At 45.5% G+C, this 54,232-nt stretch carries 42 protein-coding genes; 26 read left to right on the forward strand and 16 right to left on the reverse strand.

Annotated elements, in window-relative coordinates:
* Nucleotides 1–65: 65 nt before the first annotated feature.
* The 5 genes from JGK16_RS14115 to JGK16_RS14135 all read left to right on the forward strand — a co-directional run bounded on the left by JGK16_RS14115 (nt 66) and on the right by JGK16_RS14135 (nt 4,228).
* The gene (locus JGK16_RS14115) at nt 66–335 is read left to right on the forward strand and encodes a zinc ribbon domain-containing protein (RefSeq protein ID WP_293186658.1); all 270 of its coding nucleotides are present in this window, start codon (nt 66–68) and stop codon (nt 333–335) included.
* A gap of 178 nt (nt 336–513) precedes the next feature.
* Nucleotides 514–1,125 carry an acyltransferase gene (locus JGK16_RS14120; RefSeq protein ID WP_293190828.1) on the forward strand — a complete coding sequence of 204 codons (612 nt, stop codon included), beginning with the start codon at nt 514–516 and terminating at the stop codon, nt 1,123–1,125.
* Between the two features lie 242 nt (nt 1,126–1,367).
* Nucleotides 1,368–2,378, forward strand: a complete 1,011-nt coding sequence (locus tag JGK16_RS14125; RefSeq protein WP_293190830.1) for a glycosyltransferase family 2 protein — start codon at nt 1,368–1,370, stop codon at nt 2,376–2,378.
* Between the two features lie 354 nt (nt 2,379–2,732).
* On the forward strand, nt 2,733–3,314 hold the full coding sequence (locus tag JGK16_RS14130) for a serine acetyltransferase (protein ID WP_293186650.1): 582 nt from the start codon (nt 2,733–2,735) through the stop codon (nt 3,312–3,314).
* A gap of 656 nt (nt 3,315–3,970) precedes the next feature.
* A complete protein-coding gene (locus tag JGK16_RS14135; RefSeq protein WP_293200845.1) occupies nt 3,971–4,228 on the forward strand; it encodes a hypothetical protein in 258 nt (85 codons plus the stop codon).
* Nucleotides 4,229–4,310: 82 nt separating this feature from the next.
* Here JGK16_RS14135 and JGK16_RS14140 read toward each other — a convergent pair whose 3' ends face one another.
* Nucleotides 4,311–5,432 (reverse strand): glycosyltransferase family 4 protein, encoded by a 1,122-nt coding sequence (locus JGK16_RS14140; RefSeq protein ID WP_293186652.1) that lies wholly within the window; start codon nt 5,430–5,432, stop codon nt 4,311–4,313.
* A gap of 184 nt (nt 5,433–5,616) precedes the next feature.
* Between JGK16_RS14140 and JGK16_RS14145 the strand changes: the two genes are divergently transcribed.
* From JGK16_RS14145 to JGK16_RS14160, 4 genes are all read left to right on the forward strand, one after another.
* A complete protein-coding gene (locus JGK16_RS14145; protein ID WP_293186653.1) occupies nt 5,617–6,648 on the forward strand; it encodes a glycosyltransferase family 2 protein in 1,032 nt (343 codons plus the stop codon).
* Between the two features lie 200 nt (nt 6,649–6,848).
* A complete protein-coding gene (locus tag JGK16_RS14150) occupies nt 6,849–8,141 on the forward strand; it encodes a glycosyltransferase family 4 protein (RefSeq protein ID WP_293190833.1) in 1,293 nt (430 codons plus the stop codon).
* A gap of 142 nt (nt 8,142–8,283) precedes the next feature.
* Nucleotides 8,284–9,534 (forward strand): glycosyltransferase family 4 protein, encoded by a 1,251-nt coding sequence (locus tag JGK16_RS14155; protein WP_293190834.1) that lies wholly within the window; start codon nt 8,284–8,286, stop codon nt 9,532–9,534.
* Nucleotides 9,519–9,692 (forward strand): hypothetical protein, encoded by a 174-nt coding sequence (locus tag JGK16_RS14160; protein WP_293190836.1) that lies wholly within the window; start codon nt 9,519–9,521, stop codon nt 9,690–9,692. Before JGK16_RS14155 ends, JGK16_RS14160 begins: the two co-directional genes overlap by 16 nt.
* Here the strand turns inward: JGK16_RS14160 and JGK16_RS14165 are convergent.
* The 4 genes from JGK16_RS14165 to JGK16_RS32740 all read right to left on the reverse strand — a co-directional run bounded on the left by JGK16_RS14165 (nt 9,689) and on the right by JGK16_RS32740 (nt 14,546).
* Nucleotides 9,689–10,042, reverse strand: coding sequence for a DUF1257 domain-containing protein (locus JGK16_RS14165; RefSeq protein WP_096832348.1), 354 nt, complete (start codon nt 10,040–10,042; stop codon nt 9,689–9,691). The genes JGK16_RS14160 and JGK16_RS14165 overlap by 4 nt on opposite strands.
* A gap of 130 nt (nt 10,043–10,172) precedes the next feature.
* Entirely contained in the window at nt 10,173–11,693 is a 1,521-nt protein-coding gene (locus JGK16_RS14170; RefSeq protein ID WP_293186656.1) for an AAA family ATPase, read from the reverse strand.
* A 110-nt stretch (nt 11,694–11,803) separates the two neighbouring features.
* Nucleotides 11,804–12,154, reverse strand: coding sequence for a hypothetical protein (locus JGK16_RS14175; RefSeq protein ID WP_293186657.1), 351 nt, complete (start codon nt 12,152–12,154; stop codon nt 11,804–11,806).
* A gap of 277 nt (nt 12,155–12,431) precedes the next feature.
* Entirely contained in the window at nt 12,432–14,546 is a 2,115-nt protein-coding gene (locus JGK16_RS32740) for a sugar phosphate nucleotidyltransferase (protein WP_366034816.1), read from the reverse strand.
* Between the two features lie 149 nt (nt 14,547–14,695).
* On the opposite strand from JGK16_RS32740, the gene JGK16_RS14190 reads away from it, so the two are divergent.
* Entirely contained in the window at nt 14,696–15,235 is a 540-nt protein-coding gene (locus tag JGK16_RS14190) for a Dps family protein (protein ID WP_293190838.1), read from the forward strand.
* A 302-nt stretch (nt 15,236–15,537) separates the two neighbouring features.
* On the opposite strand, the gene JGK16_RS14195 is transcribed toward JGK16_RS14190, so the two are convergent.
* Nucleotides 15,538–16,635 carry a glycosyltransferase family A protein gene (locus JGK16_RS14195; RefSeq protein ID WP_293190839.1) on the reverse strand — a complete coding sequence of 366 codons (1,098 nt, stop codon included), beginning with the start codon at nt 16,633–16,635 and terminating at the stop codon, nt 15,538–15,540.
* A 606-nt stretch (nt 16,636–17,241) separates the two neighbouring features.
* Here JGK16_RS14195 and JGK16_RS14200 point away from each other — a divergent pair.
* From JGK16_RS14200 to JGK16_RS14230, 7 genes are all read left to right on the forward strand, one after another.
* Nucleotides 17,242–18,273, forward strand: coding sequence for a glycosyltransferase family A protein (locus JGK16_RS14200; RefSeq protein ID WP_293181752.1), 1,032 nt, complete (start codon nt 17,242–17,244; stop codon nt 18,271–18,273).
* Between the two features lie 127 nt (nt 18,274–18,400).
* A complete protein-coding gene (locus JGK16_RS14205; RefSeq protein WP_293190840.1) occupies nt 18,401–19,852 on the forward strand; it encodes an NAD(P)/FAD-dependent oxidoreductase in 1,452 nt (483 codons plus the stop codon).
* 250 nt (nt 19,853–20,102) lie between these two features.
* Nucleotides 20,103–21,236: an AAA family ATPase gene (locus JGK16_RS14210; protein ID WP_293181679.1), complete on the forward strand. Its 1,134-nt coding sequence runs from the start codon at nt 20,103–20,105 to the stop codon at nt 21,234–21,236.
* Nucleotides 21,233–21,466 carry a hypothetical protein gene (locus JGK16_RS14215; protein ID WP_293181681.1) on the forward strand — a complete coding sequence of 78 codons (234 nt, stop codon included), beginning with the start codon at nt 21,233–21,235 and terminating at the stop codon, nt 21,464–21,466. The genes JGK16_RS14210 and JGK16_RS14215 overlap by 4 nt, the downstream gene beginning before the upstream one ends.
* A complete protein-coding gene (locus JGK16_RS14220; RefSeq protein WP_293181683.1) occupies nt 21,447–21,737 on the forward strand; it encodes a hypothetical protein in 291 nt (96 codons plus the stop codon). The genes JGK16_RS14215 and JGK16_RS14220 overlap by 20 nt, the downstream gene beginning before the upstream one ends.
* Nucleotides 21,738–21,839: 102 nt before the next feature.
* Nucleotides 21,840–22,094, forward strand: a complete 255-nt coding sequence (locus JGK16_RS14225; protein ID WP_293181685.1) for a hypothetical protein — start codon at nt 21,840–21,842, stop codon at nt 22,092–22,094.
* Nucleotides 22,095–22,213: 119 nt separating this feature from the next.
* On the forward strand, nt 22,214–23,575 hold the full coding sequence (locus tag JGK16_RS14230; RefSeq protein WP_293181687.1) for a branched-chain amino acid ABC transporter substrate-binding protein: 1,362 nt from the start codon (nt 22,214–22,216) through the stop codon (nt 23,573–23,575).
* 4 nt (nt 23,576–23,579) lie between these two features.
* Here the strand turns inward: JGK16_RS14230 and JGK16_RS14235 are convergent, their stop codons facing one another.
* Nucleotides 23,580–23,831 carry a hypothetical protein gene (locus JGK16_RS14235; protein WP_293181689.1) on the reverse strand — a complete coding sequence of 84 codons (252 nt, stop codon included), beginning with the start codon at nt 23,829–23,831 and terminating at the stop codon, nt 23,580–23,582.
* Nucleotides 23,832–23,849: 18 nt separating this feature from the next.
* Between JGK16_RS14235 and JGK16_RS14240 the strand changes: the two genes are divergently transcribed.
* The 3 genes from JGK16_RS14240 to JGK16_RS14250 are packed head-to-tail and all read left to right on the forward strand — an operon-like array spanning nt 23,850 to nt 25,681.
* Nucleotides 23,850–24,926 (forward strand): branched-chain amino acid ABC transporter permease, encoded by a 1,077-nt coding sequence (locus tag JGK16_RS14240; RefSeq protein WP_293181691.1) that lies wholly within the window; start codon nt 23,850–23,852, stop codon nt 24,924–24,926.
* 18 nt (nt 24,927–24,944) lie between these two features.
* The gene (locus tag JGK16_RS14245; RefSeq protein ID WP_293181692.1) at nt 24,945–25,358 is read left to right on the forward strand and encodes an element excision factor XisH family protein; all 414 of its coding nucleotides are present in this window, start codon (nt 24,945–24,947) and stop codon (nt 25,356–25,358) included.
* A complete protein-coding gene (locus JGK16_RS14250; RefSeq protein ID WP_293181693.1) occupies nt 25,346–25,681 on the forward strand; it encodes a XisI protein in 336 nt (111 codons plus the stop codon). Before JGK16_RS14245 ends, JGK16_RS14250 begins: the two co-directional genes overlap by 13 nt.
* Nucleotides 25,682–25,863: 182 nt before the next feature.
* On the opposite strand, the gene JGK16_RS14255 is transcribed toward JGK16_RS14250, so the two are convergent.
* Nucleotides 25,864–30,486, reverse strand: coding sequence for a nitric oxide synthase oxygenase (locus tag JGK16_RS14255; RefSeq protein WP_293181694.1), 4,623 nt, complete (start codon nt 30,484–30,486; stop codon nt 25,864–25,866).
* A gap of 324 nt (nt 30,487–30,810) precedes the next feature.
* Here JGK16_RS14255 and JGK16_RS14260 point away from each other — a divergent pair, with 324 nt between their 5' ends.
* Nucleotides 30,811–32,376, forward strand: coding sequence for a branched-chain amino acid ABC transporter permease (locus JGK16_RS14260; RefSeq protein ID WP_293181695.1), 1,566 nt, complete (start codon nt 30,811–30,813; stop codon nt 32,374–32,376).
* 91 nt (nt 32,377–32,467) lie between these two features.
* Nucleotides 32,468–33,286 (forward strand): class I SAM-dependent methyltransferase, encoded by an 819-nt coding sequence (locus JGK16_RS14265; RefSeq protein ID WP_293190843.1) that lies wholly within the window; start codon nt 32,468–32,470, stop codon nt 33,284–33,286.
* A gap of 19 nt (nt 33,287–33,305) precedes the next feature.
* Here the strand turns inward: JGK16_RS14265 and JGK16_RS14270 are convergent, their stop codons facing one another.
* Genes JGK16_RS14270 through dpdF form a run of 4 tightly spaced genes read right to left on the reverse strand, consistent with a single transcriptional unit; the run spans nt 33,306 to nt 40,346 of the window.
* Entirely contained in the window at nt 33,306–34,013 is a 708-nt protein-coding gene (locus JGK16_RS14270) for a hypothetical protein (protein WP_293181697.1), read from the reverse strand.
* Between the two features lie 5 nt (nt 34,014–34,018).
* Nucleotides 34,019–37,102: a protein DpdH gene (dpdH, locus tag JGK16_RS14275; RefSeq protein ID WP_293190845.1), complete on the reverse strand. Its 3,084-nt coding sequence runs from the start codon at nt 37,100–37,102 to the stop codon at nt 34,019–34,021.
* On the reverse strand, nt 37,099–37,983 hold the full coding sequence (gene dpdG, locus JGK16_RS14280; protein ID WP_293190847.1) for a protein DpdG: 885 nt from the start codon (nt 37,981–37,983) through the stop codon (nt 37,099–37,101). Before dpdG ends, dpdH begins: the two co-directional genes overlap by 4 nt.
* Nucleotides 37,980–40,346, reverse strand: coding sequence for a protein DpdF (gene dpdF / locus JGK16_RS14285; RefSeq protein WP_293190850.1), 2,367 nt, complete (start codon nt 40,344–40,346; stop codon nt 37,980–37,982). The genes dpdG and dpdF overlap by 4 nt, the downstream gene beginning before the upstream one ends.
* Nucleotides 40,347–40,772: 426 nt before the next feature.
* Here dpdF and JGK16_RS14290 point away from each other — a divergent pair, with 426 nt between their 5' ends.
* Together JGK16_RS14290 and JGK16_RS14295 are read left to right on the forward strand one after the other, a co-directional pair.
* Nucleotides 40,773–41,552 carry an ABC transporter ATP-binding protein gene (locus JGK16_RS14290; RefSeq protein ID WP_293181701.1) on the forward strand — a complete coding sequence of 260 codons (780 nt, stop codon included), beginning with the start codon at nt 40,773–40,775 and terminating at the stop codon, nt 41,550–41,552.
* 60 nt (nt 41,553–41,612) lie between these two features.
* Nucleotides 41,613–42,320, forward strand: a complete 708-nt coding sequence (locus JGK16_RS14295) for an ABC transporter ATP-binding protein (RefSeq protein WP_293181702.1) — start codon at nt 41,613–41,615, stop codon at nt 42,318–42,320.
* A 351-nt stretch (nt 42,321–42,671) separates the two neighbouring features.
* Here JGK16_RS14295 and JGK16_RS14300 read toward each other — a convergent pair whose 3' ends face one another.
* The 4 genes from JGK16_RS14300 to JGK16_RS14315 form a co-directional block, all read right to left on the reverse strand.
* Nucleotides 42,672–48,176, reverse strand: a complete 5,505-nt coding sequence (locus JGK16_RS14300; RefSeq protein ID WP_293190853.1) for a response regulator — start codon at nt 48,174–48,176, stop codon at nt 42,672–42,674.
* A gap of 524 nt (nt 48,177–48,700) precedes the next feature.
* Nucleotides 48,701–50,164 carry a hypothetical protein gene (locus JGK16_RS14305; protein WP_293181704.1) on the reverse strand — a complete coding sequence of 488 codons (1,464 nt, stop codon included), beginning with the start codon at nt 50,162–50,164 and terminating at the stop codon, nt 48,701–48,703.
* Nucleotides 50,165–50,197: 33 nt separating this feature from the next.
* Nucleotides 50,198–51,490 (reverse strand): glycosyltransferase family 39 protein, encoded by a 1,293-nt coding sequence (locus JGK16_RS14310; RefSeq protein WP_293181705.1) that lies wholly within the window; start codon nt 51,488–51,490, stop codon nt 50,198–50,200.
* A 486-nt stretch (nt 51,491–51,976) separates the two neighbouring features.
* Nucleotides 51,977–52,849, reverse strand: a complete 873-nt coding sequence (locus tag JGK16_RS14315) for an alpha/beta hydrolase (protein ID WP_293181706.1) — start codon at nt 52,847–52,849, stop codon at nt 51,977–51,979.
* Nucleotides 52,850–52,954: 105 nt separating this feature from the next.
* Between JGK16_RS14315 and JGK16_RS14320 the strand changes: the two genes are divergently transcribed.
* Nucleotides 52,955–53,449 carry a GAF domain-containing protein gene (locus JGK16_RS14320; RefSeq protein WP_293190856.1) on the forward strand — a complete coding sequence of 165 codons (495 nt, stop codon included), beginning with the start codon at nt 52,955–52,957 and terminating at the stop codon, nt 53,447–53,449.
* A gap of 73 nt (nt 53,450–53,522) precedes the next feature.
* Entirely contained in the window at nt 53,523–54,065 is a 543-nt protein-coding gene (locus JGK16_RS14325; protein WP_293181708.1) for a hypothetical protein, read from the forward strand.
* Nucleotides 54,066–54,232: the final 167 nt, after the last annotated feature.

Below are 54,232 nucleotides of genomic sequence, written 5' to 3' on the forward strand. Positions count from 1 at the left end.
TTCACTTTAGTTATACGTGAGCATATTTTTGCGAACCTTCAGAGTGATGCTATGGCCGAGAGTACATAGATAATGCTTTTTGTCAATGCGTAAGTCCTAGATTCCATGAATTCAAACGTCAACTGGAATACAAAGCTAAAAAGTTTGGCTGTGAAATAATTGTTGCTGACTGCTGGTTTCCGTCAAGCAAAACCTGCTCAAGCTGTGGACATACCCAAGATATGCCACTAAAAGAAAGAACTTACAACTGTGGAAGTTGCGGTCATTCGATGGACAGGGATTTGAACGCAGCAATTAATTTATCGCGCTTGGCTTTCATCGTGAAAGCTTACTGAGGGATAACCGCTCCCATGCTCCCGATGAAGTAAGAACCAAATGTCTAGACTTGTCTAGTATTTGTATAGCAGGACACGAACATTGGTGCCAACGTTGTCATATTGTCAGATCTACCTCCTGACACAACAGCGGTTAGTATGTCTACGAATAGGCTTAAATCTACCCAGGCTCAGGAAAATGATTAAATCAATCTTTCAGAAAATCCTTCGCCACTTTGCCATGCGCTATGGCAAGTTCCGAGGCCTCTACGTCAAATTCTGCGAGCCAAGTTCCGAGGAGTACACCCAATTTCTCCGCCTTCACGGCAACCTGTACTCGATCGGCGAAAATTGCACGATCCTGCCAAGCACGGTGTTTACAGACCCCTCCTACGTCCGCATCGGCAACAACGTCCACTTTTCCAGCTCTATCCTGATCGGCCACGACGGAGCGATCGCCATGCTCAATCAAGCCTACAACGTCAAACTAGATGCTGTGGGCAAAATAGACATCCGTGACAACGTATTTATCGGCTATCACTCGATCGTCCTCCGCAACGTCACCATCGGCCCAAATGCGATCGTCGCCGCCGGTGCGGTCGTCACCAAAGATGTCGCAGAAGGCGATATAGTTGCCGGTGTTCCCGCTAAACCCATCGGACGCGTCGCAGACTTGGTGGAAAAATTGCAGGCTGAAACTCAAAGCCTACCTTGGGCCGATTTAATTAACAGTCGCGAGGGAGCCTACGACCCCGAAATGGAATCCCAGCTTATACAATTGCGATTGTCACACTTCTATGGAAATAAATAGACATATCCAATAATACTCAAACCCTTATATACAATCTTTTTTTGAAGATTTTTTGGGCATTTTTGGGGTTTTTCTTGGCAGTAAAGCAGGCTTTTCAACAGAAGAGCTTAATAAGAGTGACCGCTTTTGTAAAATATGCCCGAACTATCAAAAAAGTAGGCGATGCCTCAAATGGCGATCGCGCCAGCTTGCCATAGGGGTACAACTTGAGCTAAAAAGTTGTTAAACCAACAACTGCACTTATGTCCAAAGCCAGCGAGTCCAATCACCCGTATCCACTGCTGGTTGTCATTGTTAACTACCGAACCCCTGGTTTAACCATTGACTGCTTGCGCTCTCTAGTTACCGAAGTGCGATCGCTCCCCGGTATGCGAGTTGCAGTTGCCGACAACGCATCAGGCGACAATTCTAGCGAACAAATAGCAGCGGCGATCGCAGCAGAAGGCTGGAGCGAATGGGCATCCTTCGTTCCCCTAGACTGCAACGGCGGATTTGCCTTCGGCAACAACGCCCTCATACGTCCTGTCCTGCAATCCACCAATCCCCCCCCTTACTTCCTGCTGCTCAACCCAGACACCGTAGTTCGCCTAGGTGCCTTAAAAGCCCTCGTCGATTTCATGGACTCCAACCCCGAGGCCGGCATCGCCGGCAGCCGCTTGGAAGACCCCGACGGAACGCCGCAACATTCAGCTTTTCGGTTTCACGATTTCTTAACCGAACTCGATTTTGGTTGGCGGACGCGCTTTTTATCCAAATTATTGGCAAAGTGGAATGTAGCGCCTCCTATTTCCCAAGAAATCTGTCAAACTGATTGGGTAGCTGGAGCCAGCATGATCGTCCGTCGTGAAGTATTTGAAAAGATTGGCTTGATGGATGAAGCTTATTTCATGTACTGCGAAGAAATGGACTTTTGCCTGCAAGCGAACAAAGCTGGCTGGAGTTGCTGGTATGTACCTGAAAGTCGCGTGGTACACCTAGTAGGTCAAAGCTCAGGTGTGACTGACACCAAAAAACCCCCTAAGCGACTGCCACAGTATTGGTTTGATTCCCGGCGCAGGTACTTTCTCAAAAACTACGGCTTGGTTTACACAGCATTAACTGATGTCACCTGGGCTTCGGGCTTTGGAGCCTGGAGGGTGCGCCGCGTACTTCAAGGTAAGCCGGACGGCGATCCGCCAAAAATGCTCACCGATTTTATCATGAATAGTGTATTTTTTAAGGGGGGTAAGATTGAAGATTCAAAAATTTTTTAAAAGGTGTTTGTAAATAAATCAAAGCCAGAGAAACCCCGTTAATCCTGGCCAACCAAACATTGCTTCAGTTGACAGTTGATCTGGGACAGCTTGTCAGTCAGCGAAGCCGAAGGGTTGACAACTTGAGGACACTTAACAAAGGAAAGAAGAGGATTAGATTAATGAATCGTCTGATTTTAATTTCTCCCTACAAGGGTTCCGGATTTCAAGCAATTCTTTGAGATAATTCACCGCAGCACTTGGTGTTTTTGAGTGAATAAACCGGGTGCACTACTCCCTAAAAACCAGAGAAATAGCTTAATATCTGGGGCATCTAATAACAACTTAAACAAAACAGAGTGTTGAGTACAGCTTATGGTAACGGAGTCAAATTTAATAGCAACTGAAAATCAAGTAGAAACCCCTGCACTCGGATTGTGGGAGCAGATTAAAGAAGACTGGATTGCTCACGGTCGCGATTGGACAAAACCGGGATTTCGCGCCGTAGCAGTTCAAAGATTCGGTGTCTGGAGAATGCAGGTAGAACCAAAACTGCTGCGGGCTCCCTTGAGCATTCTATATCGATCGCTCTACCGAAAAGTCCGCAACACCTACGGCATAGATTTGCCGTACACAGTCAAGCTCGGCCGCCGAGTGGTCATTGAACACGAAGGCTCTATCATCGTTCATGGACACTGCACTCTTGGTGACGACTGCATTATCCGCCAAGGCGTTACCCTGGGGAACCGCTACTTGGAAAAACCCCTAGAATCACCTCAATTGGGCGATCGGGTGAACGTCGGCGCCGGAGCAAAAATTCTCGGCAAGGTCAACCTGGGAGACGACGTAAATATCGGTGCAAATGCTGTCGTTTTATCAGACATTCCTGCTGGTCAAACTGCCGTTGGCATCCCTGCCAAAATTATCAAATCCCGCCCTGTCGAAAACAATCCTTAAATTAGTACCAAAAAAAGTGACCTGTCTCTTCTGTTACTTAAATAAACTAGAGATCTATCGCCTCTATAGTGATAGATGCTTGTACGAAATCGTCGAGTTTTCTGGCAATTGTGATTGTTGAAGGCAGAGTGCGATCGCTACTGCTTGTTAGTAGACATTAACTCGGTCAACCAAATAATTACAAGTTGACAATATAGTAATTCTGTATGAATTGTAACATTTTGTAGGTTAGTACCCCGCCGTGCCTACCAGTAAAACCTGGCAACATACAAAAACCTTACAACTCAAATAGGATTGTCACAGAATTTCAACAAATAAATATTGTCAATCACCAACCAGCGATCGTATACTGATAATTGAATGTCACATGATTATCAGTATATCTTATCTGTTATCTTGCACAAATAATGCTTCAATCAATAACTACACCTGTCGTTTCTGCCACCGAGCCAGATTGGAGTCGCGAAAAACTTTGCCAGTGGTGGGATCCCAGTCGCCAACTTCTAAAATCTATCCGCGACTATCAAAAATGGCGGCAGCAAGGTGGAAATTTAGGGTATTTTTTATCCCGGTTCAACATAATCCAGCATATATTCTGGAGCATTGTAGCTGGAACTGACATCCCTTTGAACTGCCAGATAGGAGGGGGACTCATTATGCTTCATCCTAATGGCATAGTCATTCACCCAGAGGCATCTATTGGCCCGAACTGTATGATTTTTCAACAGGTGACAATTGTTTCTAATGTCCAAGTTGGCGGTCACGTCGATATCGGTGCAGGAGCAAAAATTATTCGCTCCGTAACGATCGGCGATCATGCTTTGATAGGCGCCAATGCAGTGGTGATTTGCGACGTACCACCGGGCGCAACCGCAGTCGGAATACCAGCAAAAATTATCCCCAAAAAACCCTAAGCCTGAAAATGCACTCCTAGAAATATTCGCAGGAAAAAGGAAGTTGCAGAGCAAGGATTCTTTCAGATAATTCTCCTAATTCCTAAACTTTCAATTTTTCCTGCATCAAATCTTTCCGGCGGCGTGCTACTTTTTCCCAGGTAAATTCCTCGGCTTGCTGGCGAGCATTATAACCCATCTGTGCTCTCAACTCCGGGGACAAAGCAAGCTTTCGCAAGCCTTCAACAAAAGCTTCACAGTCGTAAGGGTCTATGACTATCCCATCTTTGCCGTCCCGGGCAATGGCCCCCGCTCCCATAGGTGAGGTGAGAACTGGCAACCCGTAAGCCATAGCTTCATAAGTAACCATCGGGCCACCATCTTCGAGACTCGGAAAGGCAAAAATGTCAGCTTCGCCATATACGCCCGCAATATTGAGCGTGTAATCTATATGAATTACATCCGAGCGTCCTAAAATATCGCTGCAACTTTCGGCAATTGCAGGCTCCATCTCTCCGCAAAGCACCAGTCTGCCTTTAATGCCAGCTTTTTCCCAGGCTTGCAAGAGCAAGTGAGCTCCTTTTCTGACGCAGATGGTGCCCACAAAGAGCGCAGTAACGGTGTCTGATGGCTGTTTTTTGGGCGAAATATTTGGGAAACGCTTGGGACACCACCCGTAACTGCTTGACATCAGTTTGTATTCGGGAACTCCTATTTCGAGAAAAGATTTTTTTACCTCTGGACTAGGAGAAAAAATGAAATCAGCCAAGCTCATTTCTTCATCTTCTTGCTGAATCATCGCATCTGTAATTCCATGTTGGGGAGCAATGCCCAAGCGACCGTAAGCATCGTCAAGAATATATTTTGCCTTCTTAGTAGAGCAGTTAATACGCTCAAAAAAAAGTGTTTGCCCCTGCTGCTTTACCTTTCTAACAGTTTCGATTGAAGTGCGAGGCCACAAGTAAACTGCATCAAAATCATTGATATCTCTCAGAAAACGCTTTTCAGCAGAAGATTGCGCAAAATTTCCGAGCCTGTAGTACACCCTTCTGAAATATGGGGGTACGCTTTCGACCATATTATACCCGCGATATGACGGTGCACAACTGGGAACAACCATGCGGGTTTTAAAGTCTGGGTAATCCCACTGACAAAGTGACAAAAATGTATGGCTAATTCCTTGACCGCCACAGTAAAAGGTGAACAAAGAACTGATATTTAGCATGGTTGACTCTTCTCAAATAAAAATGCTGGATCGGATTTGACTTAATATATAATAAGCTAAACACGCTTTGACGCGCACTACAGCCACTCGCTAAAAGTTTGGGAATCAAGATATTGTGAAATTAGCTTGACTTTTACTAAAATATTAAAATAATAGATCGCAAGTGGAATTCCAGAGGTAAGCTTTGAAACAAGTTGGATTGGTTGCTATCGGGCGGAATGAAGGATCTCGCCTCGGAGCGTGCTTGCTGTCAGCGATCGGCAAAGTAGCTTGCGTAGTTTATGTCGATTCCGGCTCAACAGACGGCAGCTTGGAATTAGCCCGATCGCTCGGAGCTGAGACAGTAGAACTCGACTTATCTACACCCTTTACAGCAGCACGCGCCAGAAATGCAGGATTTGCCAGCCTGCGACAAGCAGTTCCAGACATCGAATTTGTCCAATTCGTAGACGGCGACTGCTCCATAGTTGATGGGTGGCTCGAATTTGCCCAGCAAAAACTCGCAGCGCAACCCGAATTAGCTGTAGTGTGCGGGCGCCGCCGCGAGCGGTATCCCAATGCCACACCATACAACCGACTCTGCGACATTGAGTGGGACAGCCCGATCGGGGAAGCCAAAGCCTGCGGGGGCGACTCGATGATGCGGGCATCAGCCTTCGAGCAAGTCAGCGGTTTCAACCCCATACTGATCGCCGGTGAAGAACCGGAACTCTGCGTGCGGCTGCGCCAAAATGGTTGGAAAATCGAGCGATTAGATGCAGAAATGACTTTGCACGACGCCCAAATGACTCGTTTTGACCAGTGGTGGAAGCGCTGTCAAAGAGCAGGCCATGCCTACGCCGAAGGTTCCTGGTTGCACGGAAACACCCCCGAACGCCACTGGGTCAAAGACAGCACCAGCATCTGGTTCTGGGGATTCGTTTTGCCCGTGCTAGCAATCGGGACAGCGTGGGTTACGCACGGCTGGAGCCTGTTGTTGCTTTGGGGCTACCCGATACTTGGCTACCGCATCTATCGGCGGATGCAGCAAAACTTAAAATCAAAGGATGCTGCTCTCTACGCATTATCTTGCGTGTTGGGGAGATTTCCTCAATTGCAGGGTCAGATGCTGTTTTACAAACGCCGGTTGCTCAGACAGCGCAGCAACTTGATCGAATACAAGACATCAAGCCCATCAATTGAGAAAGTTACAATGAGTGCTAAGTCTACTAAGTAGATCAGTTACCATCAACTTAACTTGTTTTTTCTGCAACTTCTCCCCTGTAATTGCAAATCGGGTGTTGATGTAGAGGCGGATTTTTCCATCAACCTCTACAGCCGACTCTCGCATCGAAAAAAAAAACGCTTAATATCGATTAATCTCTTCAAAACTCAACTTCCAAATATTCATCGATCGTCAACAAAGGAATCTAACCAATGAACGACCAAAAATTAAAAGTTTTACTAATTGTAGAGCAGTGCAATCCTGAATGGGCTTCTGTACCTTTGGTGGGGTACAATTTTGTTGAACAAATTAGCAAGCTAGTTGATGCAACACTTGTCACCCATGCTAGAAATAAATCCGCTATTCAAAAACACCCTGAATACGAAAAAGTTTTTTATATTGAAGAAGGAAAGATTGCTACGCAGTATTACAAAGTAGTAGAAAAAATTACCGCGAATGGTAAAATAAATTGGCCACTGTATAATGCTTTGAGCTACCCAATTTATGAAGAATTTAATCAGCAAGTATATCAAAAATTTCACTCCAAAATTCTCAAGGGAGATTATGACATAGTTCATGCAATTACCCCGATGATGCCGCGGTATCCGTTTAAGGTAGTCAGCGCCTGCCAAAACACTCCTTTTCTGCTAGGCCCAGTCAATGGAGGCATTCCTTTTCCACCAGGCTTTCAAGAAACTGCCAAACAAGAATTTGCTCAATTCAACTTTTTGAGGGCAGTTGGTCGAGCCTTAATTCCAGGTTATGTAGAAACTTACAAAAAAGCAGACCAAATTTTGGCAGGTTCAACATATACCTTAAATATGCTCAAAGATTTGTTTGCGATACCAGACCAGAGAATTCAACTATTTTACGAAAATGGTATTGCCAGTAGTTTCTTAAAACAAGAACCAAAAACAAAAAAGGGTGGCCAGATAAATTTACTTTTTGTAGGTCGATTGGTTCCTTACAAATGTGCTGACATTCTCATCGAAGCTGTGAATAGACTAGAACCAAAAATTAAAGAAAAAGTTCAATTAACAATAGTAGGTGACGGGCAAGAAAGAAAAGCATTAGAATCTCAAGTAGAGAAGCTTAACTTAGGAGAAAAAGTTAAGTTTGCTGGTTGGGTAGGTCAAGCAGAAACACTTGACTATTACCAGCAAGCGGATATTTTTTGCTTCCCTTCGATTAGGGAATTTGGCGGCGCAGTGGTAATGGAAGCTATGGCTTGTGGGTTGCCTTGTATTGTACCAAACAATGGCGGTATCGCGGAATACGTGACTGAAGAAACTGGATTTAAAATAGAGCCAACTTCTAGAGAGTATCTTACTCAGGAGTTAACAAATAAAATTCAGATTTTGGTCGAAGACGATCGCTTGCGGCAAGTTATGTCAGCTAAGTGTATCGAAAAAGCGAAAGAATTTACATGGGAGCCAAAGGCAGAAAAAATTCTTGAAATTTATCATAAAATGATTGACGCTAAAAGTACCGCTCGCTCTAAATAAGCTGTTGTGCATCTAGATTGTGTATGGTAATTGAGGGTTAGAAGGGCAGCGGATTGAAGATTTTTGTTCGCAAACCGAAATATACAATTTAAATGCACAACAGCTTAGTAGATAAATCTCTTTATGGGGTGGAAAACAAGTTATGCGAATTGTAATTGTTGCTGAAAATGCCTCTAACAAATTCGGTGGAGAGTCATTGCTGCCGGTGCACTACTTCCGAATACTTCGATCCCGCCAAATAGAGACATGGTTAGTGGTACACGGGCGCACTCAAGCTGAACTCGAAGCGCTGTTTCCAGAAGAATGCGATCGAATGCGCTTTGTACCCGACACATGGGTGCATCGGCTGCTTAACAATTGCGGGCGATTCTTGCCTCCAAGGTTAGGTGCGCCTACTTTAGGGCTGCTCAGTCACCTATACACCCAAGTGCTACAGCGCGGTATTGTCGATCGGCTGGTGAGCGAAAAACAGATTGATATTGTTCACGAGCCGACACCAGTTTCGGCAAAATTTCCGTCCCTGATGTTCGCCTTAGGGGTGCCGGTAGTTATGGGGCCACTGAATACGGCGGTTAAATTTCCTTTGGCATTTCGATCGCGCCAAAACCGTTCAGTAGATATTTTAATCGAGATCGGTTATCAGTTCGTCAACTTGTTCAACCGTCTTTTGCCCGGTAAAATCAAAGCAGAGACGGTGTTAGTGGCAAACGATCGCACGAAGCAGGCACTTCCGGCGGGGGTGCAGGGTAAAATCATCGAACTTGTGGAAAACGGCGTGGATTTATCGGTGTGGCGATCGGAATCTATGGCATCAAAGGAGCCTAATCAACAAATCCATTTTGTTTTCTTGGGGCGACTGGCAGACTGGAAGGGGGTAGACTTGCTGCTAGAAGCCTTCAGAGCCGTCGCCGCTCAAACGGATGCTGTTTTGGAAATCATCGGCGATGGGGAGATGCGAGGGGAACTCGAAGCTCAAACAGCTCGTTTAGGCCAGGAGGCCAGGGTTGTATTTAGTGGCTGGTTGTCTCAGGATCGATGCGCTCTCAAACTGCAACAAGCCGATGTACTGGTGCTGCCGAGTTTGCGGGAGCCTGGGGGAGCCGTGGTAATGGAAGCAATGGCCGTCGGCTTGCCCGTCATTGCCACCAATTGGGGCGGCCCGATGGATTATATAGATTCCAGTTGCGGTATTTTAGTAGAACCAGCTTCTAAAGAAGGCTTTGTCAAGGGACTGACTGACGCTATGCTGAAGCTCGCTCAGTCGCAGGAGATGCGACAGAGTATGGGTAGGGCGGGATGGGAGCGGGTTCGGGAGCATTTTGACTGGGAACGCAAAGTCGATCGCATGATTGAAATTTATCAACAAACGATCGACACTTGCCAGAAGCATTAGCTAGTCAAGCACAAAAGCAGCAACTTTCAGATAAAAAGCTGCTGCTTAAGCTTGCAAAAAAGTACGTAGCGGATAAAAAAACACTCTACATCCTCGCTAAAAACGGGTTAACCAGTATTTGGTTAACCCGCAAGCTTAGAAACACGCAGAGTTATTAATTTTGCACTACCAACTTGACGTTGGCGTTTTGCAAACCGCGCTGCTTGACTGCTGCCAAGGTCTTGTTAACTGCGTACTTCTGGTTAATGGAGTTAATTAACTCAGTTTGATTGTGCTTTTTGGCAACGCCCCAGAGGTCTGCAATCAGATCAAAGGAACCGTCGCTATTGCGAGACCAACCCAGGTCGTATTCGCCTTCCAGAGTCGCCACGATGTCGGAGCGAACGCGCTGACCATTATAGCCACGAACATCAGCTTCTGACTTGACTGAAATGCCCAAGTCACGTAGGGAAGCTTTCAGGATTTCGGCATCAGTGATTTTGGTACGCAGAGTGCTAAAGTGAGACATTGGATTTCCTCCTAATAAAACTGAGAGAGAAACAACAACGGTCTGGATTTAACGGTGCCGCTGGGCGGCTCTTCAATCGAACTGCTAGCTGTTGCTAGCCTTTGCTCCTGTTTGGACCAGGAGAAAGCTTTTAGAATTCCATTCGCTGGTATTCAGCGACGGAAGACGCAGCGGGCCGTGCGCGCTGTCTCGCCCAATCTCGGAGGGCGCTGACCTGTTCGGTCATGGTTTTAGACAGTGGCAATGTAGATTTAATGGCCGCGATGATATCTAACTGCGTAAACTCTCTATCTTGAGCGAAGGCCTCGTACATGGCTGCTACTAGCCCTTGCTCAATTTCTGCTCCTGAAAAGCCGTCGGAAACATTGGAAAGTTGCTCTAAATCGAAGCGAGAAATTTCCCGACGCCGTTTTGACAGGTGAATTTTGAATATATCTTGGCGTTCTTCTTTCGTCGGTAGGTCAACAAAGAAGAGTTCGTCGAATCGACCTTTTCTCAAGAATTCCCCGGGTAAACGCTCGATGCGGTTGGCTGTTGCCATTACGAAGACTGGGGAAGTCTTTTCTTGCATCCAAGTGAGGAATGAGCCGAAAATCCGGCTGGAGGTTCCTCCGTCTGAGTCGGCCGAACCAGTGCCTCCTGCAAAGGCTTTGTCTAGTTCGTCGATGAAGAGGATAGCTGGGGAGATGGATTCTGCGGTTTTGAGCGCGTTGCGGAGGTTTGCTTCCGATCGACCTACCATCGATCCGTCGTAGACTCTACCCATATCTAGCCTTAGCAGGGGCAGTCCCCACAGGCGCGAGGTAGTCTTGGCAATCAGCGATTTTCCGCATCCGGGTACGCCGAGAATTAGCATTCCTTTGGGTTGGGGCAAGCCGTATTCTCTCGCCCTTTCTGTAAAGGCGTTGGAACGCTGCTTGAGCCACCGTTTGAGTTCTTCTAAACCCCCGACTGCATCCAGGGTTTCGTCTTCTTCTACAAACTCTAGAATGCCGTTGCGCCGAATTAATTGCTTTTTCTCCGACAGAACTATGTCTACTTCTTCTTCGGTTAAGCGCCCCGTGGAAACTTGGGCTTTGCGATAAACTTTTTCAGCTTCATCCTTAGTCAATCCCAAGGCTGCTTTTAAAAGTTTTTCTCGCGATTCTGTGGTAATGCGTCGCGATTTCGTTTGCTCCAACTGGCTAGACAATACTTGGTTTAGTTCCGCCATGTCTGGGAGCGCGAAGTCTAAGACTACCACTTCCTTTTCTAGCTCGATCGGGATTTGCTGCAAAGGAGACATCAGTATAATTGTCTTTTGTGTTCCTTTGAAGTTGGCGATCGCATCACGCAACAACCTTGTTACGGTTGCATCATCTTTAAAAGGATGCAGGTCTTTGAATACATAGATAGTAGCGTTGTTGTTCGGTTCGCGCTGCCTAATCGCCCATTCAATAGCTGCCTGCGGCGAGAGGGTGCTTTGCTGAGTGTTTGCACGAGGTTGACCGTACTCTATCATGCCCTGGGTTACAGTCCAGACAAAGACTCGGCGCTGCGGCTTAGCTTGAGCTATTGCGGAAATTGCTTGCTCACACCGCTCTTCCTCGGATGTCACGAGGTAGATCAGAGGATATTGAGCTTGGATTAGGATACTGATCTCTTCTTGCATATTCCTCGACCCACTAGAGACGGTGCTATCTTTGCTGAATCTCAATGCTGCCATTAGCCCATTGCTGAATGAGATTTCCAGTTATGGCTTTTTGAGCAAGCAAGGCATTCTTAGCAGGGAACCAATTCTTCCTCTCCCGGTTGGGCTGTGCTGGCACTGACGCCTGACACTTGCTTGACTGGAAGATCCTGCTCAGCCAATACACTCGGCTGACTTGTTACGGATGCCAGTTCTCCATCTCGCATTACTACTGAACCCGTGCATTCTGGACAAGTGTACACCCGGTGGGTTTGTCCGTAGGAGGCTTCTACTTCGTCAACCAGTTCGGGGTTTCCTAGGTAGAAGACAATTGCCCTTTCTGCAATTGATGACATCGGTTCGGTTTCTACTGCGGCTTTGATTTTGAGCTGGCGATGCAGTTCAGGTGGAAGATACAGTGTAACTTTTTGCTTTTCTTGCATATCAGTGAATTGACTTACCCGGGTATGTATATTAGATTAGCTACTTAATTCTTTGCTGTCAAGCCTCTATGCTGCTTTAGCGTCATTTTGTAATATCTCGTTACAATTGCTGCGATCTTGGGGCGGCTAACAACGGAAAATAGAAGAATGTAGCTGATGAGGCAGCTATCAAGGTACGTAGTTGCGCTTGGGCGCTCTTTATATATATGAAAGAGCGCTGAAGCGCAACTACGTACCTAAAGGCGAATGCTGGGAAAAACTCTAATTTGAAAGCTGATTAGCCGATCGCCCCCCGAGATATGGGAAAATCAATCAGAGTCTGCCGGTAAACATCCGGCAATCCCGTGTCATAACACCGCCCTCGCACCACATAACCAGCCATTCCCTCGAACTCCCGCAACTTATCCAAACACGACGTTAACTGAAATTCGCCTCTTTCTCGAAAATTGCTATTAATATGTTCTGCCAAACAATCAAAGATTTTAGGATCGAGGACATACATCCCAAACATTGATAAGAATAAATCCTCTGCCAAGCCTTCTACGCTTAAATGCTGCCGCGCATACTCGATATCCGGCTTTTCGTAAACTTGCGTCACCGACAAAATAGCATCTTGTTCCTGCCAAACTCCCGCCGCACAGCCGTAGTGATGAATTACATCAGATGGTGTTACCCTCAAACCAATGACGCTGTGCTGCACTTGCGAGTAAATATCCAATAGTTGGCGCGCACAAGAGCTTTCTGTTTGCGACGAGTAAATGTGATCGCCCAAAAGCAGGAGAAATGGCTCGTTGTTAGTCCATTCCTTAGCACAAAATACCGCGTGGCCGAACCCTTCCTGGACATCCTGAGTGAGAATTGTAACGCGCTGTCCCAACTCTTGTAAATATTGGCTATAATCCTGATTTTGCTGAGACAGTTTTTGGAAAAGTTCGGGAGACGGCCCAGTTTTAAAGAAATCTTCAAAAAAAGTGCGATCGCCCTTTTGGACAACTATACCAACTTCCTCGATTCCCGCACTCAAAGCTTCTTCCACAATTGCCAAAATTATCGGTTTAGCGCGGCCAGTGCGATCGATAATTGGTAAGAATTCCTTCTTCACTGCCTTAGTAGCCGGAAACATCCGAGTGCCGAAACCAGCGGCTGGAATCACGGCTTTTCTGACTTGCAGTCGGGAAGCTTTTCCTGCATCTTTTCTTTCTTCTATCTGCGTGGAACAGGCGTCCCGCCTGTATATTTCTGGGGTTTCTGCATCTTTTCTTTCTTCTATCTGCGTGGAACAGGCGTCCCGCCTGTATATTTCTGGGGTTGTTGCTGCATTAAATTCTGTTTCAGGCTGCAAATGGGTCTGAGAACTAATAGTAAGTTTCACACATTCCATCTGAGGAAAATTCCGTGAAATAATCTCGATAACTTGCTGTTGACTTTCATAATCTTTCACGATAAATTGCGCCGTGCCGTCTCCCTGAGAACCAACTCCCTTACCGCCCAAAATATAAGGCTGAATCGGTTGACAATTCAGGAGTTCGTGCAAAACTGGAGCCGTCAATTCCCCTGGACAAGCGGGGATTAAATACCTATCAAATTCCCTCTGAGCAACTTTCATCAACTCGCCGAGTTTAACCGCATCTCCCTGCTGTAAAGCTGCGGCCGCATCTTGCGTAATTTTAGAACTAATCGCGCCGAGATGTTTCTGCACGTTTGCTTGAACTTCAGTCACAGCAAAGGGATAAGCCTGATTCAGACTTGCCAGAATTTGTTGAGTGTTTTTGCTAGCGCCCAAATCTACGATGACAAAAAACAAATCTTTGGCAACTTTTAGCTCAACAACATCCATTTGATCGCCGTCAAAAAACATCAAAATTGGTCGATTTCCATAGGCACAACCCTGATCCATGCGGCCGCAGCGCGAAGGTGTGGCAATTTCGCCTAAATAAGCCATTTCCATTTCGTCGCGGACGTTCATTTTTAAATCGTATAAGCGATTGAAAGCGCGGGCTACTAACACGCAAATTGCGGCACTTGAAGACAAGCCTTTCTGAATTGGCAAATCAGTTAAATAATTGTCAATTTCTACTCCTCCCGCGTAGCCGTGCGAGAGAAATTGAGCGGCAACACCGGCTGCATAACTGAAAAAAGTTCCTGTTTGGGCCTCAGCAAGCAGAGCATTTTTTGCCATCGGGAGTGCAGTTTCAATTTTTGTGCCATCATTTAAAGCTGCCCGCAAAATCAAGTGTGTCGGATGTTTTTTGACTTCGGCATAAATTCCTTGATTTGTACTGGCTATCAGAGTACAGCCTTTTTCTATAGCGGGATTGTGCGGGCGATAACTGGCGGCCCAATCGCTGTGTTCGCCAAACAAACAAAGGCGACCCGGAACAAAAAGTTTCATTGCATCTATCTAAGGGTATCTATATTGTGATTACTCTAACCTGAGATGGAGATATTTTACTAAAGTGCGATCGTCCTTTGGGTTGATGTACTTGACGGAGGAAATTTGTTGTAATAGATGAAAACTAAGAGTTGAAGGAAGCAGTTGCAATGCGTAAGTTAAACATAGGTCTATCTGAGGAGCAACGTGCAGGCGTTATCGAACTGTTGAATCACGACCTGTCAGATGCTTATCTGCTGTTAATCAAAACCAAAAAGTATCACTGGGATGTAGTGGGCCCGCAGTTTCGATCGCTCCACCAGTTGTGGGAAGAACACTACCAGGCGTTAACAGTAAATATCGATGCTATGGCCGAACGGGTGAGAACTTTAGGTGGCTACCCAATTGGTACTGCTGAGGGTTTTCTGAAGTATGGTTCGATTAAAGAACATATCGGCGACTTGCCTTTGGCTACGGAAATGGTATCACGTTTAGTTGATGACCATGAACTGATTATTCGCAATCTCCGCCAACACGTCGAACAGTGCGGTGAAGAGTTTAAGGATGATGGAACCGCAGATTTTTTGACTGGTTTGATGGAACAGCACGAGCAAATGGCTTGGATGTTGCGATCGTTTATTGAAGGGGAATCTATTTCACCGGATGGTAAGCAGCCGAAAGCTAAAACTCCTACAGCTTCTCACGCTTAGATTATAGCTCGATCGAACAGATTTAACTGTTGTGAGTCAGAGAATTTCACCGCGATTCTCGCAGTACGACAGGGGTTTTCAACCCCTGTCTCATAGCGAAAGTCCTCTTTTAGAGGACTGGAGTTAACCTGATTTCGATCTGGTTTTTGAGTCGTTTTTTAACCGACTTTCGCCTTGAGGCCGGGGTTTAAACCCCGGCCGGACTCCGAGGAGAGCGTGCTTTTTGACAGATTTTGAGTAAGACATGATTACGGACAAATTTGATGTACAGTCTCTACGTATCTGTTCACAGAGTGATATTATTATACTGCTCGATTTCCCAAACTCTTCAACCGCATTTTTTCATACACCTGCGACGGCAACATTCTGTGAATATTCATTCGCTTTTCGATCGCATAAATTGTCGTCCCGGCAATTGAATCCGATGTTTGCTTCAACTCCAATCCCGATTCAATTCTCGATCCTAATATCATTTTTACCAAACTTTCTATTGACAATAAATACAAATTATGCCGCAGCAAAGCCATCACAAAATCTTCTTTTAAAGCTCGATATAGCCAAAACAATGTACTCCGGTAATTGCCGTTGCGGTTGCTTTTGACAGCTAGATAAATATAAAAATTACTGCTAGACCAGCAGTAAACTTTCTCGGGAACTTTCGAGTGATACCGCCGGACATCTGCCAAAATTAAAGTATGGCCTTTTGCCATTGCGGCATAGTTGCAAGACATACTGCTGGAAATCTGTCGGTAGCCGACTAAATACTCCGGTACTACTTTAAATTGATAGTATTGGGCGATGCGGAGGTGCAATTCCCAGTCTTCGCAACCTTGAGCATTTTCTAGTTTGAATTTGCAGTTGTAACCGCCGACTTTTTCAAAGCAAGCGCGACGGATTAGAGATGAACTGGCATTGCCGATAAAATATTTATAAACTAAGGCATCGTGAACCGATCCTTCGATCGTTGAGTTGTAAAATCCACCTGTCAGCAAACCTTCTTCGTTAATATCCAATGACCAGGAATAAATAACTCCAACAAAAGATTCCGATTTTGTCAGGCATTCAACTTGTTTTTCCAGGTTTTGCGGGTACCAAATATCGTCAGCGTCGATCGGAGCAATATGTTCGCCTTTTGAGTGTAAATAGGCTAGGTTGCGAGCGACGGCTACACCTGCATTTGATTGCTGCAATAAGATGATTCGGCTATCTTTTTGAGCAAAAGATTTGATGATTTCAGCGGTTGTGTCTGTAGAGCCGTCGTCCACAACTAAAATCTCTATATTCTGATAAGTTTGAGATAGCACAGACTCGATTGTTTGGGCAATAAATTCCTCAGCATTGTAAGCCGGTATAATTACTGAAATTAATGGCTGATTTAAATTGTGTTTGGTGTTGTTCATGCGATATAAAAACTTTTTTATGTAAAATTTTTGACTCTCAGGCACCGATTTAATGGTATCTTAACAAAGTGGTAAGGTCGATCGCACACCGTCGAAAATTTGCAGGCGTATATTTGAAATATATTGCCAAAACTCATCAAATGTGCATTGACATAGCAGTCTGGATACAGACTTGGTGCAGGAGTGACTCGCCGATCGCATATATAAAATCAACTGTACTGGGCAACTCGCGATCGCCGGAGAGTCTCAGTATATCATATGTTGCTTTTTATACTTGTTACGGTCAAAAAAAATCAAATTCTTGTGCGGTGGAATACTCTGAAACACAATGGCTGGTGGGGCTTTTTAGAAGGTTTACAAAAACAATGATATATATAAAGATTTCGTAAAGCTGTTGTCTTCATCAGGTGAGTCTCAGCCAGATGTGGCTTAGAATACAGGCATGAATGGGGATCAATGCAGCCTACATTGCCAGCAAAAAAATTAGTTGAAGATAAACAGAAATCGGGTTATAAACAAAAATGTAGAGCTGATTTTACTTTTCGTAAAGTAGGAGCATTGAAATTCAATCATTGGTTTTCCATGCAATTCAAAACAAACTCGGTAATGATTTATACTAACGAACCGACTGTATCCGTAATTATCCCAGTCCACAATGGGGGAGCTTACTTCCGCACCTGTTTGTCAAAGCTGGCTCAAGCTAGACCGAAGCCGATCGAGATTATTGTAGTAGCAGATGGGGAAAGCGACGGTTCTTGGCGTCTGGCCAAGGAATTCGGCGCCAAAGTCATCAGAATTCCCGAATGCGGCGGCCCCGCCCGAGCCAGAAATTTTGGAGCGCAAGCTGCGAAGGGAGATATTCTGTTTTTTGTGGATGCTGATGTCGCTGTTTGTCCTGAGGCTGTGGGTTATGCGAAATCGGTGTTCAAAAATAATCCCTACTTAGCTGCTTTGATCGGTTCCTATGACGATGCTCCTGGAGATCCCGATTTTTTATCGCAGTACAGGAACTTGCTCCACCACTACGTGCACCAAACAGGTAATGAAGAAGCTTCGACTTTTTGGGGCGCTTGCGGAGTGATTCGCCGGGAAATTTTTTTGCAGATGGGTGGCTTTAATGAGAGTTACCGCCAAGCTTCGATCGAGGATATTGAGCTGGGCTACCGTTTGAAACAAGCCGGTTATAAAATTCGATTGTGCAAAACATTGCAAGTCAAGCATTTAAAGCGCTGGGAAGCGGTGGGGATGGTGAAGGCTGACTTTTTTTACCGAGCGCTGCCTTGGACTGAACTGATTTGGCGCGATCGCAAATTGAATAATGACCTCAACTTGCAAGTATCGAACCGAATTAGTGTAGTTTTAACTTATGCCATGCTGCTGGCAGTGGTGGGGACGTGCTGGTCGCTGAACTTTCTGCTATTGGCTGGGTTGCTGGCAATACCCTTAGTAGCAATTAATTCAGAGCTTTATCGATTTTTTCAGCAAAAACACGGTATCTTATTTGCGCTGAAAACCATTCCTTGGCACTGGCTTTTCTATTTTTACAGCGGACTGGCATTTGCGATCGGCACGGGTCGTCACTTATCCCAAAAAAAGCTGTTGACTGGCAAAGTTAGGTTGCCAGTATCCGCTCAATAAATCAAGGCAAATTGTCCTTCAACTTCCAGCCGATCGATATTTTATCAGGGTATTCACTGGTGCATATATTAATTTTAGAAGTTATAAATAATTGTATAGTGCAATAAAAAGGCTGGAGGTAGGCTGAGTGAAACATTATCCTGTGGCGATCGTCGGTGCTGGGCCTGCGGGTTTGACGGCTGCTTACGAGCTAGTCAAGCAAGGGATCGTCCCTGTTGTACTCGAAAAAGGGGATAAAGTTGGCGGGTTGGCCCGCACCGAAAGCTACAAAGGCTATCGTTTCGACATTGGCGGCCACCGATTTTATACTAAAGTTGCAGCGGTGCAGCAGTTGTGGCAAGAGGTACTGGGAAATGAGTTTATTAAAGTGCCGCGCTTGTCGCGAATTTTTTATAGAGGTAAATTTTTTAACTATCCGATCGGGGCCTTCAATACTCTGTTTAATTTGGGGATAATTGAGAGTGCGCTAATTATTTTGAGCTATCTGAGAGTTAGACTCTGGCCGCTTCCCAAAGAAGAAACTTTTGAACAGTGGGTAATCAATCGTTTTGGCGATCGCTTGTACAAAACATTTTTTAAGACTTATACAGAAAAAGTTTGGGGAATTCCCTGTTCGGAAATTCAAGCAGATTGGGCGGCGCAACGGATTAAGGGGCTGTCACTGACAACCGCAATAATTAATGCTTTGTTTGGTAGTAATGATACTAAAACTTTAATCAAAGAGTTTGACTATCCGGCTTTGGGGCCGGGGATGATGTGGGAAAAGTTCGCTGAAGCTGTGGAAGCTAAAGACGGCAAAGTTTATCTCGATACTAAGGTGATTAGCTTTGAGCGTGAAGGTAATAAAATTAAAACTATTACTGCTGAACATAACGGAGAAATAGTTGAATATTCGGCGGATAATTTCATTACAAGTATGCCGATATCGGCGCTGGTAGCACGGATGAAACCGCAGCCGCCTGAGCCAGTGTTGCACGCGGCGCGATCGCTAAAATATCGAGATTTTTTGATTGTATCGCTGATTGTCGATCGCCCAAGTTTGTTTCCTGACAACTGGATTTACATTCATTCTCCCGAAGTGAAAGTCGGACGGATTCAGAATTTTAAGAATTGGAGTGCTGCATTGGTTCCCGATGCGAGCAAAACTTGTTTGGGAATGGAGTATTTTTGCAATGAAGGCGAGGAACTTTGGGTAATGTCGGATGCTGAACTTGTGGAGTTAGCAACTCGCGAGTTGGTTGAGTTGGGTTTGGCAAAAGCTGCGGATGTTGAGGATGGGGTGGTGCTGAGGCAGCCGAAGGCTTATCCTGTTTACGATGCCGAATATCGCGGACATTTGCGGGTTTTGGAAGGTTTTTTGACTGGGATTGAGAATTTGCAGACGATCGGGCGAAATGGTATGCACCGATACAACAACCAAGACCATTCTATGCTGACGGGGATGCTGGCGGTGAGAAATCTGCTTGGGGAAAAGCACGATTTGTGGGATGTGAATACTGAGCGATCGTACTATGAAGACTTTAGTGTCGATCGGTCTAAGGAAAAAAAGGATTCGGATTTGATGGCGCAGTCTAGTTGATATTTGGGGATTGTAGTTGTGACAATGTGAGTTAAATCACACCTGAAATGGCGATCGCCCGTTCATATTTTCCGCATAATCTTGTAGGGGCAATCCCCCGATCAGTTGCGTCGCTTCATCCGGCGTAGGTACGGGGTGACTCGCCTACATTTACCACAACCTATTTAGGTGTTGTGAAGTGGAAATATTGTATATTGGTTAAGTAAGCTGACCATTTTTTTAACTTTTCACTCCTCGGAGTCGTTTTTCTATGCTCCAAAGACTATACGTACATAACTTCAGATGCCTGGAGAACTTTGAACTGATTCTCAAAGAGATGCCATCCTCCCTTTTAATTGGGAAAAATGGTGCAGGTAAATCAACCATCCGCGTTGTATTGGAAATCCTTCAACACATCGGTCGAGGCATTAACAGAATGCGTGATTTTGATAAAAATCATCTTGGTCTTATCGACCCGAAAGATTTCAATCGAGGCAGGTCTGATGTTCCAATTCGATTTGAGATAGAAGTATTACTTGACAATAAATTATACAAATATATTCTGGCATTGGAATTACCAGAAAACTTTAGAGAGCTTCGAGTTTTTGAAGAGCAACTGTTAATTTCAGGAAATCCAATTTACTCTCGCAAGGAAGCCCAAGTCACTATTCATTACACCAGCCCGCGAAATCCTGAAGCTAAGTTTCTGGTGGATTGGCATCTCGTTGCTCTTCCAGTGATTCAAGAACAATCAGAAACCGATCCGCTTCGTATTTTCAAGACTTGGCTGGCGCGCACGATTATTTTAGCCCCGATCCCAAGCCTGATGACTGGAGACTCTAACGGGGAAACGTTGGAGCCAAAACGAGACGGTTCAAATTTTGGGGAGTGGTTCTCTGGGTTACTCAGTCGCTACCCTGCTGCCTACACACAGGCTTACAGATACCTCCAAGAAGTTATGCCTGACTTTCAGGATTTTCTGAATGAACAAATCGGGAAAGACTCTAAAAGTATGATTGTTCGGTTTGAAGAAAAGAATGCCAATCTGAGTGTTGACTTTAAAGACTTATCTGATGGGGAGAAATGCTTTTTTCTTTGTGCTGTTGTCTTAGCTGCTAACAAGTATTACGGCCCACTTTTTTGCTTTTGGGACGAACCTGATAACTATCTTTCTCTGTCAGAGGTTGGACATTTTCTTACATCACTACGACGCTCATTTAAGGATAGCGGTCAGATTATAGCGACCTCACATAATGAAGAAGCAATCAGAAAGTTTTCAAATGAAAATACCTTTGTACTCGATCGAAAAAGTCACTTAGAGCCAACCTTAGTTAGGTTGCTCAGTGATATACCTGTCAGTGGCGATCTTGTAGATACCTTGATTCGCGGCGACATAGAATTATGAAAGAGAAGCAAAATCCATACAAGTCTCATGTTGTTGTGTTGCCAGAAGACCGTGCTAATGAAGAGATCGTAAATGGATTTAATAATTTTCTAGACCTTTACTCCAGAGCTATTCAGATTGAGCGGCCTGCTGGTGGTTGGGAAAAAGTTGTGGAGAAATTCCTAAAAAATCATGCCTCTGAAATGAAGAAAAAATTTCCAGAAAGAAAGAATGATGGTCTTGCTGATTGATTTTGATGAAAATTATGAAGATAGGTTTAGTTATGTAAAGGAGCGGATTCCCGAGGATTTAGAAAATAGAGTATTTGTTCTTGGAGTATTATCTGAACCAGAGAAGTTAAGGAGCGATATTAGAAAGAATTTTGAAAATATCGGAGAAGCCCTTGCAAATGACTGTTCCAATAATAACACGAATGGATTATGGGGACACGATCTTCTCAAACACAACAAAACAGAGTTAGATCGTATGATTCTATCTGTTAAACCATTTCTGTTTAATTAAGTCAACGAGGAATGAATGCGTTTTGTCGATATCTGAGCATCTTGTGCTAACTCTTGACCACATACTGATAAAATAAGAAGAGCTAGATTGAGATATCATCTTATGTCGCTGATTAAACAACGCCTTCTAGAAGCGATCGAACGAACTCCTGAATCGCTTTTAGAGCAAACCCTGACATTCCTAGAATTTTTGACCAGTCGGACACAAACCGCGATCGCCCCAGACTTCGACTCAGATTTTGATTCAGACACCGACTCCAACGACCAAATCCTCGCTGATCTGAAAACCTCCCTCCACCAAGCCAAAACGGGACAAACATTCCCCATTGAGGAACTCTGGGATGGCATCAATGTCTGATACGCCAGTCCAACTAAAATTCACAGTTGAGACAAATTTTTTTAACTTGTGCTAAGTCTTGACTTACAGACTTAGAGAGTGAAAATATGCTAAGACGCAAGCAACAAACAAACCAACCTATGAACTTTTCAGAAAAATCAGGGGGCAAAAGTCCCACATCCACAAAAACCAACCCAACACAAAATCTCAACACCGGCGGGCTGCGGACATTACTCCTCGCCGCCGGCATAGCCTCTCTCTGCGCCAGTTGTCAGAGTCCCCAAACACCAAGCGCCACAACCCCCGGCAGCAGTCCTGGAAGCTCTCCCGCAGCCTCTCCCATCGTCGTTAGCACCCCCGGAGACCCAAATACCGTCAAAATAGTCTCCATGCTCCCCATGACAGGCAGCGCCTTGGGTCAAGCTCAAACAATGGTCAACGGTGTCAAACAAGCCCTTGCCGAAACCGACTCTAAAGCCTGCGATGGCAAAATCAAAATCGAATACGAGATTCTCGATGACGCGACTGCTGCGGCTGGCAAATGGGATCCCAGCCAAGTCACATCGAATGCTAACAAAGTAGCAGCGGATGGTTCGGTAGTTGGTGCGATCGGTCATTACAACTCCGGTGCCGCCAAACTTTCAATTCCCGTGCTCAACCAAGCCAATATAGCGATGGTGAGTCCCGCTACCACCTATCCGGGCTTGACAAAACCAGGAAAAGGTGAGCCGAAAGAACCCAACGTTTATTACCCTACAGGCACTCGCAATTTCGGTCGCGTTGTCCCCGCAGACGACCTCCAAGGCTCTGTAGCTGGCAACTGGGCGAAATCTTTAGGAGTTAAAAAAGTCTACATCCTCGACGACCAAGAACTGTATGGCAAAGGTATTGCTGACGTTTTTGAAGCAACTGCTAAAAAGTTGGAAATTCAAGTCCTCGGCCGGGAGGGAATTGATATCAAAGCCAGTGATTACAAAGCTTTAATGAATAAGATCAAAGCTTTAAATCCCGACATGATTTACTTTGGTGGCACTACTCAAAGTAATGCTGGACAAATCATTAAAGACATGAGAAATGTCGGGATGACTGCTGATGCAGTTAAATTCATGGGCCCGGATGGCATTAAAGAACAAGCTTTAATTGATGCCGGAGGCAAAGATGCTGAAGGAGTTTATGCTACTTTTGGTGGTTTGCCTCCTAAAGAATTGACTGGCGTTGGTGCGAAGTGGTATGAAAGCTACAAGGCAAAATATAATGCTGAACCAGAAGCTTATGCAGCTTATGCTTATGAATCTGCTAAGGTGATTATCGGCGCAATTAATAAGGTTTGCAAAAATGACCGCGCGGCTATCCGCGATGCTGTTTTGGCAACTAAAGATTTTAACGGCGTACTTGGCAATTGGAGTTTTGATGCTAATGGTGATACTAGCTTGACTACAATGTCAGGAAATGTTGTTAAAGCTGGTAAGTGGGAATTTGTGAGTGCACTTAAGACTGAATAATTAGTCAGTTGACTGTTGTCAGTTGACTGGTTAACTGGTTCCCCGGCTCTGCCTGGGAACCGATGTCTAGAGGCTCTGCCTCGCTCTTATACCAGGAAAATTGCCTCGCTTTTCTAGTAGGAAGATTGTCTCGCTTTTCTAGTATAAAAATTGGAGGCAGAGCCTCCGGATCTGCGTTACCAGGCAGAGCCTGGGAACGAGTAGAACTTCCCCATGCCCAATTCCCAATTCCCAATTCCCAATTCCCAATTCCCAATTCCCAATTCCAATAATTATGAAAAACTGGAAAAGTATTCTCTTATATATAGGTGTAGCGTATATAGTTTTGTTGTTAGGCCCGATCGCAGGATTTGACTTACCGAAAATTATTGGCGAAATAGTCCGCAGCCCAGAAGTGTTGATTCAACAGTTGTTAGTGGGTTTGGTCAACGGGGCGCTGATTGCAATTATTGCTTTGGGTTACACGATGGTTTACGGCATTATTGAGCTGATCAATTTTGCTCACGGCGATTTGTATATGTTGGGTGCTTTTGCTTCGCTGACTGTTTTCGGGGCTTTTGGGATTCAAGACGGCGCACCTTTAAGTGTTGCGATACCGGTGATGTTAGTCGCTTTGGTTGTATGTTCGGTGTTTTGTGCTGGACTAAATATTGTGGTCGAAAAGTATGCTTATCGTCCTTTGCGAAATGCTCCTCGTTTGGCTCCGTTAATTTCGGCGATCGGGGTTTCTTTTATTTTCCAAAATCTGGGATTATTTTGGGGAGGATTGAAAGCTTTTATTCCGGTGATGGGTTCTAATTCGGCGGCTCCGAAAAGCTTCCCCGATTTGTTGCCGCGAGTTGATATTCTCAAAGCTATGGGAATTCAAACAAGTATTGTATTTACTACAAAAGATTTAATTGTGTTGGTGGTGGCTCTGGTATTAATGGTTTTGCTTCATGTGTTTGTGCAGTACACTCGTCTGGGAAAGGCGATGCGGGCAACTGCTCAAAGCCGCGATGCTGCTAAAATTATGGGAATTAATGTCGATCAGATTATTGCTCTGACTTTTTTGATTGGTGGGGCTTTGGCTGGTTCGGCTGGGATTTTGGTCGGTTTGTACAATAATACGATCGTGTTTACGATGGGTTTTACGGCGGGGTTGAGGGCTTTTACGGCGGCTGTTTTGGGGGGGATTGGCAATATTGTCGGGGCGATGTTAGGAGGGGTTTTGATTGGGGTGTTGTCGTCTTTGAGCGATCAGTATTTGTCGAGTCGCTGGACTAATGCTTGGGTGTTTGGAGTTTTGGTGGTGATTTTGGCTTTCCGGCCGGGCGGTTTGTTGGGTGAGAATGTTCAGGAGAAGGTTTAAAGGTGCAGGGTTGAAAAAATGGCAAAAGACATTTATCATTATCAAATAAGGACTGCTTTAGAAAAGGATGGGTGGATAATTACAGACGATCCTCTGACTCTGCAATTTGGTTCGCGCAGTGTGTTTGTGGATTTGGGAGCTAAAAAGTTACTAGCAGCCGAACGCGAGGGACAAAAAATTGCAGTTGAAATCAAAAGTTTTGTCGGCAAGTCTCTAGTCAAAGATTGGGAAAATGCGATCGGACAATACAGTTTGTACTTAAAAATACTCTCTAAAAGAGAGCCATATCGCGCCCTATACCTAGCCATTACTGAAGAGATTTATACCAGCTTCTTTCAGGAGGATATCGTGCAAGTCGTACTTGAGGATAGAGCAATGAAAATTATCGTTATCGATCCTATTCAGGAGGTTGTTACCAGATGGATAAACTAGATGAATACCGTGAGTTGATTTATAAAATCCTGTCGTACTATGCCAGCCTACCCTACAATTACGCCGAGATTAATAACAAAGTCATTGTCAGCGAAGACCGAAATGATTTTTTATTGATGACTGAAGGCTGGGAGGGGCACAAGCGACTCCACTATTGCCTCATTCACGTTGAAATTCGCAACGGTAAACTCTGGATTCATTATGATGGTATGGAAGACGGCATTACTGATGAATTACTGGAGGGTGGTGTTCCTGAAAACTGCATTGTTTTGGCGTTTCATTCGCCTGAAGTACGCAAGCATACCGGATTTGCGATCGCCTGAAATATACGCTTGCAAATCCAGAAGCGATCGCAGCAGTCAACAGTCAACAGTCAACAGTCAACAGTCAACAATCATTCCGGTGCAACCGGAATTGATATCAATCAATTCAAACAAAATTAACAAAAGGAGCTGGAAGTCTTCTCGCTTCCAGCTCCTTTTGTTAATGCTAACAGTCCCAAATGTTAGACAGTTAGCGGTTGCGCCAATTCCTTGACTGGTGCTTCACTGTCACTTGACTGCTGCACCCGAATTAGCCACCCTTCGGCTTTAGAGTAGTTATCTTTTTGCACCTGTTTGATAGCTTGTTTGAAGTTCAACTGCACGCCCCAAACATCGCTCGTGAAACGCTTTTCTTGCTTCATATTGTCGAAGAACACGGCGGCTTCGATGTGAGATAAACCGCCTTCGGTTTTGGCAATAGAGAGCATCACTTCAAACACATCATCCGCCATCTTCGCATCCCCACAAACGTAGTAGTGACACTTAGGATGACTCAGCAGCTTCCAGACATCCTGGGAGTTTTGCTGCATGAGGTTCTGCACGTACAGCTTTTGGTCTCCAAGACGGGAGAATGCTACTTCCAGACCCGAAAGTACACCTTGATTCTGCCACGTCTGCATCTGCTCCTGATAGAGGAAGTCACTGTGATTGCGACAGCCAAAGTATAAGGTAGCATCGCCCAAGGGTTGTCCTTGCTGCAACAAGGCATCTCGGTACTGAAGGAAAGCAATCAGGGGAGAGACCCCTGTACCCGGTCCTACCATCAGCATCGGTGCATCGAGTTCGCTAGGCGGACGGAAGCTAGAAGTACGGACACCAATGCGAACCTTCGCTCCGGGTTCCAGTCCAGCTAGGTAGTTGGAACAGAGTCCTTGACGGACTTTGCCTGCGTCGGTTTTGATTTGCAGCACGCCAACGGTGATTTGTAGGTGCTGGGGATGGAGCAAGGGAGAGGAGGAAATCGAGTATAGGCGTGGCTTTTGCTTCGGCAGCAACTCTAGTAGGGTGGCGAGGGTAATCTCTGCTGAGGGAAACTCATCAAATAGATCGAGAACACTCATGAAGTTGTCTGCGATCGTTTTCTTGAGCAAAACGCTGTCGGCATTGTCGTCTACCTGCCGGAGAATCTCCAGCCAGGTTTCTAGGCGATGTTTCTCCTGGGGATTTTGGGCTACGGAGTACAGGTAGGTAAGCAGTTCGTTGAAGGGTTCCCGCAAAGCTAGATCGAGTTCTTCGGAGAAAACCTGACCTACGGTTGTTGGGACGGCAATGGGGGGTTGGTCTTCTATTTGAGTGCCATCTGGTGTTACGTAACTAGCTGTGAAATAGGTATTAGGGGTGACTGAAAGGCGATCGCACAACCGCTGTACTAATTCTGGTGGATTGCAAGGATAAATAGCAACGTGATCGCCGGTTTCGTATTGCAAATTGCTATCGGAAATATCGAACATGATATAACGAGTAGAACGACTACCAGGAATCACCTCTTGGAGCAGTTCTTGATTTGCGACGACAGGAACTTCGATGGCTTTATCTCCACTCACGGCTAGAGGGGCAACGGTTGCCGCTTCTGCCTCATTTAAGAAGGTAACGTTGAGTTTTGGGGCGGATGCGGTTGTGGCATCTGCGGAGGTGACATCCTCACCTAAAACGCGGGAGATGAGTCCCAGCCACTGTTTGAAGGTGTCTGCCTGTCCCTTAATTTCATCCCCTTTATGCAACGGCACAATGCAGTTAGCCCCTGCCTTTGCGAGTGTTTTATCTACCGAAATTGCCGCAGCACAGAAGTGTTCGTAAACGGTACTGCCAATGCCGAGGATGGAATAGCTCAACCCACTGAGGGAACCCGCAGGCTGTTTCTTCAACCACTGAAGGAATTTTTGGCCGTTTCCGGGGATTTCGCCATTACCGAAGGTGGAGGTGACGATTAGGAGGAGCTTTTCAGAGGCAAGGGTATCGGTATTGTATTCATCGAGGGCCATCACTTTCGCTTTGTAGCGCTGGAGTTGACGGGAGGCTTTCCGCGCAAAGCCTTCGGCTGTACCTGTTTCAGAGGCGTAGAGAATCAGGATGCGGTCTTGCTTGTTGTCGTCCTCGTCGGTAGTAGTGATGAATTTTTCCAGGTCAATGCCGTCTTCCACTGTCCATCGATCGGCTCCATAGTGATAGGCAGGGTCTAGGTAAAAGTCGCGCATCTGGTGATGCCAGACTGGGCAGGTACTCCCTCCAGAGGGTGGTACGACCCAACCCCAATCTGCCGGACACTCGCGCCCTGCTTTCTTTTCGCGCAAGTCGTGGGCGATGAATTGTTTGGAGGCAGTCTGGTGATCCACCATCGAAACTTTAGCTTTTTGGAATGAGTATAGGATAGCGATGTTGAGTTCTAATGCTACGCGATCGCGCCACAACGTTTGCTCAGAACTGGTATCCAGCTTGAGAACTTTGGCGATGTCCTCCGTTTTGTCGTAGCGCCAATCTTCCAAGAAATCCCGCATAATCTCGGTACCCATGTACCAGCCATTGAAAGGAAGGCAGGCGTAGGTAATGCCGCCGATGTCCATGCGGAAGTTGCTGATGGCTGGGATGGCATACCACCGAAAGCCGAGGGACTTGAACTCTGGAATTGTGGGATGCTCAATTTCCACTTCCAGTACATCGTCTTGATGAAACTCATAGAATTTCGGTTCCATTCCTGGGACTTCAATCACTAGGGGGAGGATGTCGTAGGGTGTGCGTGGTTCCGGTGGTTGCCAGCCGAGTTTTAAGATTGCTGCGGTGAGCTCAAAGTTGGCGCCATCGCCCATAATACTCCCGTTCGGTTGCTCGTAAGCGGCATAGCGAATCAATTGGGAATTCCAGACGCGTGGGCCCCAGCGTTCCTTCGGCTGTTTGGGACGGAAGACGGTCATCGTAATTTGAATATTGCCCCCATTCGTGGCGTATCGCAGGTGTTCTTCTAACTCGCGAAACATCTCGTCGGGGTTGGTGACATAGCGGCGATCGCGCACCACCATATTATTCCACTGAATTCGAGCAATACACTTGGAAGCATTGCGCCACGACAACTGTGCCCCATAGGCTAATTCTTCGTAGGTGTGGGTGTAAGTGCCTGTGGCTTTCACTTCCTCTTGGATTTCTACCCAACGCCGCGCTTGATCCTCCGGTTCCCATTCTTGCTCGGTAGCAATCTGCTTCAAATACTGCTTGGCTTTTTTGAGAAATCGCTCCTCATTCAGCTTGGGCAACTTCATCACGTTAATAACGCGATCGAACAACGTCTGCCATGCGTGCCCTAACTCAGGGGTGAAGTCTGGCACATACTTCTCAAGTATGAGCACCAATACCTGTACCATACCAGCATAGGCGCAGGAGGGTATATCATCAATACTCACCTGGGTTCCTAACTGCTGGACTATCAACTCTTCAAATTCATCAAAGTCAATCTCGCCACTACCATCGACATCTACGCGAGCAAACAGATCGTTCAACTCGCTGATGGGGATGGATAGCCCGGACTTGCGCGAGTAATCGATGAGTTCCTCAATAGAGATTGTTCCAGTCCCGTCTGTGTCAATCTCATTAAAGATATACACGCGGAGATCTTGAATTAGTTCGTCTCTACTGCCGCCGTGGAAGCAGTTAACCAAAAATTCCAATACCTCAAACAGGTTCAAGGACAGATAATCCATGTTTGTCCGTCCAAAAATAGGCAGCATGAACGGGTATTTTTCAAATAGAGTTTGAAAAAATGCCTCTCCAATCTGCTGCGTATTCTGTCTGAGGATGGTTAAAGAATCCGCCATGCGTTGCTTGACATCTGGAAGCATTGCCTCTTCGTAGCGACGCATCGCCTCTACCATTGGGACAATCACATCGGTGTTGAAAAATCGGTAAACAGCGGAGTGGGTTCCTTTTGCTAGATTTTCGCGATCGTACTCTTCTAGGTACGGAATCGACGGCAACATCCACATCCACACCTGCCGGGCTTTCAACCAGTGATGAGGACGCATCCCCATATCGGCAAACAGCGCTCCGTAATCCTGAACATTATCGAAGCTATCACCTTTTTCTGCCGGCACCCCCATCAGAGGTTCCGAAATCACGTTCTGGGTATAAGGCTGAAGCTGATGTACGCAACAGTCAAGCAACTCAAAAAAGTAGTCGCTTACGGTGTCGAGGGCATCCCCAAAGATGTACTCTAGTTCTGGAGCCTCCAGCAAGAGGCGCTTCAAGAACTTTTCCATTTGCAATTCTTTCCACGCCCGCAGCTTGTTCCAAACGTCTTTGACAATTACTTCCTCTTGCGGTGTGAGGGGAACCGCTTCGGGCATCTCGAATTCATTTTGGCCGTTGCTCTGACTTGCTGGCGCGTGGAGGCGACGATTTCCCGAATGTCCCAACAGCGTCAGCGTGCTGCTACTTACGTCACTGGTACTTTGGGTAAGGCGAGTTTTCAACTTCAACTGAGGTGCTAGATTCCAGTTGGCGATCGGAAATTCTAACTCGGCGCTGGTTTCACCATTGAGGTAATCCTGCGTCGCCAATGTGACCGTTGCGGCATCCTGCCAGGGCAGAGTAATATCTCCTTCCCGGTAGCATAGGGTAATGGCGATCGTGCAGTCTCCGTTGTTTTTCAGATCCAATAACCAGCTTGGTTGCTTGCGGCTAAAGGAATCCTTTTGCAACAAAGGTTGTCCCTCATCGGAGAGCATCTGCACGCGGCACTTGTACCTGTAGTTGTCGGAAGTGGGGAAATCGGTCGCCGAAACCTCGGTTAAGTGGATAATTCGTGGATTATTGTGCATACTAGGCAGGAAAATTATGTAAGAAGAGCAAGCAGGCTAGGTGTCGTGCACCTGTGTAGCAAAAGCTTAAAGTATATTATCTTATATTCAAGATAAAAAATAGTCCGCGATCGTGCTAAGTTATATTACTGAAAAAATACTTAATGTTGTGTCGATAGATACAATTAAAATTTATGTTTATTTGTAACATAGCACTTCTCAATTGAGTGCAATACAGTAGCCCCATTAAATATTCCCTGGTTTCAAACCGAGGGATAGCCGCTCCCAATTTGATATCACTCCCTCTTCCCTCTTCCTTCTTCCCTCTTCCTTCTTCCTTCTTCTATGTCAAACAAAATAATCAAAGCAATTAAATCTAGTGGTATTCTAGGAGCGATCGCCTTTTTGACAGTCCTCCTATTCGGCGGTTGGAGCGGCACCGTCATCGGCTGGCTGATGGGCACAGCCGCAGGCTTTATGGCTGGTCAGGAACAGAAGGTTAACAACCCGAAAATGGGTGCGACAATTGGCAGTTTAGCCGGATTGGGATTGGGAGTTTGGCTGTTAGTTGCTAGCGTCCTCGAAGGAGTTGTGATTCGACCTTTTTCTGGTCAATCTGCGGTGGATTTGCCGACTACTTTACTGCACGGAATTTGCAGTTTGACGATCGCAATTTTGACAGCTACGTTAATGGGCGCTTTGCAGGGTTTGCAGGGAGAACGCCAGCGACAGGCTACTCTGGTAACATTAGCTTTTATCTTAATTCTGTTTCCGTTTATCGATCTTGAGGCTAAGACCGGCTGGATTGCTACGGTAGTACAGATTCAAATCTTTATTATGTTGGCGCTGGGTTTGAATATTACTGTGGGTTTTGCGGGCTTGTTGGATTTGGGATATGCGGCGTTTTTTGCGATCGGCGCTTACACGACGGCTTTGCTATCTTCGGGACAGGTAAATATTGCTTGGAACTTTTGGGTGGTTTTGCCGATCGCCGCTGGTGTAGCTGGCCTATCGGGCGTTATCCTCGGTATTCCGACACTGCGACTCAAGGGCGATTATTTGGCGATCGTCACCCTCGGCTTTGGTGAAATTATTCCGGTGGTATTTAGAAATTTAACCGCGATTCGCATCGACGAACCAATCTCGAAGATAGTCGCTGCTGTTTTGGGTAAGCCGGAATTGGTGCTTTGTCTCGTTGGGTGCGATCGACCTTTTAACCTCACCGGCGGCGAAGCGGGCATAAACCCGATCGGGCGTCCATCTCTCCCGATCGTCGGCACATTCAGCACCGGTAACTACTTTCCCTGGTACTACCTAATTTTGCTGCTAGTTGTCTTCGCATATTTCATGATTTCGCGGCTGCAAGATTCCCGTTTGGGAAGGGCATGGAATGCCATGCGCGAAGATGAATTAGCAGCGAGTGCCATGGGCATTAACCTCGTCAAAACCAAACTTTCGGCTTTTGCAATGGGAGCGACATTTTCGGGGTTTGCAGGCGCATTTTACGCAGCTTATATCAGCGCCATTTTTCCCAGCGTCTTCGATTTCTCAGTCTCCGTCATCATCCTGTGCATGGTGATTTTAGGCGGTTTGGGCAACATGACAGGCGTGATTTTGGGCGGTATCATTATCATGTCTGCCGATCGGCTTTATCTACCCCAACTCGCCCAAGTCCTCAAAGGTTTTATGAATACTTTTGTGTTGCCGAGAATAGCAATTCCGCAGTTAGCAGACTTTCTCGCCACCAGTTTAGACCCGATTCAAATGCGTTTATTTCTCTTCGGTTTAACTTTAGTTGTGATGATGATCGTGCGGCCGGAAGGGCTGATTCCCGATAAAATTCATCAAGCAGAATTGCATGATGATGCTGAGGCGAACAATCAGACTTTAGCAGATGCGAGAAATCAATAGATCCATCCAATAATTCTTGTGGAACAGGCATCTTGCCTGTTCAAGAAAGGACTTTCTGGAAATATCTAATAGTTAAGGGGGAAAATGAGCAATGAGTAAGAATGTAACAGCAACTGCTTTTGTTGTCGCAGAATTTAGAGCAGAAGAAAATGCAGAAACTGCTCCTCTTTACACCGACAATGTAGTCAAAATTTGGCTGAATGAGGAAACAAAAAGAATTGCGGGCGAAATAGCTCAAAACTCTCCGGCGGCTAAAGAAATGATTAAGTTGCGTACTAAATATTTTGACGATGTGTTGTCAAATCAAATTTTAGCAGGCTGCAAGCAAGTCGTGATTTTAGGATCGGGTTTGGATACTCGCGCTGCGAGAATGAATGGAGAATCAGTGGCTTATTGGGAAATAGACGATCGCGCGACACTTGAATTAAAAGCCTCAACTCTCAAAGCTAACAAAGTTACAGCCAATGTCCGCTACATTCCCGGCGATTACGTGCAAGATGATTTAATCGCTTTGCTGAAACAGAACGATTTTGATTTTGAGCAAGCTACATACTTTTTATGGGAAGGTAACACTACCTTACTTGCCAAGAAAGATGTCATATTTGTATTAGAAAAAATTCGCGACAATGTTAAATCTTTCAAGTTGTCCTTTGATTATATGTCGGAAAAGGTGATTGCAAGAACCACGGGCTACCAAGATATCAATGATTACATCGATAAATACGAAAGTATGTATGCGCCGTGGATTACTGGATTTGAAAATATTGAAACTTTGACTGAAGAACTCCAACTCAAAATTATTGACAACTTCTCAACTGCGGAGTTGCACCAACAATACCGCCCTCACCGTTCCCTAGAATCTAATCTATTAAAATTCTACTTTGTTTGTACGTTAGAAAATGCAGTCTAAAATATCGAACATAACATAATTAAGTCAAGCGAATTCGTAAAGAATCAATCAGACGGTTTTTAGCCAACCAATCTTTTACCTCTGGCGTTAAAAGACTCAGGGTAGCACCCTCATTAGCAGCAACTCTCAGAAAACGAAGCACTGCTTCAGGAACCTCATCAGCATTTAAGCCATCCCAGCACTGCTTTAATTGCTCAATTAGCCGATCGACTTTCTCAAAATCCTCAATGCTTTGGGGAATTGAGTTAGACTCCCGAATTTGCAAATCTAAACTTCTAATCCGTTGAACAGTTGGCTTAAATGCCGAAACTTTATCCAATAAATTCAGGATTTCATGATTAGTGCTGGGCTTATTTTGATTTCGATAGCACTGCCAAGCTTGACTCAATTGGTCTTCTAGAGCTTTTTGCAATTGCTCTATCCTAGTAGTGAAATTCTTTTTGTTAAAATTTTTATTGTCTATGATCCACTCAGGATCTGCTTTAAATTCTGCCTCAACATCCGTAATAAATATCAGTAGGGTATCTGCTTTTTGAGCTAAAGCAAAATTAGCAAGTCCTCTTTGATGAAAAGCTCTCAAACATTGAACGAGAGGTAGAGTTCCAGCGACAGCTTGCTCGATTTGTTGTTGTCGAGATTGAAAGCCTTGAAGATTAGTTGCATACCTCTGAAGATTAATTCTTTTTTGAGATAACTCAATCAGTTGAGTGGATTTTTCGACAAGCATATTATCTATCCTTTAATTTCAGTAATTAGATTTCGCAGTCTAGCCAATCCATCTTGAATAGCTCTATGGCAAGATTCTACTGTCGCGCCACCTGACCTTTCTAGTAGTTCAATCTGGTTATTGACATCGCTTATAGAAGCATCAAGAAAATTGTTAGTGTTTCCGAGAAATTCCGAAGCTTCTGTCATTGCTTTTTGATGATTTTCGCTGAGATATTTAAGCAGCTTGCTCGGTTTGCTATCTGAATTATCTTTCTCAGCTTGCACGCGCTTCATTGTTTCTAAATAGCTAGAAAGCCCAACTCGTTTAAACTGTTCCAATACTAATTTTAGGTCATCGCCACTCTTTCTCCCTCGAAATACACCAGCTTCTTTTGAACTATCGATCGCCTTTTTGACTAAATCGATAACATTTTTTTTCTTGATGTCTTCTCCTAATTCAGATATGAGAGAATTGTAAACAGCAAGTTGCCGATCGCACTCTTCTTGAATCGCTGTTTCTAGCATTTCATCCGCAGCTTGACGCGCTTTATTGATTTCGGGAAACTTTTCTCGAACATCGACCGGAATTTCACATTGAAGTTGCCAAGATTTGCTAACCTGTTGCAATGGATCGAGGATTTGTACAACATCAATAATCTGAAATTGTTTAGAACTTCCTTTTGTGCAAGCCGTGCGGCTGGTAACAATTTCTAGTAAAGCCTCGCGCTGGTTTTTCAAGCTATTAAATAGCTTTTTCCAGTTAGCTGAACGATTTTCTAAATCTTTTGCTTCTAAGTCGAGAAACAAACTATTAATCAAATCTTCCATCGAATTTGCAGGATTTCCGGCCATTGTTGCTGCGATCGCCAGTAGCTCAACTGCCGCAGGTACAGGACTCCAGGGTTCCCCAGACTCGCGGGGATACAGGCGAATCTGGCCAACAACATACTGACTCCATCTTTCCAGTTGTTTGGCGTAGGTGCGGAAGTAGCGATCGCCCTCGGGGAACTTCCAATGCTTGTAATGATTGTACTGCAAAATGGCTTGAAAGGCGATCGCGCTTTCTCGAAACTCATCTGCATCATCAGGATTAAGGGGAAGAGATAATTTAACTCCAGAAATCGTCTCCCTTGTCACTTTTGGACTGAAAAAAGTAATATTTCTGCTTTTAAAGTATGTTGTCCCACTACTAGCAAAACTCCCCTTAAGCAGCATTTCTGTGTCCCATTCTATCCGCTCGCCGATCGCTGAGTAAATCAACGGTCGCAGTTCTCCACCGATATCTTGCGGGAGAATATCTTGGTTGTTCCAGCGATCGAGAATTTGCAGTTGATTCGTCAGCTTTTCCGAAACTTTTTCAGTTTGAGATTGCGCCTCAACTTGATAATTATTAACCGAAGTTCTAGACTCTTTAGCCCGCGAAACAGATGGTGAAACTTTAGTCGAATGTACCTTCAGGCCCAGTGCAGGAAGATCGAATGCAGAGTGAATTCCCGGGCGCAAATCGCAAAGCTCGTTACTATCAGTCCACAAATCTAGGAGAGTTTGGCGGCGATCGTAATTTTGTTGGTCTTTGGCTTTAATATCTGCCTGAACCATTGCACTCAGACGCATCTTACCAAAATGTTCCCGCACAGAAATAGCAGGAAATTCTCCATGCTGAAGATCGGAAATAGAATTTTCTAGCGTCCACTTGAGAACATCTTTAATCAAAAATCGAGGTTTAAAAGTTTCGGGGTTTACCCTAGCAAGCATCTGCTCTAAGGCTTCAGGCGTGAAGGGATACAAACCAAAACCGTCCGCTTCTCCAAAACCTGCATGACAAGCTAGTTTGTGTTCGCATTCACTGCAAGCACTACTTAAAGCTGCTTTATCTGAATCTTCATCATTGCGAGACTTAGCCCAATCTTGAATTATTTTATCCTCCAAACGCACCGCGTTGAGATATCGCGCCACAAATTGTTTGATATCTGCATAATTCACTAAAGATTGTTGTTTTCCAACTGTACCGACATCGAGATTAACGCTAAAAGTAATCCGCTGTTTTACAGTATCTAACCTCAAACCGTCAAAATAGCCCGTAGTACAAGCTAGCGCCGTTCGGATCGCGCACAAAGATTTGCCTCCGGCTTGTTGCGGCCTCGCTAAAACAGCTTCTAAAACTTCGCGATCGATTCCTTGAAATTTCGCAAAATCTTCAATTAGCAAAACTAATTCTACTCCTTCTTCGGCTAAAGTTTCGCGAACTTCTCGCATTAATCTTTGCAAGTCTTCCCGCCCGAGGCTCAAAACCTGAGCGATCGCTTCATCTAAATGTCGGTTCAACCAATCTACAGTTTCCTTTTGGATATCATCATCGCCGATTAACAAGCTATAAAATTCCCGCGATCGCTCCCCAGCTTTTTGCAAGTCTAAAACATTTAGAGGCAAGTCCTCAAGCGAAAATTGCCGCCGTTCTTCCACAATTTCTACCGTATCTCGATGTCCGAGAATGTGGATAACTAATTGATGAATAATACCTTCATCCTTTAGCCAGTGTTCTCGGAAAAATGGATCGTATAAAAAAGAGTCAATTACATCAACTAGGTAATCTTGTGCATCAGAAAGATTAGTGCGATCGCCCCGACCATTTGGGCCAACCGCAGCAGCAAGCTGATTCAGAGTTTGTTCCCGCGCTTGTGCTTCAGTCAAGGTGCTAGTGGCTCGATTTAAACGCTGCCGGTATTCATCGAAGGTGGCTCCTGCCATCCCTTCTAATATTAAACTGATAATATCTTTGAGATTCGTTCCTATTTTGGGAATCAGCAAAACTCGACGCTTTTGTGTCGATTCAATATTGGCGGCTAGCCACCGAATCAGGTGAGATTTTCCTGTGCCAGAACTTCCTAAAACTGGTACGAAAGCGAAATCTTGTTCTGCCAGAAAATCCTTCAGAAATTGTTCCTCACTGTAGCGAACTTGCGACGGTATTTCGATAAGTTCCTGGCGGTACATGGCGATCGGATGGTGAGTTGCCAGAAATATACTATCTGCCGTTTGGGTAGCTTCCACACCCATCACGCGGCGAACGCGATCGACATCCCAGCAAACAAATTTTGTAAAAGTCATAGTTCTACTCCCGTCCAAATAATATGAGAAAATCCTGCTTCTTTGTCACCAATTGGAAGGATGAATAAATCGGCATCCGACTCTTTTATAAGCTGGATGCAGCCATCATCCTGAAGGCGGAATAAAGCAAAAGCTGTGCTAGTTGATAAATGATTTGGCAAGCGAGAACCGATTTTATCCTCAACTTGTTCTCGAAATTTGCCAGTTTCAAACAGAGGACATTTTTCGGCTAAACGATCGACGAAATCTGCGATCGAAAGTTTAGCTTGCACTTCTCCTTGAAATAACTCTTTTAAATTGCGTTTGAGGTAAGCAGTTGGCTCGGCAACTATTCTTTTGTTTCCTCCTAAAGCATGACTCCAAGCAAACCCAAAATAACACATCCAATCCTCGACTTGACCGGACAAAGTATTACTGGATATTTTCAAATCTAAAGACTCAGCAACTCCCTGCTCTGCGACAAGCTGTTCTACTTTTTCCCATGTATCGGGAGCATCATAAATATCTTGGGCTAAATACCATGCTATTAACCTGCCTAAATCTGCTTCATCTTCATTATCAGAAGCGAAAAATAGCTGTACCAGCGTATCCGGCAACAACTTATCGCCAGTTTGAGGATGTCGAGCTTCTTCAGTAAGATTAAAATTTATAGCAATATCCTCGTTTTCTTCGATTAATAAACCGCACTTGATACTTTCTCGCAGTGCAGCATCAAACATCGGATGTTCCGCACCTTTGTTTCTCCCTTCTGATAATTTATCGGGAGAAAGCAACCCAGTGAGTTTTTCCCTGTTTTCTCGCTGTTTGGGTGCTTGAAGTAAATATCTAAATATGCCTCGCATTCGGCTAGGAGCAGCCAAAGCAGTTTTTAATACGCTCATAAATTCACCTCCGTACAAAAGTGGTTAAACATAAAATATTTACCTGGAAAAATATCAATTAGCTTGCGGTCATTGCGACTGGGATCTGCTGTATCTACCGGAAGCACGATAATCAGCGGCGCGTCAGAAGTTCTGTTTGGTGACAGATATTTCTCAGGAATAGCCTTTCCTGGTGGATGAAAGATCAGGGTAGGAATGCGCGGCATCAGAATGGGTTGGTATTTTTCAAACAAAAATATAAAAGCATCTGGGATTAGATTTGGTTCTTTAATTAATGTACTATGAAATTCGCGAGTAACAACTAAATTCTTAATTCCTTGCTCCGTCAACCATTGAAAAACTTGAGGGCTTTTGCGTTTCCAACTTTTCTCCTCCATAGATTCATAGAAAATCAGCATTAATTTATCTCCTGCTAGCAATCGTTCTAGTTCTTTACCTACAAAAAGTTTAGGGTTTTGCCATACAGATATCGGCGCGGGCATAATTCCCGAAAATATTGATTCCCGGTTTTTTCGGCAAACAGGACATCCGCCACAAGCACGAGAAACTATCACCTGCTTTCTCGGTTCTGGTATTGCACGATCGCCTATAGTGTAAGCTTCAGCTAAGATTTCCGAAATACAGCGTTCCGATCGCAAAGCCTCGCGCATCAATTCCAAGTTTTTATAGCTCCTGTTTTGGCTTTGCTGGCGAATTGGTTCTACTTTCTGTTCCCAGGTTTGTTTTTTCAGATGGGATTCATCTAGAATCCGAATAAAGCGGGATTCTCGGTGCAGTTCCCAAGCTTTTTGATAAGCGTCTTTCGATTCAAAATTTTTGATAAGCGGCGGTCGATCGGCATCCATTTCGATTAAACTTGCCCGACTCATCAGCGTTAAAGTGCGGATGTTCCAAGCCTGATTCTGTTCGCTGTTCATGTCAATATCTGCTAGTTGTAAAGATGGAGGAATATTGACAAGAACGCGAAACCGACCATCGATCGAGGGTTCTTTTTTGAGAAACATACTTTCCCACCGCTGCAAACCCCGTTCGATCGTAATTGCAGATTTTTCGTTAAGATACTTGGCAATTTTTAGGTCTTCATCGGTATGCAGTGCGAGGGAAATTGCAGCCTTGCCGTCTCGACCTCCGCGACCGACTTCTTGATAGAATCGATCGATAGTTTCGGGGATGCAGGCATGAATTACGGCTCGAACATCTGACTGATCGACGCCCAATCCGAAAGCCGAAGTAGCAACTACTATATCAACTCGTCTCTCGCGCAAGTCTTGAATCAGTTGAGAGCATTCTGTTGTGCTAGATTCTCCGGTCATCATCGCACACCGCTTGAATCCAGCACGCAACAAATCCTGTTGCCACCGCCTGACATCTTCGCGTTTGGTGGCGTAAACAATCAGAGGGCGAGGGAGATGATAAACAGCTTCAATTAGTCGCTGTTTTCTGATTTCTGCACTTTGACACCAAGCAAACCAGTAAGAGGGTTCTGGTCGCAATTGCACGGCAGATATCACTTGAAACGGGCCGGGTTTTCCGAATAAAGTTTCCAGGGTATCTAAAATCAGGAAGCCCAAAGCGGCATTCGGGCTGACTCGATCGACATCCTCTACAGCAAGTACCTGGACGCGATCGGCAAATTCAGAGAGAAAGTCAGAGAGATAGAATTTATTTTCTAATTCTTGAAGCCACTGTTCCCGCAGGTATTGCGGTACAATTACCACTGCACGTCCCTGGGGTTCATCGAGGAGATACTGGCGCAGAATAGCACCTGCTTCGATCGTCTTTCCCAGTCCAACTTCATCAGCTAAAAGATAGCGTTGAATCGGGTCTTCGAGCACGCGGCGGACAACTTCAACTTGATGGGGATAAAGGTCAATATTGGCAGAAATCAGCCCTGTCATCCCGCGACTGACGGCGCCCTGTTGGATCAGACACCGGACAAAAGCTAAACGCCGATCGTGAAAGTAAGGCGTTTCCTGACCTTTCATCGCTAGAATTTCGATGGGATCATCGATGGGTAGGTTGCAGCGAACGTAAATTTCCTGTTCGGCAACTAATGCTATCTTTTTATCGGGTAGATCGATGCGATACAGACTTTTATCTTCGTCCCAGTCAAAAATTCGACCAATTATCCATGTATCCTGGTTTTCTGGCTGGATGTAACATCGTGTCTGAGGCGGGAGTCGAACTCTAGAAAGCGAAGTTAAGGGTAAGATTTTTTCTAGGCGTTGCCCGATCGAGCAGAAGTATTCAACCGTTGCTGTAGAGTAGGATAGCTCGGTAACTTTTCCGATTCCTAAGTCGTTGTTTGGAGATTTTTCTGCGGAGAGGTTTTGCGATCGCACCAGCAAACCAAGCTTCATCATAATTCCGACCTCAACAATACCCCCTACTATAGTAGCCGATCGCCCGCGACCAAATATCAGTGTAATTTAATTTTCCACCCTTTTTGTCGTCGTTAAGCTGAAACCCAGTTATAAAGCTTAGCCTAAGACTTTATGTAACGCATTCCGAGGCCCTAATTTTTCCTTGTCGTAACGAGCATCCCACCACAGCCAAGCTGACGCACTTTAACAGATCAGATTTGGTATTATATAGAATCCGAACTCTCTTACCAATTTAATGTGAAGTTGCACATATCCCGATCCCCCTCGCATCCCCCGAATAGTCGGGGGACTTTGAGTAACTCTTGGCCCCCCCGACTATTCGGGGGGTTAGGGGGGATCAGATTCTATGCACCCTCATAAAAAATTGGTATCACAGCTTAACTAATATTAGGAAACACAACCAAAATGTCACTATTAGAAGCACAGCAACTGACAATGCGATTCGGCGGCTTGACTGCGGTAAATCAAGTCAGCTTAACCTTAGAAAAAGGATCGATCGCCAGTTTGATTGGCCCCAACGGTGCGGGTAAAACCACATTCTTTAATATGCTGACCGGCATCTACAAACCGAGTGCGGGCCAGTTGGTACTGGAAAATAAAAATATCACAGGTTTACCGCCCGATCGCCTGACAACTTTCGGGATTGCTAGAACTTTTCAAAATATCCGATTGTTCAACAACATGACTGTGTTGGATAATATTTTAGTAGGCAGACATTGCCGTTTAAAAGCTGGTTTGTTGGGTGCAATCCTCCGCCCTCCGACTGTGAATTCGGAGGAACGGGAAGCTAAAATAAAAGCGCTGACTATGCTAGATTTTGTCGGTTTAGGCGTGAAGAAAGCGCCGGAGTTGGCAAAAAACCTTTCCTACGGCGACCAGCGCAGATTGGAAATTGCGAGGGCTTTGGCATCTGACCCAAAAGTTTTGCTGTTGGACGAACCGACTGCGGGGATGAACCCGAATGAAACGGCCGATCTAACTCGGTTTATTTACCGGATTCGGGATGAGTTGGATTTGAGTATTTTGCTGATCGAACACGATATGAAAGTGGTGATGGGAATTAGCGATCGCGTGAGTGTAATGGAGTACGGTACTAAAATTGCTGAGGGAACTCCCGATGAAGTTCGCGCAGATCCTCGCGTGATTGAGGCTTATTTGGGAAAAGAAGAAGATGCCAACGGGTAATGGTAAATATGTCCGTGTTTTGATTAAAATCTATATAAAGATAGCCGACAAAGAGTAATTATGCTAGAAATTCAAGATATTCATACCTATTACGGAAATATTCACGCCCTCAAAGGAGTCTCATTAACGGTTAAGGAGGGAGAAGTTGTGACTTTAATTGGTAGCAACGGGGCGGGGAAAACTACCACTCTCCGCACGATTCAAGGATTGCTGCGCCCGCGCAGCGGCACTGTATTATTTGAGGGTAAGCCTTTGGAATCGCTGTCTACAGAGGCGATCGTCCGTTTGGGCATTTCTCAAAGCCCGGAAGGAAGGTTGATTTTTCCGCGGATGACGGTGCAAGAAAACCTGGAAATGGGTGCTTATCTACGCAACGATACTCTGGGTATCAAGTCGGATATGGAAAAAGCTTTAAATTTATTTCCCCGTTTGCGAGAAAGAATTAGTCAAAAAGGGGGCACTCTCAGCGGCGGGGAACAGCAAATGCTGGCGATCGCCCGCGCTTTGATGTCCCGCCCCCGTTTGCTATTGTTGGACGAACCGAGTATGGGTTTGGCGCCGATGTTAGTCAGTCAAATTTTTGCGATCGTCCGCGATATTAATGCTGAAGGTACAACTATTTTACTCGTGGAACAAAACGCTCGCATGGCTTTAAGTGTAGCCCACCGCGGCTATGTGATCCAAACTGGTGAGGTTGTAGTGGCTGGTAGTGCTAGCGATTTGCAGTCAAATGAAACTGTTCGCAAAGCCTATTTAGGTGAAAGTTAAATATGGGAATTGGGCATTGGGAATTGGGAATTGGGCATTGGTGATTGGTTATTGGTTAGGTGCATCTCAATTTTGTAAGGGCGAAGCATTCCGGCAGACAATTTATTAGCGATCGCCAGAGATTTACTGCCGGAATGCTTCGCCCCTACGAATATATTTGCAAAAAAGAGATGCACCCTATTGGTTATTGAAACTGGGAGCATCTCAGTTTTGCAAGAAGCATTTTTTATGGTAGTGCGAGCGTCCCCGCTCGCGTGCTTGTACAAGCACGCGAGCGGGGACGCTCGCACTGTACTAACAACTAACAACCAACAAATAACAACTAACAAATAACAACCAACAAATAACAAATTACCCCATTTGCGATCGCAAATTCCCCGTTTTCAATTCCGTCTCAAAAGCCGATCGCACCTTTTCCCACTCAGCTTCGGCTTCCAATAGGCGATCGCGCGCCGCCCTCGCATCAAAAACCTGTTCCCCTCCAGACTCAACCGCCACGCGGCCCATCAACTCCAACTCCTTGCATACTTCCGAAAAAGACACCGCTCCTAAATTGGCGCTGCTCGACTTCAGCGTGTGAGAAGCTAGCTTCAAACTGTCAGCGTCACCTAGAAAAATAGCTTCCTTAATTGTTTCTAAATGCTGCTGTGCGTCTAACAAATATATCTTAATCAACTCCCCCAAAAAATCCGGATCGTCCTCATCGTCTAGCTCGCGGAGATTGTGCAAAACCTCAAAATTAATCGGAGAATTTGCTGGCGGTTGAACGCTCGAATGTCTAGTAACATGACTGCCATTTTGATCGGAAATATCTGGATTTTTTGGTTCAGTAACGGCATTCAATTCATCCCGACGCAGAGGTTGGCACTTGCTGAGGGCGAGGGCCAACTCTTCCCGGCGCACGGGCTTAGTAATATAATCGTCCATACCCGCTTCTAGACACTTTTCGCGATCGCCCTGCATGGCATTAGCCGTCATCGCAATAATTCTCGGCTTCTTGTTAGCTGGCCATTCCGCACATATGCGGCGCGTCGTTTCCAAACCGTCCATCTCCGGCATCTGCACGTCCATCAGCACAACATCGTAAGATTGCCGCTTGCACGCCTCCAAAACCTCCAAGCCATTAGCCGCAATATCCGCCCGATATCCTATCCTGTCGAGCAAATGCGTAGCGACTTTTTGATTCACCACATTGTCCTCTGCCAGCAAAATCCGAATCTGATTAGCATTACTTGGATCGTGTGGGGCTGAATTGCTCGGAACCTGCCTCAAAACCGCAGGCGTCCGCTGCGCGCGGTGCTGTTCTTGAGAATTTTCAAAATACTTCAATCCCGAAGTCAAAGTCGCCACATTTGAAAGTTCTCCCTTGCTGCTTCTACCAGCAACATACCCAAAAACTTGCAGCAATACATTATAAAACTGGGACTGTTTTAGAGGCTTAGTTAAAAACGCCGAAAAATGTACTTCTGTAGTTTCAAGTTTTTTCCAAACTTCCGCCTTGCTCAAATAAGTAAACAGCACCAAAGGTAGCGTAACTTTGCGAGGGCTTTTAACTTTGATGACATTCGGATTTAGCGCGTCGCCACTAGATAAATTGCTCAGCTCAAATTTCCGAATCTCCACAGCCAAAGCCACACCGTCCATATCTGGTAGATTCATCGCCAAAATAGCCAAATCGATCGCCGAGTTTTCTTTGATGATTTCCAAAGCCTCAGCGCCCGAAGTTACAGCCATGGGTATCATGCCCCAAGCCTCAGCTTGCCGGATCAAAACTTGGCGGTTAATGGCATGATTCTCGGCAATTAACAAACGCTTCCCAACAGTAAATTCCGGTTTTTTTTCTTCAGCCGCGTTTTGATTAGCTTCAGCAATCACCGTGAAATAAAAAATCGAACCGGAACCCGATATCGACGGTGCAGAAAATCCCGCAGGTGGGATTCCTGCCGTACTTTGTCCGATCGCAGAAACAGCAGGTTGAGACTTGGAACTGCCCGGAGCTACCTGACTGACAACCCACATTTTACCGCCCATCATATCGCTCAAACGTTGGCTGATAGCCAATCCCAGCCCAGTCCCGCCGTAATGTCGCGTTGTCGAGGCGTCTACCTGCGAAAAAGCTTTAAACAGGCGATCGATCCGGTCTGGCGGAATGCCAATGCCCGTATCTTGGACACCAAATTGAATCTCGTATAGTCTCCTACCTGCCAACTTTCCCTGGTTAATTGCTAGCGGTTGCGGCTCTAGAATATTGCTAATTTCCGGCGAACTCTTAGCAGGTAATTGTTCAACTTTCCGAGCCGTACAGCAGACAACAATTTCTCCAGACTCTGTAAATTTAACTGCATTGCCCAGCAGATTTACTAAGATTTGGCGCAGCCTTGTGACATCTCCTAAAATGTTTTTCGGAACAGAATCATCAATAAAATAAGCCAACTCTAAACCTTTTTCCGACGCTCTAGGAGCTAGCAATTCCAGAGATTCTTCTATACAGTTTTGCAGATCGAAGGGGCTGCGTTCCAAATCCATTTTACCCGATTCAATCTTGGAAAAGTCGAGGATATCGTTAATAATAGTTAGCAAAGCATCGCCACTGGTGCGAATTGTCTCAACAAAATCCCGCTGTTCTGGAGTTAGTTGCATATCCAGCAGCAAACCCGTCATCCCGATTACCGCATTCATCGGAGTGCGGATTTCGTGACTCATAGTTGCTAAAAATTCGCTCTTAGCTCTGTTAGCTACTTCGGCCGCTTCTCGCGCTTGCTCCAAAGCTTCATTTTGCTCTGCTAACTGTCGCTGGCGCTGAACTTCCGTTTCTAAGAGTAGTGCTTGAGCTAAGGTAATTCCGACTTGAGCGGCAACATCTTCTAAGAGTTCAATTTCGTCGGGAGTCCACTGGCGAGTTGCATCGCACTGGTGCAAAGTAATAATGCCATTCGGTTCTCCTTGATAGGAAGTGCGAACCGCCAACATAGATTTTAATCCGATGCGGCGGCACATTGGTACGGAAGATTCGAGCAAAGGATCGGCAAACACGTCGGGAGATGCCAGGGCGATATCTTCTGCGAGTAGTTTTTCGGTGTAGGGGTTGTAAGTGACAGAAAGTTCTAAATCTAAAGCCGATTCGTGACCTGGTTCTAGGTATTCTGCGACGCAAGGAAGGTGGGGATAAGGTTGGGAAAGATAGGTGTGAATTGTGCAGCGATTGACGCCGAATACGCGGCCGATTTGGGTGGCGGTAGTCTGAAAAATTTCTTGAGTGTCTAAGGTCGATCGCACTTTTTGAGTAATTTGTTTGAGCAGCAAGACGCGCTGGTACTGTCGCTGCAAAGTTCGCTCTCGCTCTTCCCTGGCAATTTCCGCCCCGATGTAATTGCCCATCAGCTTTAAAATTTCAAAATTCAGCGGTTTTAAAGGAGATTTAGGGGTGCGGGAAGTAAAGCTCAAGGTGCCAAAAACTCGCCCTTGAACTATTACCCTGGTGCCGACAAAAGCCTCCAACCTCCGCACGGCGTAAGCGGGATGCTGCTTCCACTGAGTAGTGCCGGCTGATTCGATCGAAATAGGTTCGATCGATCGCAAAACCTCTCGCTCGAAGGTTCTGCTTAAAGAAAAACCGTCTCCTTTAGCAAATCCGAAGGGAAAATCTTGCGGTACATAAGCCGCGAGCACTTCGTAGCGATCGCCCAAAACCCTGCCCAACAGCCCGATATCCATCCCAAACTGACTGCAACCCATTGCCAGCAACCGGGCCGTTCGCTCGTCAAAAGAGCCGGACGAGCCTACCATTACCTCGTAGAGCGATCGAATTGCCCGCTCGCTTTCCCGCAGTTCCTCAACTCCTTCAACGCGGTTGCAGACATCGTGCAAAGTCCCTAAAATTCCCAGTATTTCACCTTGGGAATTCAGCCGGACTTGGGCAAATATTTCAACTGAAACAAAGCCTGAATCAATCTGAATTCCCAATTCGTTTTTGCCAGATTCCAACTTGTATTTAAATCGCAGTTCTCGCCGATAAAATGGTGAATTACCAGACAGCAAAGACTCCAATAAATTTTCACAATGCGAGCGCTCATCTGGATGCACCCAATCTAAAAAATTAGTTGTCAAACTTTCAGCCACCGAAAAACCCGTTATTTCAGTCCAAGCACGGTTGAGAAATGTCCAAATCCCCGCCGCATCCATCTGGAAAATTACTGTTGCTTTCAAAGCATCAAATACTTGGAATTCCTCGACGCCATCGGAGTTTTTGAGTTCTAACTGCTGGTTTGGAGTAATATCTGTATGAGTTCCGACTACCCGCAGCGGTTTGCCCGTAGCGCTACGCAAAACTTGACCTCGGTTCAGCACCCAGACAGTGCTGCCGTCTTTGCAGTACATTCGATATTCGGCTGCAAAATCCGCTGTTTTTTGTGCGAAGTGATCTTCTAAAGCTGCCTTTACTCCGTCAATGTCGTCTCGGTGGATGCGACTCCACCATTCCGATCGCCGATTCGAGATTTCCCCTTCTTTGTAGCCGAGCATTTCTTGCCATCGCGCCGAATAAAAAAACTCATCTGTTTCGAGATTCCAATCCCAAATCCCCTGATTGTTGACGGTAGCGGGGAGATTTGGGGGCTGCGCGACGCTACTGTTTTGAGCAATTTCTGCATCTGGGTAGGGATTGGCTGCCGGAATTTGTATTTGGGCCAAGAGTTTTTTGTACTGCGCGTTGCTAGATTCTAGCTGGCGCTGCAAAGCGAGCAAGCCTGAATGCAGAGATTTTGAGTCCAGTGCTTGTAACAGGATAGTTTGAGGATTGACAATCCCGATCGGGTGATTGCTGTCGTTGATGACTAATAGAGGTAACTGGCAGTAGTGTTTTCGCAGCAGGGCGATGGCTGCTTCGAGGGTAGAGTGCGATCGTACCAGGGCTGGCGAACTGCTGCAAATCGCTCCTGCTTTAATTCTGCTAGAGTCTCTCCCCGTGGCTTGCAACTGCACGATGTCCCGCGAACTTACCACCCCAACCAGTTTGTGGAGGTTGGGATTTGTAAATTTGGCATTTTGAGCTGCACCATTCGAGTTTGGTTCCGGGGTTTCAGTGATTAATACATAGCTAACATTGTGTCGGAACATCAGTTGCGCCAAATAGCGAACTGAAGCAGTAGCCGGAGCGTGAATAATTCGCGACGCTGCGATTTGAGGGATTTGATCGAGTTTAATTAAATTTGCGGGGATCTCTAATTTCGGATGTAAAATTGGCAGTGGCGGAGGAAATGGCAAGGGCGAAGCAGGTGGCGAATGGCTGCTAATGGGTTGTGGCGATTCCCCAATTTCCTGCAACAGTTGTACCAAGCTTTGAGAGCTAATTAAACCGACAAGTTCTTCAGCGTCGTTGACGACTGGTAAATGCCCGATCAGATGTTTGTCCAGCAGATTGGCTAAGGCAAAAAAGTCGGGAATTTCCGATTCTCGGGCTACAGTTACGGTTCTGATCATGATTTGCTCGATCGCAAATCCCCTCAAAGCAGCGCCGATCGAATTTAGCTGTACGACATCTCGCGCTGTAAAAATCCCCAGCACCATCTGGCCACCGGTATCGTCGGCTTTTGAGCCGTTGAGGCCGTTGAGACTGAGCCTGTTAGCACCTGCGTGTAGCGCACGCGGTAGGCCTTTGTAGAAACCTAACTGTTCCCGCGACTGCGGGGAAGTCCCGTTGGTGGGATTTCCCAGTTGAAAATTTCCGCGCGGTTCTACCACAAGGACGTAACTGGCTCCTGTGCTGCTCATCAGCTCGATCGCCTCTTCTACGGGCGTCCCAGGGGTGACGGTGAGGGGATGGCGGTTAATGACCTGACTGAGAGAGGGAATAAACATCAGCGGGCATAAGAGTGATATTTGTTGGAAAAACCCGATCGTCGCAAGCAGCAGGTTGATTGAGAGGCTTTGCGCGCGAGGTTACCTGTGCGCGATCAAAGTTTCTGTAAGATTAAAATCACCCCTACTATCAGCATCTTGGCATTAAAAATTAATTCCGTGCCAAATCCTGACAATTGACGGGCGCTGAAAGTCAGAACCAATGCTATCTAGCAGAGGGCGGACATGAAGACTGGCCGGCAATTCCTCGCCTAACCTAACTACTGCGGGTTTACGAGCAAGAATTTCTGCGATGTCTAGACTTCGGCTACCTTCTCGCGCTCAAGGGAATTCTCGATCGGATTCTGTTGGAGGCAAGATACTTACACGCTACCAATTTACCAGCGACAGGAGGGGAATCACAACACGATTTAGATATTTCAACTGTCTAATTAAGGGTTCGAGGGTTCGAGTGCACAAAATAAATAATTGCGATCGTAACTAATTCTATCTTATCCCAATTCTGAACTCCGAGAATTTGACATTCAATTCGGGCGATCCTCTTCGAGGGCTGCGCTAACGAACTTGATGAGAATAGCACTGTTCCCCGGCACCAAAAAAGTCGCCTTACCACCCTTCAGGGTCAAGCTGCTAACAACCTCATCCATTGACTTCAAACTAAACTCCCGCACCGTCCCATTACCAGCTTCGATTAAAGCTGAAATATCGGCACGAACAGTATAAGATTTTGCTCGATCGTTGACAGCCAGCAAGTAAACATTCTTACTAGAATCGAGAGTTGCAACTGCCATTAAATCGGAACTATTAGCGATCGGAAAAAAGCTAGCCCTACCCCCTTGCAAAGCCCGAATTCCCATCCGCAAAGCATAGTAGCTCGCGCGCCGTTTTCCCCCGTCCCCCAGCAAACCTTCCGCCAGTGCCGGCTTTCCCCAGTCGTACAAACAGAATATGTGACTCCCGTAAATATAATTATCCCCCGGTTGGGAACCTCGGATCAAATTTTTAATCAAACTTAAAGCTAAAGGGAAATCGTTATAGCTAATTTGATAACTTCCCCATTCTCCCACCCAAACCTCCGAGTTAGCACGGACTGTCCCCTTCATCCAGCCGCGCACTTTGCGGGTGTAGTTAGAAATATCTGCATCGTAATTGTGGAAGTTGACAGTATCGAAATAATTAGGAATTTCTCGCAAAGCCTCAGCAGGCCAAATGCTGCCACCTACGCTTGTCGGGCTGTGGATGCGGTAAGCGCGCCCAGGCAAATAACTTTTGTAAACAAAGTCGATCGCATCTTTGGTCACTTTCACCAACTCAAAATAGTCAGCCATAGTTCCACCCCAACCCTGTATGCGGTAGTCCGGTTCGTTGTGAATTTCCCAATCATCAACGCGGTAATCGTTGCGTACATTCAACCAATAAACCGTAGCAAACACGTGTTCCCACCACTCGTTCCAATCTTCTTTAGTTCGGGGCGGATTTAATTGCAGCGCCCAGGACGGATTCCAGCTACTGTCCACATTACGAATACTCACAACCGGGCGAATCTTAGCCTGTTTGAGAGCATTAAAAATAGTCCTAGCATTGCCTTCCCAAACTTTACCACGTTCTCCCGACCACGAATAATCGCTACCCCGGGGCGGATCGGTCATAATTTTATCCCAATGCGCCCAATTAATAATATTTGGATTTGCCTTAATTTGGGAGATTTCCGGCCAGCCGTATTTACCGTCATCGTCTTCCGGTTCCCATCGAGACATCCCGCCGTAAATGCGGTATGTATTAATTCCCAAATCTTGCAAATCTTTGAGATCAAAGTTAATGTTGCCCTCGACTGCACCGATGTAGCGAGTGCTGACACCCGCAGCAGTACCGGAGAATTTAATTGTTGCGATGTTTTGAGCAAAAGTTGTCGTTGGGCCCAACAACTCTAGGCCGATGGCAATTAAAAAGGCGAGGGTGAAATTCCGAATTAGAGTTTTTGATAACACTGGGTTAATAACTAATGGCTAACCGCCTAAGACCTACTGACTAATTAACTTTAACCTACGCTGAAGTTCCCCCGCCGCCGTGGCGATTACGATCGCCAAAATCGGGTGCAGTGGCTCGCTGTGGCGAACTTCTGCATAAGTAAGCGCATGAATCAAAGTAAAATAGCCGCAGACTGCCAGCAGTGGCAAAAACTCCCGCCAGCGATGCCGCAAAACTATCATGCCCAAAGCCGCAAATACAGGCAAAATTCGCGACGCTAAAATGCCGACAATCCGTTGCGGCGAAAAGAATTTCCGCATTGCCTGCACATTAAACATAGCGTGATGAGGCCAGTCACTTATAGGGTTTCCCAACCACAAATAAACTGCCTTTTGCAAACAATACCAGAGATAGACAGCCGGCTCGCAGAGTATTGAAGCGATCGCCCGTTTGGTAAAATAGCGATCGCCCTCAATGGTAAAAACATCGTGTCCGCCATTCCGAGCCGGATTGAGTTCTTCCTGCCAAATTTTAGTGATATGGCGTTTTGGCAGTTGTTCGTAGGCAAAATGATAAAACTCTGGACTTCCTTGCCACAGCAGCCCCGTAGAAACACTGTAAATCAAAAAAGTCTTGTGAGTTCGATAATTGTGGTAAGTCCAAGGTGTGGTAATGATGATAATTGCGCCCAAATAAGCAACAAACAAAGCAACCTTGCGCTTAAAAGACCATTGGCGCGGCATCAATAGTGGGACAATTACCGGAAACAACATCGCTGTCGGCCGACAAAGATTCGTAATTGCCAACAACCCACCTGCTAATGAAAAATTTTGCCACTCCGGCTGTTCCAATGCTCGCAGCAAGCCCAGTATTGTTAAAATCATTAAAGGCGCGTATAAAATCTCTGTTTGCAGCAGCCTGACATGAAGAATCAGGGAGGGATGTAGCGCAATTAATCCAGCGGCGACTAAGGAACTTTGAGGGCCAGTAAAACGCCGTGCCAGGATAAAAGTTAGGGGTATGATTGTCGCCCCCAAAAAAGCTTGTACGTAGACTACAGATGCGGGAGAACGACCGAAAATTACATAACATCCAGCTACAAAAAAGGGATACACTGGTGTCCTGCCCGGCCAATCAAAAAATTTACCCTCTAGCAAAGAGTGTCCCAAATACTCGTAACCTGGTTCATCGCCTGTGAGACGGGCGGGGGTATCGGGGAGAGTTTGGTTGGTGCGCCACGCCAAATAGAGCCGGAATGCTAGTCCCAGCAGCGTCAGAAAAATCAGCGCCAAGACAATTATGCGGTCATTTCTTTGCTGCTGCGTTGCCAAGATATCTCGTGTCATCAAAGCTGACTGCGAAAATTTGATTGGTTTCCTCTCAATTTTTTAGGTTGGGAATGTCAAAAATTATATCGTTTTAGATACATTTTTTTCGAGAATTGATATTTTTCACGCCATGTCCGATTATTCCAGCGGACGATCGCATTTTGAGAATCTTGGGTGCAAGTAGATCTTTGGGCCAATCCATGCTGCAAGCTTTCCGTGTCGCAAAAGCTAACGCGCTCCGGGCGATTGTTCCCCACTCCTATCAGACGCCACAGAGTTGAGTAGAGAGTTGACAGCGGCTCTTGAGAGTCAATCGATTTTAGATTTTAGATTTTAGATTTTAGAGGCGACCCCACGGATAAATTCGGGGGAAGAGAGGATTTTCGATTTTCGATTTGGGATTGAGGTACCACAGGTCGAAATTCGCTTGTCAAGAGTTGACACAAAGTTATTGATAATATTTCCCTATAATTGATATTCAAATGCGATCGCCCGCAACACCAATTAAATGAACTTACTCGCCAAAAAATCTCTGATGTACCGATTGACTAACTGCGGCTGTTCCTGATGCACCCAGTGGCTGCAATTGGGAACGTAATGAATCTGAAAATCCCGCACGTAATCTGCGGTTCCGTAGGTTAACTCTTTGCCGAGGGCCCGATCATTTTCGCCCCAAATCATCAACGTCGGAACTTCGAGGATCTCTCTATGCGGGCGATCGACAAATCCGCGAGCAATATTGCGGTAATAATTGATAGTAGCAGTCAGAGCCCCCGGTTTAGCTGCCGCATCTTTGTAAGCTTGGATATCGGAGGGGGTAAAGCTGCTTTTGTCAACTGCCATGCCTTGCAAAGCGCGATCGATCGCCCGATAGTCGCCCAACTTAATTAAAAATTCCGGCAAAAATGGCAACTGAAACAAAAAGATGTACCAACTTTTCAGCAATTGTTGGCGAGTTCGCAACCCTTCAGCAAACTTTGCCGGATGCGGTATATTCATCACAATTAATTTATCCACCATCTCAGGATAAGCATAAGCAAAACTCCAGGCGATCGCGCCTCCCCAGTCGTGGGCAACTAAGACGCAGCTTTTGTATCCAAAGCCTTGAATAATTCCCTTGATATCTTGTACAAATTCTGCCATCATATAAGCAGATTTATCCTTAGGTTTGTCGCTGTCATTGTAACCCCTGAGATCCACAGCAACAACTTTACGATCTGATGCAAATTCCGGGATTTGATGGCGCCAAGAATACCAAAACTCAGGAAATCCGTGCAGCATCAGCATCAGCGGCCCAGAACCTTGAGTGACACAGTGCAGTTTGATGCCGTTTGTAGCGATAAATTCGTGTTTCCAAGCAGCTTCTAGCACAGACATAAATTTTCACTCTAGATGTAAACTTATACTAGCAGTTGCTATCTTCAATAGAGGTAAACTGAAGACAGAGCTCAGCCAAAACTAGGAAGTTAAGGAGTCATTACCATGTCTGGCGATCGCCTGCAAACAATTGTCAACCGCTTGACAGAACGTCTCAAGCGCGACGTATTAATTGAAAAATCCCTATACGACATTCGAGAAGTGGTGCAGAGCGATCGCGCGGTACTGTATTATTTTTACAGGCAGTGGCAAGGTCGAGTGACTTGTGAGATGCTAAGTGCGATCGAACTGTCAATCTTGGGTTCTACTGGCCCAGACGAGTGTTTTAACGACGAATACGCTGCTTTGTACGAAGCGGGTCGAGTCAGAGCAATTACAGATATTGAAACAGAGCCAATCCACCAATGTCACCGACTGTTTCTGCGTAGCCTGAAGGTTCGCGCCAATTTAGTCGTGCCAATTTTAACCAAAAAAGGACTGTGGGGGCTGTTAGTTGCTCATCAGTGCAGCGGGCCGCGCACTTGGTTGCGATCGGACATTGAATTCATGCAAAAACAAGCAGAAAATATGACAATGTCTCCCACGATTCAAGATAGTTAACTAATTAAAATTGACATGAGATGCTGTAGATGCTAGCGTAGAATCATCAATTCATAGGTTATATTTATTTATCATGTCACTTTTGAACGTTCAAGCTTTAAACAAAGCATTGCCTACCGTTATCTTAGGCTTATTCCTTAGCAGTTATACCACCAACATTGACCGCGGCCAAGTGCCTAACATTGACTCGAAATTAAGCAACAATCAATTAACTACACCTATACTCATAAACTCAACAGAGATTATAGCTGATAACACCAGCGATCAAGCAGCAATCAAATTATTAATCGATCGGCAGTTCAAAGCTTTGAATGAAAGAAATCCTGAATCCTATATGGCGACAGTAGATCCAAACTCTCCTGGTTTTCAACCAACAATAATTACAATTGCAGAAGTCTTCAAAAGAAATTTAAAGTACGAACCAACAAAAATTGAAATTGTGGGAATTTCAGGAAACGAAGCCAAAGTAAGAATCGAACAAACAACCACAAAGATTGACGGGTCATCTTCAACTTTCAGAGATAATAAGATGATAATATTACATACGTTACGCAAATCAAATGGAGAATGGAAATTTTTTAGTTCGGTACCGGAAAATATTCAGTATTTGAATTAGGCTAACTTATACCATGAGAGCAAAAGTCGCCCTAGGGCGCCGGTACAGTAGAATATTTTGACAAAAATAACGAAATATGTATTATGTAGGGCGAAGGATGAGGGTGACAGTAGATCGCGATCGCCAACCATTTTTTTGTCCTCATGCGAGAGCCCTGCCAAGGTCTA

Source organism: Microcoleus sp. PH2017_09_SFU_O_A (assembly GCF_020738625.1).
In the GTDB taxonomy this organism is placed as follows: domain Bacteria; phylum Cyanobacteriota; class Cyanobacteriia; order Cyanobacteriales; family Microcoleaceae; genus Microcoleus.

Coding starts and splice junctions, on each gene's coding strand:
- JGK16_RS14120 (WP_293190828.1), top strand. CDS start 514: ATGATTAAATCAATCTTTCAGAAAATCCTTCGCCACTTTGCCATGCGC.
- JGK16_RS14300 (WP_293190853.1), bottom strand. CDS start 48,176: ATGTTTATTCCCTCTCTCAGTCAGGTCATTAACCGCCATCCCCTCACC.
- JGK16_RS14130 (WP_293186650.1), top strand. CDS start 2,733: ATGGTAACGGAGTCAAATTTAATAGCAACTGAAAATCAAGTAGAAACC.
- JGK16_RS14195 (WP_293190839.1), bottom strand. CDS start 16,635: ATGAACAACACCAAACACAATTTAAATCAGCCATTAATTTCAGTAATT.
- JGK16_RS14215 (WP_293181681.1), top strand. CDS start 21,233: ATGAAAGAGAAGCAAAATCCATACAAGTCTCATGTTGTTGTGTTGCCA.
- JGK16_RS14265 (WP_293190843.1), top strand. CDS start 32,468: ATGAGTAAGAATGTAACAGCAACTGCTTTTGTTGTCGCAGAATTTAGA.
- JGK16_RS14150 (WP_293190833.1), top strand. CDS start 6,849: ATGAACGACCAAAAATTAAAAGTTTTACTAATTGTAGAGCAGTGCAAT.
- JGK16_RS14315 (WP_293181706.1), bottom strand. CDS start 52,849: ATGTCTGTGCTAGAAGCTGCTTGGAAACACGAATTTATCGCTACAAAC.
- JGK16_RS14325 (WP_293181708.1), top strand. CDS start 53,523: ATGTCACTTTTGAACGTTCAAGCTTTAAACAAAGCATTGCCTACCGTT.
- JGK16_RS14170 (WP_293186656.1), bottom strand. CDS start 11,693: ATGCAAGAAGAGATCAGTATCCTAATCCAAGCTCAATATCCTCTGATC.
- JGK16_RS14260 (WP_293181695.1), top strand. CDS start 30,811: ATGTCAAACAAAATAATCAAAGCAATTAAATCTAGTGGTATTCTAGGA.
- dpdF (WP_293190850.1), bottom strand. CDS start 40,346: ATGATGAAGCTTGGTTTGCTGGTGCGATCGCAAAACCTCTCCGCAGAA.
- JGK16_RS14135 (WP_293200845.1), top strand. CDS start 3,971: ATGCTTCATCCTAATGGCATAGTCATTCACCCAGAGGCATCTATTGGC.
- JGK16_RS14295 (WP_293181702.1), top strand. CDS start 41,613: ATGCTAGAAATTCAAGATATTCATACCTATTACGGAAATATTCACGCC.
- JGK16_RS14125 (WP_293190830.1), top strand. CDS start 1,368: ATGTCCAAAGCCAGCGAGTCCAATCACCCGTATCCACTGCTGGTTGTC.
- JGK16_RS14255 (WP_293181694.1), bottom strand. CDS start 30,486: ATGCACAATAATCCACGAATTATCCACTTAACCGAGGTTTCGGCGACC.
- JGK16_RS14320 (WP_293190856.1), top strand. CDS start 52,955: ATGTCTGGCGATCGCCTGCAAACAATTGTCAACCGCTTGACAGAACGT.
- JGK16_RS14140 (WP_293186652.1), bottom strand. CDS start 5,432: ATGCTAAATATCAGTTCTTTGTTCACCTTTTACTGTGGCGGTCAAGGA.
- dpdH (WP_293190845.1), bottom strand. CDS start 37,102: ATGACTTTTACAAAATTTGTTTGCTGGGATGTCGATCGCGTTCGCCGC.
- JGK16_RS14165 (WP_096832348.1), bottom strand. CDS start 10,042: ATGTCTCACTTTAGCACTCTGCGTACCAAAATCACTGATGCCGAAATC.
- JGK16_RS32740 (WP_366034816.1), bottom strand. CDS start 14,546: ATGAAACTTTTTGTTCCGGGTCGCCTTTGTTTGTTTGGCGAACACAGC.
- JGK16_RS14240 (WP_293181691.1), top strand. CDS start 23,850: ATGAAAAACTGGAAAAGTATTCTCTTATATATAGGTGTAGCGTATATA.
- JGK16_RS14210 (WP_293181679.1), top strand. CDS start 20,103: ATGCTCCAAAGACTATACGTACATAACTTCAGATGCCTGGAGAACTTT.
- JGK16_RS14225 (WP_293181685.1), top strand. CDS start 21,840: ATGTCGCTGATTAAACAACGCCTTCTAGAAGCGATCGAACGAACTCCT.
- JGK16_RS14270 (WP_293181697.1), bottom strand. CDS start 34,013: ATGCTTGTCGAAAAATCCACTCAACTGATTGAGTTATCTCAAAAAAGA.
- dpdG (WP_293190847.1), bottom strand. CDS start 37,983: ATGAGCGTATTAAAAACTGCTTTGGCTGCTCCTAGCCGAATGCGAGGC.
- JGK16_RS14245 (WP_293181692.1), top strand. CDS start 24,945: ATGGCAAAAGACATTTATCATTATCAAATAAGGACTGCTTTAGAAAAG.
- JGK16_RS14230 (WP_293181687.1), top strand. CDS start 22,214: ATGAACTTTTCAGAAAAATCAGGGGGCAAAAGTCCCACATCCACAAAA.
- JGK16_RS14200 (WP_293181752.1), top strand. CDS start 17,242: ATGATTTATACTAACGAACCGACTGTATCCGTAATTATCCCAGTCCAC.
- JGK16_RS14310 (WP_293181705.1), bottom strand. CDS start 51,490: ATGACACGAGATATCTTGGCAACGCAGCAGCAAAGAAATGACCGCATA.
- JGK16_RS14220 (WP_293181683.1), top strand. CDS start 21,447: ATGATGGTCTTGCTGATTGATTTTGATGAAAATTATGAAGATAGGTTT.
- JGK16_RS14190 (WP_293190838.1), top strand. CDS start 14,696: ATGCGTAAGTTAAACATAGGTCTATCTGAGGAGCAACGTGCAGGCGTT.
- JGK16_RS14290 (WP_293181701.1), top strand. CDS start 40,773: ATGTCACTATTAGAAGCACAGCAACTGACAATGCGATTCGGCGGCTTG.
- JGK16_RS14155 (WP_293190834.1), top strand. CDS start 8,284: ATGCGAATTGTAATTGTTGCTGAAAATGCCTCTAACAAATTCGGTGGA.
- JGK16_RS14250 (WP_293181693.1), top strand. CDS start 25,346: ATGGATAAACTAGATGAATACCGTGAGTTGATTTATAAAATCCTGTCG.
- JGK16_RS14175 (WP_293186657.1), bottom strand. CDS start 12,154: ATGCAAGAAAAGCAAAAAGTTACACTGTATCTTCCACCTGAACTGCAT.